The following is a 57,671-nucleotide window of genomic DNA, read 5'->3' as shown; positions in this document are numbered from 1 at the left end:
TAGTAATAACTCCTTCAGATGAATTTTTAAAATAAACATTTGCAAATGGAATAGGCTCATTTTTTTCATCTACAACTACTCCGCTCACTTTTGTTTGAGCAAACAAAGAAGCAGTAAACAACATAAAAACAATTAGGACAGAATATAATTTCATAGCAAATTAAAAAAAAACTTCATCAAAATCGAGTTGATGAAGTCTCCTATATAGTAGATAATATTTCTATTTATACATAACTTTTTTTACTGCCTTAATCACATCATTTGAATCAGGCAACCATTCTTTTAGTAAAGCCGGTGAAAAAGGAGCCGGTGTGTCGGCAGTGGTAATTCGTTGAACCGGGGCATCTAAATAATCAAATGCTTTTTCCTGAACCATATAGGTAATTTCAGAAGCTACACTGGCAAATGGCCAAGCTTCTTCTAAAACTACTAATCGATTTGTTTTTTTAACAGACGTTAATATAGCCTCATAATCCATCGGGCGAACTGTTCTTAAATCGATGATTTCACATGAAATACCTTCTTTAGCTAATTCATCCGCAGCGATATAAGCTTCTTTAATTATTTTACCAAAAGAAACAATCGTAACGTCAGAACCTTCTCTTTTAATATCAGCTACTCCTAAAGGAATAGTATATTCACCATCCGGAACTTCCATTTTGTCACCATACATTTGTTCAGACTCCATAAAAATAACGGGGTCATTGTCGCGTATAGCTGATTTTAGCAATCCTTTTGCATCATAAGGATTTGATGGAACAACTACTTTTAATCCGGGAGTATTGGCAAACCAACTTTCAAATGCCTGAGAGTGAGTAGCGGCTAACTGACCCGCAGAAGCGGTTGGTCCTCTAAAAACCATTGGCATTGAAAATTGTCCGGCTGACATTTGACGCATTTTTGCGGCATTATTTATAATTTGGTCAATCCCAACTAATGAAAAGTTAAATGTCATAAATTCCACAATCGGACGACAACCATTCATCGCTGAACCAACAGCGATTCCAGCAAAACCAAGTTCTGCAATAGGTGTATCAATTACTCGCTTTGGTCCGAATTCATCTAACATTCCTTTAGAAGCTTTATAGGCACCATTATATTCTGCTACTTCCTCCCCCATTAAATAAATGCTTTCATCACGACGCATTTCTTCACTCATCGCCTCACAAATAGCTTCTCTGAATTGAATTGTTTTCATATAGAAATTTTCTTTAAGTCTTTTATTCGAAAGGCAAAAATAATTATTTTAAATCACTTTAAAGCATATTTTTAGTGTAAAATAATTGACTTTTTGTAATTTTTAATTTTCAACAATTTTTAATTTTCCTTTTGAAAAAATATTATTCTTTAGACAAAAGAAATATTAATAGCAACGAAAACGATATAATACTGAAATTTTTATTATGCACGCATACTAAAATTAGAAATATTATTTGTACTTTGGTACCCGAAAAATAATCTAATCCTTTTATATGAAAATATTAGTTTGCATCAGTCATGTGCCTGATACTACATCCAAAATTAATTTTGTCAACAGCGATTCAGAATTCGACACAAACGGTGTTCAATTTGTTATCAATCCAAATGACGAATTTGGTTTAACAAGAGCTGTTTGGTTTCAAGAACAACAAGGAGCAACCGTAACCGTTGTCAATGTTGGCGGTCCGGATACTGAACCAACATTAAGAAAAGCTTTAGCCATTGGTGCCAATGAAGCAATTCGTGTTAATGCAAATCCAACAGATGGTTTTTTTGTTGCAAAACAGTTAGCAGAAGTTATTAAACAAGGTCAATATGATTTAATTATTTGCGGTAAAGAATCTTTAGATTACAATGGTGGAATGGTTCCCGGAATGATTTCCTGTTTGTTAGGATACAATTTTGTAAATGCTTGTATTGACATAAAAGTTGATGCATCAAATGCTAAAGTAGTCCGTGAAATTGATGGTGGAAAAGAAACTATTTCTACTTCGTTGCCATTGGTTATTGGTGGTCAAAAAGGCTTGGTAGAAGAAAAAGATTTACGCATTCCTAACATGAGAGGAATTATGACTGCTCGAACTAAAGTTTTAACTGTTTTAGAACCTGTCGGAGCTGCACTAAATACTAAAGCCGTAAAATTCGAAAAACCGGCTGCAAAATCAGCTGTAAAATTAGTAAGTGCTGATAATTTAGATGAATTAGTAAATCTTTTACACAACGAAGCAAAGGTAATTTAGTAAACAGTGTTCAAAATTTAGTGTTCAGTATAAAATTAAAACACTTAAATTTTAAAAGATTTTAAACTATTTTAAACTTTTAAACCTTTTTAAACTAAAAAATTATGTCATTATTAATATATGCAGAATCAGCTGAAGGAAAATTTAAAAAAGTAGCTTTTGAATTAGCTTCTTATGCTAAAAAAGTAGCGGAATCATTAGGAACAACAGTAACTGCCGTAACAATAAACGCTTCTGATATTTCAGAATTATCAAATTACGGAGTTGATAAAGTATTAAAAGTCACCAACGACAAATTGGCCGCTTTTAACGCAAAAGCTTATGCAGACACCATCAAACAAGCTGCCCAAAAAGAAGGTGCAAAAGTAATTGTACTTTCATCAACTACCGACAGTATTTACCTTGCACCATTAGTTGCTGTAGGTTTAGAAGCCGGATATACTTCAAATGTGGTTGGTTTACCTTTGAGCACCGCTCCTTTTCAAGTAAAAAGAAACGCTTTTTCAAACAAAGCTTTCAACATCACTGAAATTACTACCGATATTAAAGTATTAGGTTTAGCCAAAAACTCCTATGGATTGGTTGAAACAAATTCATCTTTAGCATCAGAAGATTTCTCGCCAACTTTAAATGACTCCGATTTCAATGTCAAAGTGGAGAGCGTTGAAAAAGTAACCGGAAAAGTAACCATTGCTGATGCTGAAGTTGTAGTTTCGGGTGGTCGTGGACTAAAAGGCCCTGAAAACTGGGCGTTAGTAGAAGATTTAGCAACTGTTCTAGGAGCTGCAACTGCTTGTTCAAAACCGGTATCCGATTTAGGATGGAGACCTCATAGCGAACACGTTGGACAAACCGGAAAACCCGTTGCCACTAATTTATATATTGCGATTGGTATTTCCGGAGCTATTCAACATATAGCCGGAATCAACTCGTCTAAAGTAAAAGTAGTTATCAATTCTGACCCTGAGGCACCATTCTTTAAAGTGGCTGATTATGGTGTCGTTGGAGATGCATTCGAAATTGTTCCTAAATTGACTCAAAAATTAAAAGAATTTAAAGCTCAAAATTCATAATTTTTTATAAATTGTGCCCTCATTGGGCTATCTAAATTGAGATAGTTGTATCTTTGTTTAGATAGCCCATTTTTTATTATTAATTTAGCCTATGTACTTTGTAATTACTACGTTGTACTGATATTATATGAGTCTTGTTAAACTAACCATAAAAGGAATTTCCTATAGTCAAACCCAAAACGGTGCCTATGCCTTGATTTTAAATGAGGTAGATGGTGAGCGAAAATTACCCATCGTTATCGGAGCATTTGAAGCTCAATCGATTGCAATTGCCTTAGAAAAAGAAATAAAACCTCCTCGTCCACTTACGCATGATTTGTTTAAAAACTTTGCTGACCGATTTGATATTGTAGTCAAACAAGTTATTATTCACAAATTAGTTGATGGTGTTTTCTACTCTAGTATTATTTGCGAACGCGATAAAATTGAAGAAATCATTGATGCCAGAACATCCGATGCTATTGCTTTAGCCTTGCGGTTTAATGCCCCAATTTTCACTTACAAAAACATCTTAGACAAGGCTGGTATTTACCTAAAAGGGAACGCCATGGGACCCGACAATTCAAGTGGAGAAAATGAAGGTATTTTAAGCAATCCTGAAACTTTTGGCTTAGAAGAATCAACTGTAAAAGATAGTTACAGTGGTAAAAACGTACAAGAATTATATGAACTCTTAAATGAAGCTGTTCAAAATGAAGATTATGAAAAAGCAGCAAAAATAAGAGATGAAATTTCCAAAAAAGAATCATAATAATTCGAACCAATAAAAATAATCCAATCTTTATAATTAAATGAAAATGTATAAAAATTTAATTTTCCTTTCTATAATCTTGCTTTCTACTTTAGGTTTAACAGGACAAGAACTTGAAAAAAAATGGCAACTAAGTTCCTCCAAAACAGATTTTTTAGAATTGAAAGAAGGAGGATATGAATTGAAAATCAGTTCTGATAGCATTACACAAAAAGGGGACTATCTTGTTCAAGATAATTACCTTTTTTTGTTTGAAAATGGTTCGGATGCTCCAACAAAAAGATTTACTATTGAAACAAAATCTGATTCGCTTTTAACTTTAAAATCAAAAGACAAAGCCTACTCGTTTTTTGCCTCTAATAAAATTAAGACCACCCCTAAAGAAGTCAAATTAATTGCCAGCCAAGGGTTGTCCGTGACCAGTATTTGGAAAGGAATTTTAGGTATGATTTCACTTTTAGCATTAGCTTATGTATTTAGTGCTAACAAAAAAGCAATTAATTGGAAAACAGTTGGAATTGGAATTTTTGCTCAATTAGTTTTGGCAATTGGAGTGCTGAAAATAGGCTTTGTTAAATCACTTTTTGAATTTGTAGGCGGATTATTTGTAAAAGTTTTAGATTTCACCCGTGCAGGAAGTGAATTTTTATTGGGAGGCATGATGAATGTAGACAATTTTGGATTTATTTTCTTGTTCCAAGTTTTGCCTACTATCATTTTCTTTTCTGCCCTTACTTCATTGTTGTTTTATTTAGGTGTAATACAAATTGTGGTTAAAGGTTTAGCAATGTTATTATCTAAGCTTTTACATGTTTCTGGAGCAGAAAGTTTATCTGTGGCGGGAAACATCTTTTTGGGTCAAACCGAAGCTCCGTTAATGATTAAAGCCTATTTAGAAAAAATGAATAAAAGTGAAATTCTTTTAGTCATGGTTGGCGGCATGGCCACAGTTGCCGGTGGTGTTTTAGCGGCTTACATTGGTTTTCTAGGAGGAAATGATCCTGAATTGCGATTGATGTTTGCCAAACATTTGTTAGCCGCTTCTGTTATGGCTGCTCCGGGAGCAATTGTTGTTTCAAAGATATTATTTCCTCAAACAGAATCAATAAATACCAATGTAGAAGTTTCCGAAGATAAAATAGGTTCCAATATTTTAGATGCTATTGCAACCGGAACTACCGAAGGCCTAAAATTGGCCGCAAATGTCGCTGCAATGTTACTGGTTTTTATAGCATTTATCGCGATGATTAATTTTACACTGGGATGGATTGGTGATTGGAGTGGTCTGAATGACTTTATTGCAGCAAAAACTCCCTATTCTAAATTTTCCCTAGAAACCATTTTAGGAATTGTATTTGCTCCATTAATGTGGTTAATTGGTGTAGCTAAAGAAGATGTGATGTTAATGGGACAACTACTTGGAATAAAACTAGCCGCTTCAGAATTTGTAGGTTATATTCAATTAGCCGAATTAAAAAATGCCGCAAATGCTGTACATCTAACTTATGACAAATCGGTTATTATGGCTACCTATATGTTATGCGGATTTGCTAATTTTGCATCCATCGGTATTCAAATTGGAGGTATTGGATCCTTAGCTCCCGGACAACGTAAAACACTTTCGGAATTTGGTTTAAAAGCAGTCATTGGCGGAAGTATTGCTTCTTTACTATCAGCAACAATTGCAGGAATGATTATTGGATAACTTTTATATTTTTACAATTAAATGAAACAATACCACGATTTAGTTAAACATGTTTTAGAAAACGGGACCCAAAAAGGCGACCGCACAGGCACAGGAACTAAAAGTGTTTTCGGTTATCAAATGCGTTTTGATTTAAGTGAAGGTTTCCCAATGGTTACTACAAAAAAACTACATTTAAAATCAATTATTTATGAACTTTTATGGTTTTTAAAAGGCGATACAAATATTGACTACTTAAAAGAAAACGGTGTGAAAATTTGGGATGAATGGGCCGATGAAAATGGCGATTTAGGTCCGGTTTACGGGTACCAATGGCGGAACTGGAACGGTGACGAAATCGACCAAATAACAGAATTAATCGAAACATTAAAGAAAAATCCGAACAGCAGAAGAATGTTAGTTTCCGCATGGAACCCATCCGTTTTGCCGGATACTTCCAAGTCATTTGCAGAAAACGTTGCCAATGGCAAAGCAGCACTTCCACCGTGTCACGCGTTTTTCCAATTTTATGTAGCGGATGGAAAATTAAGTTGCCAATTGTACCAGCGAAGTGCCGATATATTTTTAGGCGTACCCTTTAACATTGCTTCGTATGCATTGTTTACATTAATGGTTGCTCAAGTTTGCGATTTACAACCGGGAGAATTTATTCACACTTTTGGTGATGCTCACATCTACAACAACCATTTTGAACAAGTAGAATTGCAACTTTCACGCGAGCCAAAACCCTTACCAAAAATGATTTTAAATCCGGAAATTAAAAATATTTTTGATTTTACTTTTGAAGATTTTACGTTAGTTGGTTATGATCCGCATCCACATATTAAAGGAATTGTAGCTGTTTAAAAAATTATGAAATATATTTATTACTTTATTTTGCTTTCGATATCAGTCTTTGGACAGGATAGTAAGCACCAGGAATTTTTTCCTTTTTACGATAATTGCACAGTTGAGAAGGAATTTTATAATTGTGAAAAAGAAATTTTAAATCGGGAAATTTTAAATTTAATTACACCATCAATTGAAAATGATATAATTGCAAGTTTTAAAGATAATATGTCTGTCCTTACAATTGCATTTGTATATCAAAAAAACAAAAAAATTAGAGAAGATATTGATATTGATTTTACAAATAATGAACTAAAAGAAAAAATAAAAAAATTTCTACTAGATTTAAAACCATTAGCAAAAAATGACTCGATTGATGATTCGTTAAAAGTTAAGCGTTATGAATTTGTATTTTTAAAAAATCAAAACAATAAACTATTTATTGCAACCGATTATTTATTAATTGAGTTGAAATATATGTCAGAATTTAAATTTATCACGAGACCCTATCCCGAGGATTGCACAAATTCTATTAATATTGAGAATTGCATCAATAAATATTTTTCAAGCCATATTGTCAAAAATTTTAAATATCCTAGCAAAGCGATTAGAAAAGGAATTGAAGGAACAGTTGAATGTCAATTGTATATTGACAAAGATGGAATGATTATAATTGATAACTTGCGAGGACCTGATCAACTTTTGGAGGATGAAGCAGAAAGAATTCTAAAAAAGATTCCAAAATTTATACCCGGCACTATTAAAGGAGTTCAGGTGAAAATTCCTTTTAGTATTCCTATTACATTCAAATTGGACTAAAAAATCCGCCTATTAAAAAATAAGCGGATTCAATTCTAACTAAAATCGAAGATTAAACTGTTACCACACTGTTTTCAGCTGCAGCAAACTCGTTCCATTTGTAATCATCAGCGTCTGTATCATTGATGAATTGACCATCAACTAAATAACGGAATTCATACGAATTTGAAGCAGGTAATTCAAATGTAGCTTTGAAAGTACCGTTTTTCAATTTGCTTAATTCTCCTTCTGCCGGATTCCAGTTGTTGAAATCACCAATTACTGCAGCAGTAGTAGCTTCAGTAGCTTCTATCGAAAATGTTACTTTACAAACTGGTTTCGATTTTATAAATTGTTTCTTAATTGCCATAACTATCTAATTTTTAGAATTATGGTACAAAGTAACAAAGACAATATTGAATATCAAATAGTTAAGTATATTTTTATCACATTAACAAAAACAATAACAAAAAAAAATTATATTATTAATTTATAACACTTTAGTTTACACTTTCTAAACAGGAAAACGGTTTCGTATTTCATTATATGTAAATATCTTTTTTTTATTTTTTAAAAAATAGTACCTTTAAAAACCGAAAAACAACAATTTTATGGAAATGGATAAAGAACTACACGAAAAATATGAATATGCCCGTAGAAGATTGAAACAAAAAAAGAGATTGTATTTTCATTTTGTTTTATTCCTTATTGGAAGTTTATTTTTCTTGATAATTGAGAAATTATTTGATATCCAACCTTTTGAGGGTTGGTATTTATGGGCAGTCACTATTTGGTTTTTCTTGTTTATTCTTCATTTTATTAAAGTTTATATTACGGACCGATTTATGAATAAAGAATGGGAAAGAGAACAAATTAATCGATTGGTTGCAAAACAAGAACAACGAATCAAACAATTAGTACAAAAGGCAGAAGACGAATTGAGCACTTGAAATAATACTTCTATATGATTATAATGATTGCTGCTGCGGGAGAAAACAATGCTTTGGGCAAAGACAACGATTTAATGTGGCACCTTCCGGATGATTTCAAACGCTTTAAACAACTTACTTCCGGACATTATATAGTCATGGGAAGAAAAACGTTTGAAAGTTTTCCAAAACCTTTACCGAATCGTACTCATATTATAATAACCCGGCAAAAAGAATATCATCCCGAAGGAACTTTAGTTGTTAATAGTATTGAAAAAGCTTTAGAACTTATTCCGAAAAGTCAGGATGTATTTATCATTGGTGGAGGCGAAATTTATAAACAAGCACTTCAATTTACAGATAAAATTGAACTTACCCGTGTGCATCAATCTTTTGATGCTGATACTTATTTCCCAGAAATCTCCCCAGCCGGCTGGGAATTAATTCAAAAAGAATATCATCCGAAAGATGAAAAACATTCCATCGATTTTACTTATCAGACTTACATTAGAAAATAAAAAAAACATCCCGATAAATCGGGATGTTTAGAATCAATGTTTTCATGTTATAGAATCAGCTTATTCTAGTAGCAATATCTGATAACTTAATATAAAAATTACCACTGCCAAGAAAACTCCAGAAATGAAGATCACGACATTGGCAAACCTTTGAGAATACATCTCAAAGAAGCCTTTAATACCAAATACCACAAAGGTACTAAAAGCGAAAAAAACTAAAATTTCCAAAAATAAATTAAACCCTAAGAACGTTTGCGGCATCCCAACTTCAACTCCGCTCGTTAAAGCGAAATTGTTTATAATACTAACAAGAAGAAATGTGATAACTAGTGCCAGTAGTATCCATTTTAGTTCAGCTTTCATAACTCTTGATAACATCGTGTTTAACATTTGATTCATGATGTAAAATTGCACAATAACAAATACATACACAATACCCACTTTTAGTGATTTTTTACATATCACTAAATTTAGTGATATATTGTCTAACTAAAATTGAAAATGATTAAACAATTTAAATTTAATCATTATTGTTATACTTAGAGAATAGTTTATATTTGCCTAAAATTTTGAGTATGTCTAAAACTGTCACACCCTATAAAAATTCCAACTTAGGCAAAAAAGAACAAGTAGCACAAATGTTTGATGCCATTTCCGGAAATTATGATGGTTTGAACAGAGTTATATCGTTTGGAACAGATATAAAATGGCGTAAAAAAGTTCTAGCCATGGTAAAATCTACAAATCCGGATACAATTTTAGACATTGCTACTGGAACCGGTGACTTAGCCCTATTAATGTCGGAAACAAATGCAACCAAGATTGTAGGGTTAGATATTTCTGCAGGAATGCTTGATGTGGGCCGTAAAAAGATTGATCAAAAAAACTTATCAAATAAAATAGAAATGATTTTAGGTGATTCTGAAAAGATGCCTTTTGATGACAACACTTTTGATGCGATTACAGTTGCATTTGGAGTTCGGAATTTTGAAACTTTAGAAAAAGGGCTTTTAGAGATCTTAAGGGTATTAAAACCAAATGGAGTATTTGTAATCTTAGAAACTTCTGTACCGGAAAAATTTCCTTATAAACAAGGATATAAATTCTATTCTAAAAATATTTTACCACAAATCGGTAAGCTTTTCTCAAAAGACAATTCTGCCTATGCCTACTTATCAGAGTCGGCTTCCGTTTTTCCATACGGAGAAGCCTTAAACAATATTTTGAGAAAAATTGGGTTTATAGACGTAGTAGCACTTCCGCAAACATTTGGAGTGGCAACAATTTATTCAGCATCTAAAAAGTAAAATGAGAAAATTTATTATTCTTATCATCATAATAGCAGGTTATCAAACTAAGGCTCAATTTAAAGGAACTTTTGGTAAAGACCCCATTATTCATTTAGAAAATTTCGACAAACAACGCATCCATTGGGGTTATTTTTTGGGTTTTAACTCGTTAGATTTCAAAATTGATCAGAATACTCCATCAGAAGAAATTTTAGCAAATAATTCTATTGGATTTAATGTGGGTTTAGTTGGGGATTTATGTTTATATGAATTTTTAAACTTACGCTTTGAGCCTGGTTTATATTATACACAAAGAGACTTAACTTTCCCCGGATTTGAAGAGAAAGTGGATTATTTACGGCAAGTGAAATCAACCTATATCTTTTTCCCTTTGTTATTAAAATTTTCTTCCGTTAGAACAGGTAATGTCAGACCTTATTTAGTAGGTGGCTTTTCAACTGCTTTGAACTTATCCAGTAATTCGAAATCTACGGATGATAATTCAAACAACCGTTTTAGAATGATACAATGGACAAACTTTTATGAAGTTGGCCTGGGAATAGACCTTTATTTGGAATATTTTAAATTTTCACCCTCTATCAGAGGGGTTTTCAGTTTGAACGATGAACTAATTCGCGACAACGATCCAAACAGCCCATGGACATCTTCTGTAGAATCTATGAAAACAAGAGGAATATTTATCAATTTTACTTTTCACTAAAATTTCTTCTGAATTCACTTAACAAAATGGCTGAGGCCGTTGCCACATTTAAACTTTCCGTTTTTTGTAATTGACCAAAACGTGGAATACTTATTTTTGAAGAAATTTTACTTTCTAACGATTTACTAATTCCATTAGCTTCATTTCCTAAAACTAAAATTGCCTTTTCAGGAAGAGCTGATTCATGTACGTTTTCACCTTCCATAAAGGCACCAAAAACAGGTAAAATGCTGTTTTCTAAGAATTTATTTAAATCAGTATAAACCAAATTTACTCGACTTATCGAACCCATGGTTGACTGAATAACTTTCGGATTATAAACATCCGCGGTTTCCGGAGAGCAAACAAGTTGTTCCACACCAAACCAATCACACAAACGAATAATAGTTCCTAAATTACCGGGGTCGCGAACATCATCCAAACAAACAACTAATCCATTTAGATTAATCGGTTTAGGTTTTGGTATTCTAAAAACCGCTAAGCAATCATTAGGCGTTTTCAAACAACTGATTTTTTTCAAATCAGATTCGGCTATAATTTCAGGAATAGGGGCCTCTGAAATAGACAAATCAGGATTTGTTGTATAAAAATGCTCGACAATATAGTGCGATTGGAACAATTCTTGAATAACTTTTATGCCCTCGGCAATAAAAAGTTGGTACTCATTTCTATACTTTTTTTGCTGTAAACTAGTAATTCGTTTAATTTGATTTTTACTAAGCATAAAAAAATGTACTTTTGGATTAAAATTATTTCCCCATTGAAAAGGATTTCTGCAAAAATATCATTTATAATTTTAATTGTAGTATTATTATACGCTTGTGATTCTACAAAAAGAGTCCCAAAGGGTGAAAATCTATTAGTACACACTGAACTTATTGTAGATGGTAAAACCGTTAAAAAGGAAGAGGTTATAAATTTAATCGGTCAAAAGCCAAACACACAGTTTTTAAAATTACCATTTAGTCTATATGTCTATAATTTGGCAAGTCCGAATCCGGATTCTCTTTTTACTGAAAAATTCATAAAGGACACCCTTCGATTTCAAAGAACTTCAAGGTTATTGTCTGAAAAACAAGTATATCGTTTAGGAGAATCTTTTTTTTATAGTGGGATTCATAAATTTTTAAAAAGTAATGGTGAAGCCCCTGTTTTAATTGACGAGCTTAGAACTAAAAAATCACTGTATAAATTAAAATCATATTATTTTAATGAAGGCTATTTTAAGGTTACGGCAACCGAAAAAACAGATTCTGTTGGGTTAAAAAAAGTGAAATCTACGTATACCGTTACTTTAGGAAACCCCTATATTATTGATAGTATAACCAGGAAAATAGATTCACCTGTACTCGATTCACTCTATTTATTAACCGAAAATAGATCTTCCGTTAAAAAAGGTGAAATTTACAATTCCGGTAAGTTTGAAGAGGAGCGTAATCGATTGACGGCTTATTTCAGAAACAATGGTGTGTATAATTTTCAACAGAATTATATCAGTTATGAAGTGGATACCATTTCAACCGGAGATAAAGCCAATATCAATTTACTGATTGGCAATTATTCTTATCGTTCAGGGGATACATTGGTTTCAAAACCTTTTGAAATATTCAAAATCAGTGAAGTAAACATTTATACGGACAATCCAAACTTAAAAAACAGTTCAAAAATAACAGATACAATTACCTATAACAATTTTAATATTTACAGTTCTGATAAATTTAAATACAAACCTAAAGCGATAACAGATGCTATTTTTATTACGAAAGGTTCCACATACAGTGATTTCAGAAATAATTTATCATCCCGTTCCTTAGCGAATTTTAAGATATTTAATTATCCTTCGATTCTTTATCAGGTTAATGAAAAAGACAGTCTTTCAAACACGTTAATCGCCAACATCTACCTGAGTCCAAGGAAGAAATATTCTTTCCTTCCCTCTGTTGATTTAACGCATTCTGACATTCAGGATTTTGGAATTACGGGAAATCTATCGGCAGGAATCAGGAATGTTTTTAATGGTGCAGAGACTTTTGATATTTCGTTTAGAGGAAACATTGGTTCTTCCAGAGACAACGCCAATCCAAATAACCAGTTTTTTAATATTTCTGAAATAGGTTTAGATGCAAAACTTAGTTTTCCGAGGATATTATTTCCGCTTAACACCGATAATATTATTCCAAAAAACATGCTTCCTTCGACGCAAATCTCGGGTGGTTATGCTAAACAAAAAAACATTGGATTAGACAAAGAAAACTTAACCAGTTCTTTTACTTATAAATGGACTCCAAAAAGAAATAACTCCATTAATTTTGATTTATTTTCCATTCAGTATGTGAAAAATATTAATGTGAGTAATTATTTTAATGTTTATCAATCTTCTTATGATGCATTAAACTCTATTTCAAAAAACTATGATGTTAATACTGAATACTATGATAACGAGACAGGTGATTTAATTATAGAATCAGGGACGGATGGTTTCTTAAATGATGTTTTAGGTGAAAACCCATCTGTTTTCCCTACTGAAGAAGATTATAATGAAATTAAAAATATTGAAGACCGTAAAAGCCGTTTAACGGAAAACAATTTTATTCTATCGAGTAATTTCAGTTATTCAACCTCAACAAAAAAAGGGATATTAGACAATAATTTTTCGGTATTTCGAACCAAAATAGAAAGTGCCGGTAACTTTCTGTCGTTGTTTTCAGGAGCTTCCAATCAACCGACGGGACCAAATGGAAATAAAACAATATTTGATGTTGAATATTCACAATACATCAAAACAGAATTTGAATATATTAAACATTTTGAGTTTAGAAAAAACAGTGTAATTGCCACCAGAGCTTTTATTGGTGTAGCCATTCCTTATGGTAATTCCGATAACATTCCGTTTTCACGAAGTTATTTTGCCGGAGGTTCTAATGACAATAGGGCTTGGCAACCTTATAGCTTAGGTCCGGGTAGCAGTAATGCACAAAATGACTTTAATGATGCCAACTTAAAAATTGCCTTTAATACCGAATACCGATTTAAAATTTTCGGACAAGTTAGAGGAGCTCTATTTGTTGACGTTGGGAACATTTGGAACTTTTTAGACAATATTGATATTGAAGCAGCAAAGTTCACGGGATTGAATTCATTAGAAGATATTGCTGTTGGTTCCGGATTTGGGATTCGGTATGATTTCGGTTTTGTGGTAGCCCGTTTTGATATTGGATTTAAAACTTACAATCCGGCGAATGAAATTGGTGACCGTTGGTTTCAGGAATATAATTTCAGTAATTCTGTTTTCAATATTGGTATTAATTATCCATTCTAAAACGATATCGTTTATAAATACTTAGAAAACACGACGGAAAGGAAATGATTTTGTAGTTAATAATTTCACTAAACCTTTTTTAATTATTATTTTTGTCGTCTTAACTAATACAAATTCAACATGGCACACAACATAAAGCCGGGCATTGCTACCGGAGACCAAGTACAGGAAATATTTAGCTATGCTAAAGAAAAAGGATTTGCCTTACCGGCAGTTAATGTAATTGGGTCGAGCACAGTGAATGGTGTTTTAGAAACAGCTGCTAAATTAAATGCACCCGTTATCATTCAGTTTTCGAATGGAGGTGCTGCTTATAATGCCGGAAAAGGACTTACCAATGAAGGAGAACGTGCTGCTATTTTAGGTGCTATTGCCGGAGCAAAACACATTCACACACTGGCAGCAGCTTATGGAGCTACTGTTATTTTACATACGGATCATTGTGCTAAGAAGTTACTTCCTTGGATTGACGGTTTGTTAGATGCTTCTGAAAAGCATTTTGCTGAAACCGGAAAACCATTGTTCTCTTCGCACATGATTGATTTATCTGAAGAGTCATTAGAAGAAAATATCCATATTTGTAAAGGCTATTTAGCCAGAATGAGTAAAATGGGCATGACTTTAGAGATTGAGTTGGGTGTTACCGGTGGTGAAGAAGATGGTGTAGACAACTCAGATGTTGACAGTTCAAAATTATATACACAACCGACAGAAGTTAGCTATGCTTATGAAGAGTTGATGAAAATCAGTCCTCGATTTACGATTGCTGCTGCTTTTGGTAACGTTCACGGCGTTTATAAACCGGGTAATGTAAAATTAACTCCGGTTATTCTTAAAAACTCACAAGACTATGTTCAACATAAATTTAATACCGGACATAATCCGATTGATTTTGTGTTTCACGGAGGTTCAGGGTCAACGTTAGAAGAAATCAGAGAGGCTATTTCCTATGGTGTAATTAAAATGAATATTGATACTGACTTACAATTCGCTTTTACGGAAGGAATTCGTGATTATATGGTGAACAAAATAGATTATTTACGTACGCAAATCGGTAGCCCGGATGGTGCTGATTCACCTAATAAAAAACATTATGACCCAAGAAAATGGGTGCGTGAAGGTGAACTAACGTTTAACAAGCGATTAGAACAAGCCTTTGCTGATTTAAATAATGTGAATACATTATAACAAACCATCGATTGTTTACAATTGATACTGTTTATTACTAATTCGTCAATTATCCTTTAAAATATACTATATGGCTTGGTTTAAAAGAACAGAAAAAGGAATTCAAACCGCAACGGAAGACAAAAAAGATGTGCCAAAAGGACTTTGGTACAAATCGCCGACTGGAAAAATAATAGACCAGGATGAACTGGCTAAAAACTTATGGGTAAGTCCTGATGATGATTTTCATGTACGAATTGGCAGTAAGGAATACTTTGAAATCTTATTTGACGATAATGAGTTTAAGGAGTTAGACGCGAAGATGACCTCTAAAGACCCGCTTCATTTTGTGGACACTAAGAAGTATTCTGACCGGTTGAAAGATGCTTATGAGAAAACGGGGTTGAAAGATGCCGTTAGAACAGCCGTTGGAAAATCGAAAGGAAAGGATTTAGTGGTTTGTTGTATGGACTTTGCTTTTATAGGCGGTTCTATGGGAGCTGTCGTTGGAGAGAAGATTGCCCGAGGAATAGACTACTCTATCAAGAACAAAGCTCCATTTATGATGATCTCGAAATCAGGTGGAGCCCGTATGATGGAAGCGGCTTATTCATTGATGCAGTTAGCTAAAACCTCTGCTAAGTTAGCTCAGTTAGCTGAAGCAAAAATTCCTTATATATCATTGTGTACTGATCCAACTACGGGTGGAACTACTGCCTCGTATGCCATGTTAGGTGATGTAAATATAGCCGAGCCCGGAGCTTTAATTGGTTTTGCGGGGCCACGTGTTGTTAAAGATACGACTGGAAAAGATTTGCCGGAAGGGTTTCAAACGGCTGAATTTGTTTTAGAACACGGATTTTTAGACTTTATTTCGCACCGAAAAGAGCTGAAAGACAAAGTGAATCTCTATTTAGATTTAATTTTAAATGAAGATGTAAGATAAATGAAAATCCCGATTGCTCGGGATTTTTTTTATGAATATATTTTTCTTTTACTAATTCCTTACATCCCACTCCTAATCGCCTCCACCGGATCTAATTTAGAAGCTGAAATCGCCGGAATAATTCCTGCTATCAAACCGATGATTCCGGCTAAACCAGCCCCTAACATCATGTTTCCAAAACTCAAAATAAACTCGAAATCGAGTACGCTTGTCATGATCATTGCAATTAACCACACCATTACTAGCCCAATGATTCCTCCGATTACGGATAAGATTACGGCTTCGAACAGAAACTGAAATAAGATGAATCTGTTTTTTGCTCCCAGTGATTTTTGAATACCAATCAGGTTAGTGCGTTCTTTTACGGAAACGAACATGATGTTTGCAATTCCGAAACCACCAACCAAAAGCGAAAAACCTGAAATAATCCAACCTACAACATTCATTTGCCCCACGATATTATCAATCATGTCTGTAAATCCGGAAAGCACATTAATGAAAAAGTTGTCTATTTCAGAAGATTTTAACCCTCTGTAGTTTCTTAGTTTTTGAGTTATCTCGCCTTTGAAAGCTTCCATATCAATTCCTTTTTCAGGTTTGATTAAGATGGCAGGTGTTATATTTTCGTTGTTTTCGCCATATAACCTACGGATGAAATTCATGGGTATAAAAACTGCATTATCACGACTGTCGCCAAAAGTAGAGAAACCTTGTTTTTCTGTTACTCCAATGACCGTAAAACGTTTCCCGTACATTCTGATTTTTTTTCCCATCGCTTGTTCAGCAGAGTCGAACAATCCGTTTGCTACTTCATACCCTAAGATGACAACGGCAGTACCGGAATTAGATTCAGATTCATTAAAAAAGCGGCCATATTCAATTTTGATACCGTCAATGGCATCAAATTCGTCTGTGGTTGGCGTCACACGAACAGAACTGACCGTACGCTCTTCAAATTTTATATTCTCATTTCCTGCGAATAAATTAAAAGCCATTTTATCGACCCCATTTAATGATTTTTTCAAGTAGTCAAATTCTTCAAAGGTCACATCCGGGAATTGTTCTCTTTTCCAACGCGGAATTTCGGAAGGACCAAAGGAAAAACGCATTAAATAGATGGTATTTTTATCTAAATCGCCTAAGTCGGCTTTAATTTTTTGGTCTAAGGAATCCACCGCTGCCAATACTGCGATGATTGAAAAAATTCCAATGGTTACTCCGAGTAACGACAAAAAAGTACGAAGTTTATTGTTACGCAAGGCATTCATGGCGAAACTAAAACTTTCTTTAAGTAAACGAAGGTAGAGCAGCATTGTTTTGTTTTGTAAATGTAAATATAGTGATTGGTAGTTTAAATTGGGAAATTGTTACAGAAAATGATTGGTTTTTTGTCCTGCTTTGCAGGAGAATCCTATTTCGACTTCGTCTTTTGCGGATTGACAAAAAATGGAACAAAAAAAGGATAAAAAGTAATACGCAAATCGTTTGAAAGTTAGGTCTACAAATAGTACTTTTGCCCCTTCTAAACAACAACACAATGAATACGACAAAAACCATTCAATCAGCGTTAATTTCGGTGTTTGACAAAACGGGTTTAGAACCTATTGTCAAGCAATTACACCAACAAAATGCTATTCTTTATTCTACGGGAGGAACCGAAGAATTTATTAAAAACTTAGGTATTCCGGTAGTTCCTGTAGAAGAGGTTACCTCCTATCCATCCATTTTAGGTGGGCGAGTAAAAACACTACATCCGAAAGTTTTTGGCGGAATTTTGAACCGTCAGGATAATCCAAGTGATGTGGAAGAAATGAAAGCCTTTGAAATTCCGCAATTGGATTTGGTGATTGTAGATTTATATCCGTTTGAAAAAACGGTAGCTTCCGGTGCATCTGAAACAGCTATTATTGAAAAGATTGATATTGGGGGGATTTCCTTGATTAGGGCTGCCGCCAAGAATTTCAAGGATACCGTTATTGTTGCTTCTGTGAACGAATACGCTTATTTATTAGAATTAATTTCTACTCAAAACGGAGCGACCACTTTAGAGCAAAGACGTTTGTTAGCCACCAAAGCCTTCCATGTGTCCTCTAATTATGATACGGCTATTTTTACTTATTTCAACACCGATGAAACGATATACAAAGCCAGTATTGCTGACGGGCAAGTGCTTCGTTATGGCGAAAACCCTCATCAAAAAGGGTTTTTCTTTGGCGATTTTGAGGGTATGTTTACCAAGCTTCACGGTAAAGAACTTTCCTATAACAATTTGCTCGATATAGATGCGGCTGTGAATTTGATTTTAGAATTTAAACACAACGACCCGACTTTTGCCATTTTAAAACACAATAATGCCTGTGGTATTGCTACCAGAAGCACGATGCAAGAAGCTTATTTAGCTGCTTTGGCCGGTGATCCAACCTCTGCATTTGGTGGCGTTTTGATTGCCAACGGAAGAATTGATGAAGCCTCTGCAAAAGAAATCAATCACTTGTTTTGTGAAGTAGTGATTGCTCCCGCCTATGATGACAAAGCTCTTGCCCTTTTAGAAGAAAAGAAAAACCGTATTATATTAATGCAACATGATGTTGATTTACCCAACAAACAAGTGAGAACTTGTTTAAACGGATTGTTAGTTCAAGATAAAAACAACTTGACAGACAATAAAGAAGGATTAAAAACCGTTACCTTGACAACCCCCACTCATCAGGAAATTGAAGATTTACTATTTGCTTCCAAAATTTGTAAAAACACCAAATCGAATACGATTGTGTTTGCAAAAAACGGACAATTATTGGCTTCCGGAACAGGACAAACGTCACGCGTGGATGCTCTGAAACAAGCTATAGAAAAAGCAACTTCATTTGGTTTTGATTTGAAAGGAGCCGTGATGGCAAGTGATGCATTTTTCCCCTTTCCGGATTGTGTAGAAATTGCTCATGATTCAGGAATTACGGCTGTTATTCAGCCCGGTGGATCAATTAAAGATGAGTTGAGCATTCACTATTGCAACGAAAATAAAATTGCAATGGTATTTACAGGAACACGTCATTTTAAACATTAATTTTTTTACCTTTGTACGTTAGAATTTTATAAACCTATTTAACCCTAAACAAACGTATGGGATTTTTTGATTTCATGACCGAGGACATCGCCATTGACCTTGGAACAGCAAACACTTTGATAATTCATAATGATAAAGTAGTAATTGACTCTCCGTCGATTGTTGCTCGTGATAGGATATCGGGTAAGATTATAGCTGTAGGAAAAGAAGCTAATTTGATGCAAGGTAAAACGCATGAAAACATAAAGACCATTCGCCCATTGAAAGATGGGGTTATTGCTGATTTTGATGCTTCAGAAAAAATGATCAGCATGTTTATCAAAAGCATTCCTGCCTTAAAGAAGCGTTTGTTTACGCCGGCTTTACGCATGGTGGTTTGTATTCCATCCGGAATTACCGAAGTAGAGATGCGTGCAGTAAAAGAATCCTGTGAACGAGTAAACGGAAAAGAAGTTTATTTGATTCATGAACCAATGGCAGCCGCTATCGGTATTGGCGTTGACATCATGCAACCAAAAGGAAACATGATTGTGGATATCGGAGGAGGAACAACTGAAATTGCCGTAATTGCTTTAGGAGGAATTGTTTGTGACAAGTCCGTGAAAATTGCCGGTGACGTTTTTACTAATGATATCGTTTACTATATGCGTACGCAACACAACTTATTTGTTGGAGAAAGTACTGCTGAAAAAATAAAAATTGAAATTGGTGCTGCCATTGAAGAATTAGATACTCCACCGGATGAAATGTCTGTGCAAGGACGTGACTTATTGACTGGGAAACCGAAACAGGTTGATGTTTCTTATCGTGAAATTGCCAAAGCGTTAGATAAATCGATTCAACGAATTGAAGATGCTGTAATGGAAACCTTATCACAAACTCCACCGGAATTAGCCGCCGATATTTATAATACTGGGATTTATTTAGCCGGAGGTGGTTCGATGTTACGTGGCTTAGACAAACGAATTTCGTTAAAAACGGATTTGCCTGTTTATATTGCAGAAGATCCGTTGCGAGCTGTTGTTAGAGGTACCGGAATTGCGTTGAAAAACATTACCCGATTCAGAAGTATTTTAATCAAATAATAAGGTTTATACTGCTCTTTTTTTACTAAACGGAATTACGTAACTGAATCATTAAACTATGCAGCAGCTATTTGTTTATATTTTTAAAAACAGTACACGGTTACTGTTTTTGCTGCTTTTAGTGGTTTCGTTGGTTTTGACGATACAATCGCATTCTTTTCATCGCAGTCAGGTTATTTCTTCGGCCAATTTTGTGACAGGTGGCGTGTATGAACGCATTAATTCCGTTAACGAATATTTGAATTTAAAAACGGAGAACGAAGGATTAGCCAATGAAAATGCCCGTTTAAAAAGCTTACTTTTCAATTTTAAAGATACCACAAAAGTAATTGACAAGGAATTATTGAGCCGCTTTGGAAATTACAAAGTATTCCAATCTAAAATCATTAACAATACTTATAATGTCCATGAGAACTTCCTAACTATCAATTCAGGAAGCTTAAATGGTATTAAACCCGATATGGGCGTGATGAACAGCAAAGGTATAATCGGTATTGTTGAACATACTTCAAAAAATTATGCTACGGTGATTAGCGTGTTGAATGTGAAATCACAAATCAATGCAAAAATTAAAAAAACCAGTCATTTCGGCACGTTAACCTGGAATGGTAAAAGCACAGGGTATGTTCAGTTAATTGACATTCCGCGATTAGCCACAGTTAAAAAAGGTGATACTATAATAACGGGAGCCCAGTCCATTATTTTTCCGGAAAACATTAACATTGGAACTATTCACAAGATTTATACCGATAATAAAACAAATTACTTTACGATTGATGTGAAATTATTTAACGACATGACGAGTTTAGGTCATGTTTACATCATTGAAAATAAAGACCGGAAAGAAGTATTACAATTAGAAGCACAAAATAAAGATGAATAGTGCCGTTATCGTCAATATTATCCGATTCATTTTATTGATTTTAGCTCAAGTTGCTATTTTCAATAAAATTAATTTTTTGGGTTTCATTAATCCATATCCTTATATATTGTTTATTATCTTATATCCTGTTAACGGAAATAAAAACGGTCTTTTACTAGCCAGTTTTTTATTGGGAATCACGATGGATATGTTTAGTAATTCCGGTGGGGTTCATGCTGCCGCTTGTGTGACATTAGCTTATTTACGGCCTTCCTTTTTTAAATTTTCCTTTGGTTTGAGTTATGAATATCAAACCGTTAAAATTAATAACCGTTTAACCCCAGAACGATTTTCGTTTATTTTAATTTCAGTATTGACGCATCATATTATTTTGTTTTTATTAGAAATATTCCGCTTTAGTTTTTTCTGGAATATATTGGTTCGAACGGTTTTGAGTACTATCTTTACACTTGCCCTTTGTATCCTACTCATTTATTTGTTTAAGCCCAGTAAGAAGAATTGAGAAAAGCTATTCTACCCTCTTTAATTATATTTGCTACCCTTGTTGTTTTAGCGAGGTTGTTTTATTTGCAAATAATTGACGATGAATACAAGCTGAAATCAGAGAATAATGCCATTAAAATTGTTTATGAATATCCCGAACGCGGTTATATTTATGACCGAAAAGGAAAACTTATGGTTGCCAACCAGCCGTCGTATGACATTATGGTGGTTCCGAGAGAAATTAAAAATTTAGACACTTTAAAATTTTGTGAATTATTGAGCATCACACGAAAAGAATTTGATAAAAAAATTAAAAAAGCAACCGTTTATAGTCCCCGCTTACCCTCCGTGTTTTTAGCTCAACTCAACAAAAAAGAGTATGCCGCTTTTCAGGAGAAAATCAGAAAATTTGAAGGGTTTTATATTCAAAAGCGGTCCTTGCGGGATTATCAAGCCAATATAGGAGCAAATGTTTTTGGCTTTATCACACAAGTTAGTCCTGCCATGATTAAAAAAAATCCCTATTATAAAAGTGGTGATTTGATTGGGAAACAAGGTGTTGAGGAATATTATGAAGACTTTTTAAGAGGTCAAAAAGGCGTTAAGTATATTCAACGGGATAAATTTAATCGTGATATTGGTCCATACAAAGAAGGTATTTTCGATACTCTTTCCAAACAAGGTGATGACATCACCCTTTCCCTTGACATGGAATTACAAAAATATGGCGAATTACTGATGCAAAATAAGCGTGGTGGGATTGTAGCAATTGAACCAAAAACCGGTGAGATTTTAGCTTTAATTTCTGCCCCAACCTATGAACCTTCTCTTTTGATAGGAAGAATGCGTTCTAAAAATTACACGGCACTTTACAACGATAGTATAGCAAAACCGCTATATGACAGAGGTCTTTTGGCTGAGTATCCTCCCGGCTCACCCTTTAAAATACTTACTGCTTTGGTTGCTTTGCAAGAAGAAGTAATTGACGAACAAACAACTTATTTCTGCCGGAGAGGATTTAGTTATGGCAATCGATTTATGAAGTGTCACGATTCCGGACCTTCACAATTGCGTGATGGAATATACAAATCCTGTAATACCTATTTTGCCAATATTTATTTGAAAACCATTCAGAAATATCCAAATCCGGCAGATGGCGTTGATGTTTGGAGTAATCATTTAAAAAGTTTTGGGTTAGGCAATTTTATGGGGTATGATTTGCCACCCGGACGAAAAGGAAGTGTTCCTACTTCAAAATTATACAATAAATATTATTCCGCCGGAGGTTGGAAAAGCACTACAATTATCTCTAATTCGATTGGTCAGGGAGAAGTTTTAATGACGCCAATTCAATTGTGTAACGTGATGTGTGCCGTTGCCAACCAAGGTTATTATTACACCCCTCACATCATCAAAAAGATAAAAAATCATACTATCGATAAAAAGTTTACTACCAAACATCAAACCACGATTGACAAACAATATTTCCCTCCTGTAATTGAAGGTTTATTTGACGTTTACAATTTAGGAACTGCTTCACGATTAAAAGTTGACGGAATTGAAATTTGTGGAAAAACAGGAACGGCAGAGAACTTTACAAAAATAAACGGACAGCGGGTTCAATTGACTGACCATTCTATTTTTGTGGCATTTGCACCAAAGGACAATCCTAAAATTGCCATTGCAGTGTTTGTAGAAAATGGTTATTGGGGAGCACGAATTGCCGGACCAATTTCCAGTTTAATGATTGAAAAATATCTTAAAGGGAAAATTTCCCGAACAGATTTAGAAAAAAGAATGTTAGAATCGAGTTTGGAAAGTGAGTATGCCAAAGTGTTGAGCGGACAACCGTTTTCAATTAATAAATAATGAAAAATCAAAGTGTAGCCAATAATTTAGATTGGACGACCGTACTAATATATGGTCTTTTGGTGTTAATGGGTTGGTTAAATATTTTTTCTACTTCGATTCCTATTGAATTTACTGAATTTGATTTTGGTGATTATTATGGAAAGCAACTTATCTTTATTTTATTGACTATTCCGGTGATTATTGTCGTGCTTACCATAGATGCCAAAATTTATGAGAAATTTTCTTTTGTTTTTTACATTTTAGGAATCGTTCTCTTACTTGGACTATTCGTATTTGGTAAAACCGTAAAAGGTCAGACCAACTGGTATGGTTTTGGTTCGTTCGGTTTTCAACCGTCTGAGTTTGTCAAGACGGCAACATCCTTGCTTTTAGCAAAATACTTAAGTGATTCACAGGTTTTTTTGAAGAACACCAATCATCAACTGCTTGCCTTTGCAATTATTGGATTTCCGGTTCTATTAATCCTGTTGCAGCCTGATGCCGGAAGTGCCATGATATTCTTCTCTTTGTTTTTGGTTTTAAATCGGGAAGGATTACCGGAATGGTATTTGTGGACCGGATTTTTGGCAATTGTTTTATTTTTTGCAGCCCTTTTAATACAGCCCATTTATCTCATTGTGGTTATCGTAATTATTATGATTTTGCATTATTTGAGAGCCAGAAGAATAAACCGAATACCCCTCGCCTATTTAATTGTATTTGTAGCCGCCACATCTTTTATATTGTCCGTTGATTTTGTTTTTGAAAATGTACTGGAACCACATCAGAAAGACAGGATTAATGTTTTATTCAGTGACACTGTTGATTTAAAAAACGAAGGTTATAATTTAAATCAGTCGATGATTGCAATAGGTTCCGGTGGAGTTATTGGAAAAGGTTTTATGGAGGGAACTCAAACCAAAGGTGGATTTGTACCTGAACAACATACTGATTATATCTTTACAACCGTTGGTGAAGAATGGGGCTTTATTGGTTGTACCGTAGTTATTTTACTTTTTGTTACTTTACTTTTCAGAATCATCTATTTGGCTGAACGACAAAAAACAAAATTCAGTCGTGTTTATGGCTATTGCGTAGCTTCCATTTTATTTACACATATTTTTGTAAATATCACGATGCTTATTAAATTATTTCCGACTATTGGAGTGCCACTGCCTTTCTTTTCTTATGGAGGTTCCAGTTTGTTTGCCTTTACTATTTTGCTTTTTGTTTTTCTAAAATTAGATGCCAATAAAGTGAATGAGTGGTAAATCCTTCTTTAAAAACTCCACATTTTATAGTCGGTTTGCTTTTCTAATTTATTTTCAATTTCATCGGGCAGATTGTAGAAGAAATCAATTCCTGTCCGTTTTTCTAATTCATCCACAGCAATTACAAATTCATAAAGCGGTTTGTTGCTGTTTTGATGTGGCACTAAAAAAGCAATCATTCTAGGATTATCATTAGAAACATCTAATAATACTTTGTAAAAGAAATCAGGAACTGCCACTTTTTCTCTTCCGATGGTCTTTAGATTTGGCTGTAATACACCTCCCGTCACTACATAGATCCCATCGTATTTATCTGCCCAATACCGCACTTTTTGCTCTAAGCGATTCCAAACTCCGGCATTAAAATCCGATTTTTGAGGAGAAATGTTAGAGGTGTAAAAGGTATCTTCAAAAGCATTTTCAGAAAACTTCATGTCGCCTGCCGGACACAAATGACCTTTATCATAACCTGAATTCTTGTAATTTTTCCAGTCGGCAGAACCCGATTTTACTAATGGGTCTGCCACAAAATAAGGTCGATTGTAATTATTTTGAAAGGTATTTCCTTTTAATTCATAGGCAACCCATTCTGCTTGTTCATTCTTTTCAGAATAAGATAACCTATAAAAATCATGCTTTATAATTTGGTTAGTTGTGGAAGTAGGATAAAAATCAAAATCCTTTGCAACTGTTTGCCGTTTTATTTCTTGGGGTAATTCCGTTCTTTCCTGATTATCCATTTTGCATCCAAAAAGAACAATTCCCATCATCATAAAAAAAAGGCGAAACCAATTTTGTCTTTTGGCAATCATTAGGAAACAACTTTTCATTTATACTGTATTTTAATTAAGACTTGACATCTAATGCATCACGCAAGGCATTTCCGGTCATCATAAATGCTAATGTAATCAACATGATTGCAGTTCCAGGCACAAGGGCTAAATAGGGTTTTCCTAGAATAATATAACTATAATGGTCTTTAATCATACTTCCCCAACTTGGGATTGGAGGTTGTGCACCGAGTCCTAAAAAACTCAATCCGCTTTCCACTAAAATGGCGGAAGCAAAATTAGCTGCAGAGATAACGATTACGGGAGCCATAATATTTGGTAAAATGTGATTCAATATAATTCTTCCGTTTGAAAATCCCAAGGCACGAGCAGCCGTAACATATTGCATTTCTTTTACACTGATAATCTGTCCACGGACAACTCTGGCAACTTCAACCCACATGGTTAGACCTACAGCCACGAAAACTTGCCAAAACCCTTTTCCGAGTGCTAATGTTATTGCAATCACTAGTAATAATGTTGGAATGGACCAAATTATATTGACCAACCACATCACTAACGCATCGATTTTTCCACCATAATAGCCTCCTAAAGCACCAAAAAACAATCCAACAACCACTGAAATTAATACTGCCACAAAGCCTATGGAAATGGAAACCCGCGAGCCCACTAACATTCTGCTCAATAAGTCGCGACCATATTTATCCGTTCCTAAGTAGAACTTTTTGTTGGTAATAAGTTCTTGTTCAACCTGCTTGAAGGAGTTGTAGTCTATAAATTTATCTAACGTAATTTCTTTTACTAATCGCAAGGTTTTATCTTCTGTGTATTCAACATATTGCAGTTTATTGTCTTTTAATTGATAGGATGAAATCGGGATTTCCGTCACTTGGTTGGGGTGCCCGAAAAAATACCCTTTGATTGTTTTATCCTCTATTTTTGAAGAAGGAATAGAAAGCATTTTCACCGCAAAACCGGGTGATTTTGAATGAATGGATAAATGCATTTGATTAGCATTTTCCGAATTATCAGGAGCAATTACATAGGCAAACAGGGCTAAAAAAACCATTAACACAATATAACCCAAACTAAAAACACCCCAAAAATTCTTTTTGAATTTCTGAAGTGCTATAGCGGTTAACGATTGATTTATATTGGACATTAGCAAATTTTATTCGGCTTTAGCTCAAAGATACAATTTGCCGGTTAAGATTTTACTACTTTTTCCTTTTTCTTTAATTCTACTTTTCCTTTTACAACCGGTTTGGCTTGTAAATCATCCAGAACATTCAAGGCTTCTTCTACATAAATATCTTTAGATAAACTTTCAAACCAACGCTCTCTTTTTTCTTTAAATGATTCATCTTTTTTCATTACGACTTCATCTTCCGGAATAGCTTTGAACAACAAGTCATTTTTATAATCCGTAATTGGTTTAAATACTTTTCCTTGTTCTTCTACTGCTTTTTGTTCAGCCAAAAAAGCATCTAATTTTAAACTATACACCACCGCATCTCTTCGCACTTTGGTCCATTTAGCACTTTTATCAATTAATTGAAAATGCTCATCACCGGCCATTCTGTTTTTACTGTTTTCAATTGCTTTCTCAAAATTTATCTGCTTATTCCAAACCGAGTATTGTGCTTCATCAATTTTAGACCAAGGCATGGCATTATCCAAGTCTCTTTCTCCTATGTCGATATAAGAATACCTGTCCGGCATAACAACATCACTGGAAACACCTTCTAATTGAGTTGACCCTCCATTGATTCGATAGAATTTTTGAGTTGTTGTTTTCAAAGCTCCTAAATCCCCTAACGTATTTCCACGAACAAACTGATTTAAATCAATTACATTTTGAACAGTACCTTTACCATAGGTTTGTTTACTCCCAAGCACTACACCTCTTTTATAATCCTGAATCGCTGCCGCTAAAATTTCAGAAGCAGAAGCTGAAAAATTATTGACCATTACCACCAAAGGTCCATCCCATTGAATTTTTGCATCACGATCAAATAATACTTCTTTTTTAGTTCCGGCGGATTTAATTTGAACTACCGGTCCTTGCTCAATAAACAATCCAGTTATGTCGACCACTGTTTTAAGGGAACCCCCACCATTATCACGCACATCCATAATGATACCCTTTACTCCTTGGGCTTTCAAACGTTCTACTTCAATGGCCACATCTTTCCCGGCATCTCGTCCGTCATTATTTTCAAAATCAATATAGAATTTAGGCAAATAAATAATTCCGTATTTCATGCCATTTCTTTCCACCACACTTGATTTCGCATAGGTTTCTTCTGTTTCAACCATATCTCTGATGAGGGAAATTACTTTTATCGAACCATCCACTTTTTTAACAGTTAAACGAACTTCCGTTCCTTTAGGACCTTTAATTTTTTTAACAACATTATCTAATCGCATGCCGACGATGTCTACCGGTTCTTGGTCACCTTGAGCCACTTTTAATACTATGTCACCCGGCTCCAATTCTTTTCCTCTCCAAGCCGGTCCACCGGAAATTAATTCCGTGATTTCCGTTAAATCATTTTTCTTTTGTAATCTTGCTCCAATTCCTTCAAATTTACCGCTGATGCTTACATCAAAACGTTCTTTGTCATCCGGAGCCATGTAATTGGTGTGTGGATCAAATCGAGAGGCAACTGCATTTACAAAAACCCCGAACCAATCGTTACGGTCTAATTCTTTGATAAAAGTGTAATAGTCATCCAACGATTTTAAAGAACTTTCTCTGGTTTCCTTTTCAAGTTCTTCAAAACTTTTCGGTTTAGCATCTACTTTAGTTTTATTTTCCTTTTTTTCCGTTTCACTTGTAGCGTCAGTTCCTTTTAATTTATCTTCTTCCAATTTCATTTTATCTGTTAAAGAAGATAATGTTGAAAGTTTAATTTGTTTTCTCCAACGTTCTTTTAATTCCGAACTATTTTTAGCATACGGCAATTTTTCATATTCTGTATTGATAGTCTCATCTACAGTATAGTCAAATGGCTCTTCTAAAATTTCTTTATAATATTTTTGACTTTCATTCATTCTTTTTAAGTAAACAGAATAGGTCAACTCAAAGAACGTTAAGTCTTTATTTTTGATTTGGTCATCAATTTTTGTTTCATATTCAGCGAATTCATCAATATCCGATTGAATAAAAAACCGTTTAGAAGGGTCCAATGCTTCTACATAATCTTTGTAAACTCCTTTTGAAAAATCATCATCTATATCGACCGGATTATAGTGTCCTCTTTCAATTACAAAAGTTAATAATTCCAATAAAAGTTTGTCTTTTTCGGGATCAGCACTGCTACTGGTATTATTTTCTAAGGCTTTAAAAGCAAGTAGTGAAGCTGACAAAACTATTGCCAAAACTACCAATTTGAAGTTTCTTTTCATAAATAGCAAAATTGTATTCATTTTATTTCTAAGTATGTAGCATTAAAAACTATGCCAACTCTGATTTACATCTATTTTTTGTGTAAATTAATGAGAAAATAATAACATTACCGAACAAAGTTATGAAAATTGTCATGCTGACAAATCTTAAAAAGAGTTAATTTTGTTTTTGTTATGATTTGTTACCTATAGTTTTGTAATTTTATTCGCATTATTTACCTTTTTAACCAATATGACTTCTCTTTAAAGTTATCCGTATAATGAAAAAACCGCTTATTTTAGTAACTAATGATGATGGTATCTCGGCTCCTGGATTAAGAGCCTTAATAGACGTGATGAAAACCTTAGGCGATGTTGTTGTGGTTGCACCTGACAGTCCTCAAAGTGCTATGGGTCATGCGATTACTATCAACAATACTATTTTTGTCAATAAAGTTCATTTTGATACTGAATTAAAAGGAGAATACAGCAGTTCCGGAACACCAGTAGATTGCGTGAAACTTGCGGTAAACGAAATTTTAAAACAAAAACCAGATTTGTGCGTTTCCGGAATAAATCATGGCTCTAATTCCTCTATCAATGTTATTTATTCAGGAACGATGAGTGCTGCTGTTGAAGCCGGAATTGAAGGAATACCGGCCATTGGTTTTTCACTATTAGATTATGATTGGAATGCAGATTTTGAACCAATTAAAAATGCTATACGAACAATCACCTCTGAAGTCTTAACAAATGGATTACCGGATGGCGTTATTTTAAATGTAAATTTTCCGAAATTAAAAGAAGAAGAAATCAAAGGGATGAAAGTTTGCAGACAGGCAAATGCGTTATGGATGGAAAAATTTGACAAAAGAAAAACACCACAAGGCAAAGATTATTATTGGTTAACCGGCGAATTTGTTAATCAGGATAAAGGGGAAGACACAGATGAATGGGCACTCGAACAAGGATATATTTCAATTGTTCCGGTTCAATTTGATTTAACGGCTCATCATGCCATTCAAAAACTAAACACTTATAAATTTGAATTATAATGCAAAAAAGAGATTTATTTATCGGTTTTTTATTGGGGATAATCGGAGCTATGCTTGGGGTATTCTTATTTATTACTTTTTTTACTTCGTATGATTTTCTGGAAGGAATAACTATTTTAAAATCCCAAAACTCTTTAGGCAAACTAATTGCTTTAGGTGCTGTTATCAATGTTGCTTTATTTTTTTTATTACTAAAATTTCAAAAAGATGTCATGGCACGAGGAGTTGTTTTAGCAACAATTGCCTTAACGATAGCTACTTTATTTGTGTAATTTATGAAATACTATATTATTGCAGGAGAAGCTTCAGGGGATTTGCATGGTTCAAATCTGATGAAAGCATTATACAAAGAAGATCCAAAAGCCATTATTCGGTTTTGGGGAGGCGATTTAATGCAAAAAACAGGCGGTATTTTAGTGAAACATTACCGGGATTTAGCTTTTATGGGATTTGCGGAGGTGCTCTTTAATTTAAAAACCATCATAAACAATATTAGTTTTTGTAAAAAAGATATTGAACAATTTCAACCTGATGTGCTTATTTTTATTGATTATCCCGGTTTCAATATGCGAATTGCTAAATGGGCTAAAAAGAAAGGTATTCCAACACACTATTATATCTCTCCTCAAATTTGGGCTTGGAAAGAAAACAGAATCAAAGCAGTTAAAAGAGATTTTGATAAACTCTATGTTATTTTACCCTTTGAAAAAGATTTTTATGAAAAGAAACATAATTTTCCGGTGGAATTTGTTGGCCATCCACTAATTGATGCCATTCATAACCGTGTAAAAATTGAAAACGAAACTTTTAGAAGAGAAAATAATTTAGATGAAAGGCCAATCATCGCTCTATTACCGGGAAGCAGAAAACAGGAAATTTGCAAGTTATTAAAAGAAATGTTGGCGATTGTTCCTGATTTTCCGGATTATCAATTTGTAATAGCCGGTGCACCCGGACAGGTATTTGACTTTTATAAACAATTTTTGACTAATAAAGCCGTTCATTTCATTACGAATAAAACATATGATTTATTGAGTGTGGCACATGCCGCTTTGGTCACTTCCGGAACAGCAACTTTGGAAACCGCTTTGTTTAAAGTCCCAGAAGTGGTTTGTTACAAAGGAAATTGGGCTTCATATCAAATTGCAAAACGAATCATCACCTTGAAATACATTTCACTTGTCAATTTGATTATGGATGAAGAAGTGGTTACTGAATTAATTCAAGGTGAATGTAATTCGAAAAAAATCAATGCGGAATTGACTAAAATTCTAAATTCAGAATACCGTCAAAAGCTCCTTAAAAAGTATGAAATTTTAGAAGAAAAATTAGGAGGAGAAGGAGCAAGTGAAAAAGTTGCCCAACTTATTGTTGCTTCAATTGCCAGATTTTAAATTGTTTTTTTTAACTTTGTAAAAATTAAAATTTCTTGAAGAATACTGTTTTAATAACCTTTTTGTTGCTGTTTTTAGTGAGTTGTAAACCCACTACTTCTGTTATTGTTACTTCTAAGGAAGTAGCACAAAAAAAAGGAATTTACAAAGCACCTCAACCAAACAAGGCAACAGTTTCAACTACCAAATCTGCTGGTAGTCCTTCGGTCAAAAAAGGAACAGAAAACACAAAATCGGAAAAAAAGCATAAAATCACCGATGTTGAGGACACTGATTTTGTTGCAGATAATGACAACACCTCCTATTTTATCAAACAATTAATCAATACGGCTATGCAATATAATGGAGTTCGTTACAGAGGTGGCGGAACTACCACTGCCGGTATGGATTGTTCGGGATTGGTTACAACTGTTTTTAAAACCTATGATGTTTCCCTTCCCAGAAGTTCAAACGATATGTCAAAAGTGGGCGAAAAACTAAATCGTAATGAAATAAAAAAAGGTGATTTGGTGTTTTTCAGAACTAATGGCCGGAGTGTGATAAACCATGTCGGATTAGTTACAGAAGTTAAAGATGACGAAATTATTTTTATTCATTCCTCTGTTCAACGTGGCGTTATTATATCCTCTACAAAAGAACCTTATTACCAAAGAACTTTTGCTCAAGCCAACCGTATTTTGGGGGAAGAATATTTTTAATTATAATTCTTTTCTGATTGATTAAATTTTTATTACTTTCGTATTAATGAGGGTAATGAAATTTCCAACCTTAAACATCACGCTTTGTGTTGTGTTGGGAATTTTGGCTTCAAACGAAGTTAAACCCGGCATTAATTCGGCCTGCCTTCTTGTTTCGATTTTATTCATTCCCTTTTTGTTGTTATTTTGGTTTTCCAATAAAAAAGCAACCTTCCGTTTCTATTTTGGTTTATCGACTTATTTATTAAGTTTTTTTGTTGGTTTTATGGTTTACACTTTGCATTCCAAACCAAATCAACAACACCATTACTCAAATAATCTAAAATATGAAAAAGCGCTTGTCAGCGGAGTTATTTCAGAAAAAATAAGACCTAATCAATATGTTTATAAGTATTTTTTAGAGATAGAAACGGTTGATAATATTGATAAAACGGGTAAATTATTAATTGTTTTATCTAAAAAGGACGCTAAAAAAGAATTTCAAATAGGTGATGTCGTTTTAGCTTATGCTTATTTAAAACCAATTTCAAGGCCACATAATCCTTATCAATTTGACTATGCTGCTTATTTAGAAAAAAAAGATGTCTATCATCAATTAAATTTAGAGAGGAATAATTACCGGGTAATAGGCCATGAAAAGCATCTAAATTACAAACTGGAACAAATTAGAAATACCATTATAACGAAACTTGAAAATGCTAAGATTCCCCTAGACCGACTCGAAATTATCAAAGCTTTATTTTTAGGTCAACGCCAAAACATTGATCAGGAAACGAATAATCAGTACTCACAAGCCGGAGCAATTCATATATTAGCTATTTCAGGTTTACATATCGGTATATTATTATTCTTTTTCAAAACGTTACTCAAACCCTTGGAACGATTCAGGTATGGCAAAATTATTCTCCCGTTTCTGCTTATTTTCATTCTTTGGTCATTTGCTTTACTTTCCGGATTATCAGCATCAGTTGTTCGAGCAGTTACCATGTTTTCCTTTATCACTATTGGAATGTATATGAGACGAGAAACCAATATTTACAACACACTGGGTTCCTCCATTTTGCTTATATTACTTATTCGTCCCAATTTCTTATTTGACGTAGGTTTTCAATTAAGTTATTGTGCTGTATTTTCAATTGTGACCATTCAGCCTATATTCGCTAAGCTATGGAAATCCGGCAATAAAATTATTCAGTATTTTTATGACATTCTAACGGTTTCTTTTGCTGCACAAATTGGTGTACTTCCTTTGAGTTTATATTATTTTCATCAATTTCCCGGATTATTCTTTCTAACAAACTTGGTGGTAATACCCTTATTAACACTCATATTAGTATGTGGAATGATAGCTTTGCTATTTGCTGTTATGAGAATTCCAACTGAAATTTTCATTCATCTGTTATCTTTTTTAGTGGGATTGATGAATCGTTATGTGGCTTTTATTTCCTCTTTAGAAAAATTCATAATCAAGGGAATTCCTTTCAATTTAACACTTCTATTCAGCTCTCTTTTAGCATTAATTGGAATCGTTTTATGGTTTAAAAAACCAAAATTCAATAGAATACTGATTGCTTTAATTTGCATCCTTCTATTTCAATTATCAATTATTGGTTCGCTTGAATATCATAAGTCAAACGATGAGTTTATTATTTTTCAATACCCAAAACAAACCATATTGGCAAAAAAAACAAATAACTCGCTTACAATATTTAGTAATGAAAAAGATATTGAAGACAATTATGTCCTAAAAAATTATCTTCAAGCTAACTTTGGCCAAATCGGCTCTGTCACAAAACTCAAAAATATTTTACAAATAAATGATACTAAAATTTTAGTCATTGATAAGGAAGGTATTTATAGAATCCCTATCAAGCCAAACATAATTTTATTGACCCAATCACCAAAAATAAATTTAGAACGGGTAATTGAAGAACTAAATCCAGCAATTATTATTGCCGATGGCAGTAATTACAAATATTTACTTGAGAATTGGCAGCATACCTGTTTACAAAAAAACATCCCTTTTCACTCAACCAGTGAAAAGGGATATTATAAGATTGAATTAAACTAACTTATTTAGGCATAAATTGATTTACCACCTCTAACCATTTTTCGGGTCCTCCAGCCACATAACCAGTTTTTCCTAATTGTTGCAAATTAATTTGAGTTCCATTTTTTTGCGGATTGACAAACCAAATTGTTGGAAAACCTTGCACCTGAAATATTTGTTGCAATTGATCATTTTGTTGTTTTAGGCTTGCTTCTAGTTGAGTCTTTCTTGGATAATCCAATTCTACTAAAATGACATTTTTAGACCATTCTACAAATTCCGGCTTTTGGAAAACTTCTTTTTGCAATTTAATACACCATCCGCACCAATCACTCCCAGTAAAAAATAACATAAGCGGCTTTTTACTTTTAGTAGAAAGTTCTATCGCTTTATTAATATCCGTTTGCCACTTTAAATCTTGGGCACTCAATGTTTGAAGAGACCAAAAAAAGACAAAATATAAAATAATCTTATTCATTTATTTCACAGTTTTTAATTCCGCTAATAATTGTTCCGGTTGATAATACCCTACAATCACTTTCGCTATATCTCCTTTTTTGTCTAGAATATACATAGAAGGATAACCCTCAACATTAAGAAAACCTGTAAATTCATGCATACTGTTTCTCCCTTTGCGGGTAGCATCGTAGCCTGGATTTGTATATTTTTTCCCTTTATAATTAACTTCCGAATTTCCTTCTCCGTTAAATTTAACCGCATAATATGTTGCGTTTATAAATTCTGACACTTCTTTGGTTTGAAATGTATTTTTGTCCAACATTTTACAAGGTCCACACCAATCCGTATAAACATCCATAAATATTGGTTTCGGATTTTTCTTTTGTAACGCTAATGCTTCATCAAGCGTCATCCATTTAATTTCTTGAGCTTGCGTTGCAACAGTTGTAAAAACCATTACAAGTGTAATCAGTAATTGTTTCATAAATTTAATTTTTTAGTCTTTTTCAAATATAGTGCCGAAATTTAATTAATTCCCTTTTCTTTCATCACTTTATTGAGTTGTTTTAACAAAACAAACATAAGCAAAGTTGCAAACATTAACAATCCAAAATTTATCCAGAAGAAATCAGCTTTATTATCATAAGTATCCCATAAACTGGCTAAAACTCCGCTTAATTTATTACCAATAGAGGTGGATAAAAACCATCCGCCCATCATGAGTGAAGTAATATTCGTTGGACTCAATTTTGAAACCACCGACAATCCCATCGGACTTAAAAATAATTCCCCAATGGTTATAACGCCGTAGTTGGCCACGAGCCACCAAACACTTACTTTTTCCGAACCATTTCCTCCCATATTGACAGCTGCAACCATCACTAAAACAGATAAAGCTGAAATTAATAATCCAAAAGCAATTTTGGTAGGAGTTGTGGGTTCCTTTTTCCTACCTCTTAAAAAGGTGAAAAAAGCAACTACAAGTGGCGTTAAAATTATTACCCAACCCGGATTAATGGATTGGCTTAAATTTGCCGACCATGTAAAGACTTTACTTCCCTCTTCAGGCAGTTTTTCTTTTTTAACATTTCTAAAATACAATGGATAATCCACTACTTTAATGACTTTACCATCTTCCTTTTGAATCCTGAAAGCTTCGTCATAAAGAGCTACAGAATCTTTTTTGTATACTAAAGTGTCAGTTAAAACCAATTTTGAAGCAATTGTTTGAGAAACACCCGTTAATTCTCTGTCGGTATATTTATCTCCCCAATTATTCAACGCCGAACCATTTAATTTAAAAACAGCCCAAAACAAAATAACTACGCCAAATATAGTTAACAACGCTCCAATGGGTCGCTTGTCTTCTTTTTTCGCTTTGAAATATAAACTGGCATAAAAGAAAATAACCGGTATACATGCAAAAATAAAAGCATCTGTACTATCTGAACCAAAAATTGAACAATTCGGATTTGCTTCTGATTGTACACCATTTAAAAACCAACCTATCACACCAAAAAGTGCCGACGGCACTAATATGAACAAAACAATTTTATAAAACGGCATATCGCCTTCTTGTACACCTTTCTTATCAGTTTTATTGCCGTAATGTTTCGTTCCTAAAATGAAAACAATAACACCAATAAACATTCCGACCCCAGCTGCCATAAATGCATACTCCCAACCGAACAGAATTTTTAACGCAGCACCAAAGAAATTACAAATAAATGCTCCAATATTTATTCCCATATAGAATATATTATAGCCTTCATCTTTTTTCTCTTTGTATTTATCTTCATTATAAAAATTACCAAGTAGCGTTGAAATATTAGGCTTAAAAAAACCATTCCCTACAATAACGAGCGACATGGCAATATACAGAACTGTTATGTTATGAACTCCCATTAAAAAATAACCCACTCCCATCATTAGTCCACCGATTACAATTGATTTTTTGTAACCCCAGTATCTATCCGCAATTAAACCTCCAATAAATGGCGTAAGAAAAACCAATGCGATAAATGTTCCATATAAGTCGGATGCTTCTTTTTCGGTCATTGCATAACCGGCTTCGACATCTTTTAGGTATAGGGTAAAAATACCAATCATTAAATAATACCCGAAACGTTCCCACATTTCAGACAAAAATAAATACGGCAGTGCTTTAGGATGACTTTTCCACATAAATAATTAGATTAAATAACAAACCTGCAAAATTGTTTCGCAGGTTTGAAAGTTATGAAAATATTTTTAAAAAATGATTAGCGAACACCGTGCATCATTTTTTTGATAAATGGTGTCAAAAGAAACAATATTAATGCTGCAATACCACAAAGTACAACAAACACCATAAAGAAATCGTATAAATTTTGAATTTCAAAACCGGCAAACATTGAATAATGATCGTTAATTTGATTATCAGCCAATAATTTAAGTTGTTCAGCAGTTGGCGTAATTGATTTATCTAAAACACCTTGCAAGTCAATTCCTAATTCATTTGCTTTTTTGAATTTATCTCCTGTTGCCGGAAGAATTGAACCCAATGTTCCTGACAAAGCATACCCTGCCGCACTTGAAATAAAGAATACTCCGTAGGCTAGGGATGCAAATCGTTTTGGTGCCAATTTACCAACAAGTGATAAACCAATTGGAGATAAACATAACTCGGCAACCGTTTGAATTAAATATAAAAGTATTAACCATTTAATTGCCAATAACCCTGAATTACCCAAATCTTTTACATTGTTAGCAATGATAAAATAACTAACTGCAATTAATAACAAACCTATCGATTGCTTCACAGTTGATAATGGTTCAATATTTTTTTCTCTTAGTTTATCCCACAGCATACTGAAAGGAAAAGCTAACATTACTACGAAAAGTCCATTAAAAATCTGAACCATTGATGGAGGCATATTCCAACCAAAAATATCTCTATCTGTTTGGTTATCAGCAATAAAAGTTAAGGAAGAACCTGCTTGTTCAAAAGCTGCCCAAAAGAAAATGATAAAAAATGACATAATGTAAATCACCCAAATTCTGTGTGTTTCTACTTTGGTCAATGTACTATCCAATAAAATAAGAGTTGCAAGAGCAACACCACTGGCATAAATAAACGGATAAATATAAAGCTTCACAACATTATCTCCTTCAGTATATAAATTAAAAGCAAAGAAAATCGCTAGAAAAACAGCAATTGCAATCATTATTGATTTCGTTGAAAACACCGCCTTCATAGACTCCCCTTCTTCATAATCTCCTGAATCATGACCTGATGGTAATCCACCAATAGGTTTGCCATCTGGACTCACTACATATTTATTTTTTAAGAAATAAAAAATGGCAGTTCCGATAATCATTGCGATTCCTGCCGCTAAAAATCCATATTTAAAAGCATGTATATCTCTTATCATGTTTAAAGATCCGTCGGCTAGTACCACTTCATTTTTAACATCTCCAACAAATGGACAAATGAACTGACCAAGGAAAGCTCCAATATTTATCCCCATATAGAAAATAGTGAAAGCTGTATCTAATTTGCTTTTCTCTTGTTTTGGATATAAACTTCCCACCATCGAGGAAATATTTGGTTTGAAAAAGCCATTTCCAAAAACAATAATTCCTAATGCTGACCATAATAAGGTATTTGCCAAGCCTAAATTTGTACTGAAAATGCTTGCACTGAAAAACAACATAATTTGTCCTATTGCCATCATCACTCCACCAAGCATGATACAATTTCTATTTCCGAAGAAACGGTCTGCAATAAAACCACCTAACATAGGTGTCAAATAACAAAGTCCTAAAAATCCACCATAAATAATAGAAGCTTCTTCTTCTTTCATTAATAGGGCGTTTACCATGAACAAAGTTAAAATTGCCCGCATTCCATAGAAATTGAATCTTTCCCACATTTCGGTTCCGAATAGTACCCAAAGCCCCTTTGGATGTCCTGATTTTACTGCTACTTCACTCATAAAATTTGTTTTGGTTAGTTAAAGTTTTTCTAGAATATAGTTAGTCATTTTAGTATACAATTGTAAGCGTATTTTTCCACCATAAATACCGTGATTGGTATCAGGATAGATGGCTTGGTCAAATTGTTTATTGGCCGATTGCAAGGCTCTAATCATGCGGGTTGCATTTTGAAAATGAACATTATCATCTGCTGTTCCGTGAATGATTAAATAATTTCCTTTCAATTTATCTACGTGATTGATGGGTGAATTATCATCGTAACCACTTGCGTTTTCTTGTGGTGTTTGCATGTATCGTTCGGTGTAAATGGAATCGTAAAAACGCCAGTTGGTTACGGGGGCAACTGCAATAGCGGTTTTAAAGACATCATTCCCTATTAGGATACAGTTACTCGACATAAATCCGCCGTAACTCCAACCCCAAATGCCGATTCTAGTTTTGTCAATATATGCGTAATTTCCAAGAACTTTTGCTGCATCAATTTGGTCTTCTACTTCATATTTGCCCAATTCCTTTTGAGTCACTTTTTTAAAAGCGGCTCCTTTGAATCCAGTTCCTCGGCCATCCACACAAGCTACTAAATAGCCTTGTTGTGCCAAAAGCATGTGCCAGTAATCATTTGCATTCAACCATTGATTTGCCACTTGCTGAGAACCCGGACCGCTGTATTGAAATAGTAACAAAGGATATTTTTTAGAAGCATCAAAATCTTTTGGTTTGATGATGTAGGCATTTAATTTATGTCCTTTCTCGGTGGTAAGTTCGAAAAATTCTTTAGTAGGAAGATTATATTTTTCCAATTTTGAAGCCAACTCCGTATTATCAACTATTGATTGAATTTGTTTACCGACTTTTGATTCATGCAGCGTATAAGCTGTTGGTTCGGTTGAACTAGAGAACGAATTGATAAAATATTGAAAATTCGGACTGAAAGTCGCTTTGTTTGTTCCCGTTTTTTGAGTTAAACGAACTTTGTTTTTTCCATCTAATTTGATTTTGTAAACATCTCTGTTAATGGAACCATTTTCAACCGATTGGTAATAAACCTGACCGTTTTTCTCATCAAAACCATAATAAGAGGTCACTTCCCAATTTCCTTTGGTTATTTGATTGCGAAGTTTTCCATTTTTATCGTAATGATAGATATGATTGAAGCCGTCTTTTTCGGAAGTCCAAATGAAACTATTGTCTTTCAAAAAGGTCAAATTATCGGTAACATCTACATAAGCGGCATCTTTTTCATTTAAAACCACTTTTGTGTTACCGGTTTTAGCATCCACAAAAAGTAAATCCAAATTGTTTTGATGACGATTTAAGACTTGAATACTTAAAGCATTTGCGTCATTCGTCCATTTCATTCGAGCAATATAGAAATCATTGTTCTGACTCAAATTGATGGTATTTGTTGCACTGGTTGCAACTTCGTATAGATGTAAAGAAACCAATGCGTTTTTTTCACCGGCTTTCGGATATTTAAATACCTCTTGCGAAGGATATAATTCATTTCCAAAAACATCCATTGAAAATTCAGGAACATCGGTTTCATCAAATTTAATATAAGCCAAGTGAGTGCTCGAACTGTTCCAATCAAAGGCTCTTACGAAAGCAAATTCCTCTTCATACACCCAATCCGTGATACCATTGATTACTGAATTTTTCACACCATCATTGGTAATCTGCGTGTGTTTTTTTGATGCAGTATCAAAAACATACAGATTATTTTGATAACCGTAGGCAATTTTCTTTCCATCGGGAGAAAAAGTTGGCTCTTGAATTTTGTAATCGGCTACCTTTTGTAATGATTTGGAAGCAATGTCATAAATATAAAAATCGGCAACCGATGAATGCCGATAGATTGGATCTGAATTCAAGCCAATTAATAATTGCGTTTCGGTTGCATTAGAAGTATAACTGTCAATCGAAGTAAGCTCCGCATGATTTTTAGTATCTAAAAGTGTATGAATCTTTTTTAAAGTCGTAAAATCATACAAATCAATTTGAAAAGTCTTTGCGACTCTATCATAATTCAAAACTGTGTATTGATTGGTGTTTTTTAAGGATTGCAGAGCATCCATTCCTTTGGTTCGGAACGTACCGGAAGCCCAAATGTCTTCCAATGTTATTTTTTGTTGTGCTAAGGCAGTTAATGAACTGACTAAAAATAAGAATAGTACCTTTTTAAACTGATTCATTTTTGGTATGTTAAAAAAACGTTCAATTTTAGTGAAAAAAATGGAATAATTCGTGGTTTTATGTGTTAAATAGCAATATTAGAATTTTTAGTGTGTTTGTTATATGAAAATTAAACATCGGATTTTAAATTTGATTAAATTTGTAAATAAAAACGCAATCAAATGGAAACTATCAGAATTCAATTTCAAGCTAATTTAAAAGCAAAAATTCTTGCCTTACTGAGTTCATTTCCAGAGAATGAAGTTCAAATTATTCAAGAAGATCCATTTTTTGAAAAGAATAAAAACATTTTGCATACGGAACTGGAAAATATTGAGAGTGGAAAATCAAAGTGTATTTCTATAGAAGAATTGGATTTGGTAATGGAAAAAATAATCTCAAAATATGAAGATTAGTTTTTCTGAAAAATTTATTAATTCCCTAGCCGATCAAGTTGAATTCATTGCAAAAGACAAACCAAAAGCTGCACGAAAATTCAAAAATGATCTGCAAAAAAACCTCCTAAAGGACTTAAAAAATCCTTTTCATTTTAGAAAATCAATTTATTTTAATGATGAATCAGTAAGAGATTACATTTTCAAAGGTTATACCATTGTATACAAAGTAAAAATGGATACTAAAGAAATAATTGTATTTGGTTTAATTAAATACAAAAATTCGCTTTAATTTTTATCCTCATAACCAGTATCTTTACAAAATTAAGCACTCAACATGAACCACGAAGTTTCCGGATTCTCAAAATTATCCAAGATTGAAAAGATCAATTGGATTGCTCAAAACTATTTTTCAGAACCTAAAGTTGCCGTTGCATTACTTCAAAACTATTGGAACAGTGACGAAAAATTGCAGCAATTGCACGATGAATTCATTGAGAACACCATTTCTAATTTTTATTTACCGTTAGGAATTGCACCTAACTTCAATATCAACGGAAAAAATTATACAGTTCCGATGGTTATTGAAGAAAGCTCTGTAGTTGCCGCTGCCGCAAAATCAGCCAAATTCTGGTCCAATCGAGGCGGATTTAAAACTACCGTTTTGAATACCGAAAAAATCGGACAAGTACACTTCATTTACAAAGGCGATACCTCGAAGTTAGATACCTTTTTCAAGCAAACCAAATCAAAATTTTATTCTGAAACCGAAAGCATTACCAAAAACATGCAAAAAAGAGGTGGCGGAATTTTAGATATAGTTTTAAAAGACAAAACGTCCGATTTAGAAAATTACTTCCAATTACATGCTACTTTTGAAACCAAGGATAGCATGGGAGCTAATTTTATCAACTCTTGTTTGGAACAATTTGCTAAAACCTTGAAAGCGGAAGCTCAAAATTATGCTCCTTTTTCTGAAGAAGAAAAGAACATTGAAGTGGTCATGAGCATTCTTTCCAATTATGTGACTAATTGTATCGTACGAGCAGAAGTTTCATGCCCGATTGCCGCGTTGGCAGAAAAACACATCGAAAACCCAACTGAATTTGCAGAAAAATTTGTGCGTGCCGTTCAAATTGCTGAAATAGAACCGTACCGAGCCGTTACCCACAATAAAGGAATCATGAATGGTGTAGATGCTGTGGTTTTGGCAAGCGGCAATGATTTTAGAGCTGTGGAAGCCGGTGCACACGCTTACGCCAGTAGAAATGGAAAATACAGTAGCTTATCACATGCCAAAATTGAAAACGGTATTTTTAGTTTTTGGTTGGAAATTCCGTTAGCTCTGGGAACCGTTGGCGGATTAACATCGTTACATCCTTTGGTTAAATTAAATTTAGAAATACTCGAAAAACCTTCCGCCCAACAACTGATGCAAGTGGTTGCAGCAGTTGGATTGGCACAAAATTTTGCAGCGTTGCGTTCGTTGACTACGAAAGGCATTCAGGAGGGTCATATGAAAATGCATTTAAATAATATTTTAAATCAATACCATGCAACTGGTGAAGAGCGAATAAAAGTACTGGAGTATTTTAAAGATACGACCATTTCGCATGCTTCAGTTGCTGAATATTTAGAACTCTTACGAAAATAAAAAGCCTTGAAACAAACCTTTTACAGCAACGGAAAATTATTAATCACCGGTGAATATGTGGTTTTAGACGGTGCAAAAGCATTAGCTCTACCAACAAAATTCGGCCAAAATCTAGTTGTAGAATCCGGAACAGCTAATGAAATTACTTGGAAGAGTTACGATTCGGATGGTAGTTTATGGTTTGAAGATACAATTCCGTTTGAAAACATTCTTTTTCCAAAAAAGTATACCGGTGAAAATGCAGTTTTAAAAACATTACTGGAAATTTTACATGAAGCTTATCTATTGAATCCAATTTTTTTGGAAGGCAATAAAGGCTATGCAATCAAAACCCAACTGTCTTTTCCAAAAAAGTGGGGTTTAGGCACTTCTTCTACGTTAATCAACAATATTGGTCAATGGTTGGGCATTAATGCGTTTACACTTTTAAATAATAGTTTTGGCGGTAGTGGTTATGATATAGCTTGTGCTCAAAACAATTCGCCAATTATCTATCAGTTGCTGAATGAGGCTCCGCTGATTCATCAGGTTCCTTATTTGCCGGAGTTTCGGAATTATTTAAACTTTGTCTATCTAAACAGAAAACAAAGCAGCAAATCGGCAATTTCAAACTACATCAATAAGCAAAATGACCTTTCAAAAACAATTACTATCATCAATAAGATTACTGAAACCATTGTATCAACAAATGATTTGAAAACATTTACTTATCAAATTGAAAAACATGAAAGCTTGTTAAGTGAAGTTTTAGAAATGAATACGGTTAAAGAAGCATTTTTTGATGATTTCAAAGGAGTTGTGAAAAGTCTAGGAGCTTGGGGTGGCGATTTTGTTTTAACAATTTCAAAGGAGAATCCATCCGGCTATTTTAAAGAAAAAGGATTTGATACGGTTATTCGTTATGATGATATGATTTTAAAATAAAATCTTCTATACTCTCAAATTTGCAGATTTAGATATAAAACAAAAAATCCCAACTTATGCGATGGGATTTTTAAAACAAACAAAACCTATTAACTAAAATTAAACGTATCAGCTAATTCTTTATATATTATTTCGTCATGAACAATATTAAGTCCTTTTCTTAAGTCAGGATATCGTTCAGCGGCCATTTCCTATCCTAAATTGGCCAATTTTAAGACATACGGCAACGTGACATTCGTCAATGCTAAAGCACTGCTACTGGCATATTTGCCACACAATAATGCACTACATCATCAATGATATAGGTTAACTTTTCATGTGTTGTTGCTACTATTGTTTCAAAACAGCCCCTTGATCAACTGCTACATCAACCATAACTGTCCACGGGTAAATCTCTTTCAACATATCACGGGTAATCAATTTAGGAGCTTTCGCCACCGGAATTAAAACAGCCACTATGATTAAATCGTGGTTTTTGATATGTCTGCGAATATTATACTCACTTGAAAATTCGGTCACAACATGAGAGGGCATTACATCATTCACGTAACGAAGTCGTTTCAAATTGATATCTAAAAACGTAACATTTACCCCTTAAGAGGCGGCCCTTTTTGCAGCTTGAATTCCAACAATTCCAGCTCCAAGAACTAAAACTTTCCCGGGAGGTACTTCAGGAACACCACCTTACAAAACTCCTCTACCTTTAATCGGTTTTTCTAAATATTTTGCCCCTCGTTGAATAGCCATTCTTGAGGCAACTTCAGACATTGGCGTTAATAATGGCAAAGAACCATCTGTTTCTACTACTGTTTCATAAGCTATGCAAACAGCTTTGGAGTTAATCATCGCAATAGTCAATTCTTCACTTGAAGCAAAATGGAAATAAGTAAAAACCACATGATTTTCTTTTATCAATGGATATTCCTTCGGAATTGGTTCTTTGACTTTCACAATCATGTCGGCCTGTGCATAAACTTCCGCAGAAGTTGGCGCTAAAATTGCTCAAACAAAAGCATAATCCATATCAAAAAATCCGCTTCGAAAACCAGCATCTTGTTGAACGTAAACTGTATGATTGTTTTTAATCAATTCGAAACACCTGCCGGAGTCATCCCAACACGACTCTCGTTATTTTTTATTTCTTTCTGAACCCCTGTTTTCATTTTTTTAAATGTATATTATTTAGTAAATTTAAACAAATACCCCCTATTTTTAATATACTAAATTCATTTTTATTAATTATTTAAAGAACAACCCCCAAATAAAATAAAAATGAAAATCATGGGTTTCTTTTTTTATATTTGGTAAAAATGTAGCTGATATGGAAATTAAAAACAGATGTGCTTGGTGCGAAAAAGATGATTTATACCGCACTTACCATGATGAAGAATGGGGAAATCCAGTTTATGATGACCAAAAATTATTTGAATTTCTACTATTAGAAACTTTTCAAGCAGGATTAAGTTGGTACACCGTCTTGGCTAAACGTGAAAATTTCAGAGTAGCTTTTGAAAATTTTGAATATGAAAAAGTAGCACTTTTTACTGAAAATCATATTCAGGAATTAATGCAGAATACCGGCATCATAAGAAACCAACTAAAAATAAGAGCCGCCGTAAGTAATGCTAATGCTTATATAAAAGTGACAGAAGAATTTGGCACTTTCGCTACTTATATTTGGAATTTCACAAACGGGAAACCTTTAGTGAATCAATTTAAAGAATTAAAAGATATTCCGGCATCGACTCCACTATCCGATGCAATTAGCAAAGATTTGAAAAAAAGAGGTTTTAAATTTGTAGGTTCAACAGTAGTTTATTCCCACATGCAAGCCACCGGAATGGTAAATGATCATTTGTTGAGTTGCTGGAAAAGAAAATAAAAAACATTTTTTTTAGCCTATCATTTTAGCTCTCACGTTTTTTGATTTTGTTTAACCCACAGGTAGTTTAAATAGTAATTTTACACTCACTAAGTAAAAACTTTAAAAAAAACATTCAGACATGTTTAAGAAATTTGCTTCATTGACTTTGTTTGCTTTTCTACTGATTAGCTTTTTAAATTGTGGTAAAAATGAAAAGAAAAAGAATTCTTCGAACGAAAAAATTCAAACTGTTGAAAAAGATAACAAATCATCTTTAATTATTGAAGAAAAAGCTGAAAACTCAACAACTCAAAAAATTGATTCGAAAATCACAATAAAAGAGCCTGTCATAGTTTCTCCGGAGCCAATTCCCACTTTAAGAAAAACAGAACCGAAATCAGTTGCCATTCCGAAAAACCATAAAATTTACACCAATTTGTCTGCAATATTAAATGCTATTCTAGTTGGACAAACGGTAACAAAGGAAGAATTAATCAATCTGAATAAGTTGCCTAAAGATGCCTCTTCCATAGTTAAAAGTGTAAAAAAACACCGGATAACGAATTATTTATCGAATGGAAATCAACCTGGTTAGTTGAAAAAGTATCTGACGTAAAACTTAATGATGACAAAATAAAAGTTAAATTTAAGGATAATATTGCATACAACTCCGGCCCTGCCATTGGCATAAAATATGATGGTAAAATCTACACATATTTAATCATTAAAGGTGACCGTGTTTATATTCCATCAGTTAAAGAATATAGCTAGCGAATTGGGAAATAATAAATAATTTTACGCTTTCAAAACCTTCATATAAACTGCTCTAGATATTTGAAAAGCCCCTAATTTTTCTAAATGGTCATTATGCACTTGACAATCCAACAAATGGTAATTTTCCTCTTTAAGTTTTTGTATTAATGAAACAAAGGCCACTTTACTCGCGTTAGAAACAGTTGAAAACATGCTTTCACCGCAAAATACTTTGCCCAAATCAACTCCATATAGACCACCAACCAATTTATTATCTTGCCAAACTTCTACCGATTTTGCATATCCTATTTCATGTAATTTTATATACGCTTCCAACATTGAATCGGTAATCCAAGTTCCGCGTTGACCTTTTCTTTTTATTTTTTGGCAATTTTTAATCACTTCCGTAAAATTTTGATTAAATGTTACTTTAAAAATATTTCGATTTAAAATATTACGTAAACTTTTAGCTATTTTATAATCTTGCGGATTCACCACCATTCGCTCAGACGGGCTCCACCACAAAATAGGCTCATCATCATCAAACCAAGGAAATATTCCGCTGTGATACGCCAATAGTAATCTTTCTATATTCAAATCGCCTCCCACTGCGAGAATTCCTTCCGAGGAAGCTTCTGTTACTGGCGGAAAATATAATTCAGTAGATAAAAAATACATGTTATTAAAGATAGATAAACGAAAGAAGATATAGTGTAAAACCAAAAATCATTCTAAACGCATAACTAAGTTAACCATTTAGAATGATTTTATTTTCTCTTGCTTCTTTCTTCTATTCTTTTACTAGAAAGGCAAATCATCATGCTCTTCTTCATTAAAGTTAGTTGCCGGTTCAAATGCTTCTGCAGCCGGCATAGGTGGCATTCCTGCAGCAGGAGCTTCTGCTTGCAAACGTTCAATTCGCCACCCTTGAATATCGTTGAAATACTTGGTTTCACCTTGTGGGTTAACCCATTCTTTACCTCTTAAATTGATTGAAACTTTTACAGCTTCACCCACTTTATAACTATTCAGCAAATCGCATTTATCTTGTACAAAATTAATACTAATGTGTTGTGGATATTGCTCTTCTGTAGAAACAACTAATTCTCTTTTTCTGAATGTAGCGCTCACTTGTTGTTCCGGATTCACTACTCTGATTTTTCCTGTAACTTCCATACTCCTGATTTTAAAAATTATTAAATTGGCTTATATTAAACTCGTTTGGCTAATAAGACTTTCCAAGCTGAAACAGCATCTTGTTTATTGAGGAATTCTTTTGCTTTTTCATGCACTTTCATTTCATCAGCAGAACTCAAAACGCCTTTTACTTGAATATTATCTCGTACAAATATATTAATTTCTTCGTTGGTTGGCAAACTTTCTACATTCCCTAACATTCCCAAATCATTCCCGTTAAAAACAGGACTTCCTTTGACAAAATCCGGAATTTGATCTACTCCAATCCCTAACGTTGCCAATGGTTTTGGAATTTCAAAAAGACCTTCATTGGAACGCGAATACCAATTGGCACCCATCCTTGATACTAAATCAATTTTGTATTGGTCGATGTTTCCGTTTTCGTCCAAAATCGATTCGTCAATATGCAATTTTACTACTTCACAGATGATTAAATTACCGGCCCCACCTTCGGTTCCTAAACTGATTATTTCATTTACCTTACATTCAAATTGAACCGGACTTTCTTCTACTCGAAAAGGCTTTACAACCTCAGAGGGCAGCATGGTCAGACCGGATTTCAAAAACTCATTTACTCCATCGGCATATTCCGTACTCGAGAGTGACATTTGTTGTACAATTTCATAATTTACCACATTAATCACAACTTCTCGTGTTGCTCCACAATTGATTAAGGTATGTTTTATCGTGTTGTCACGCACTCTTCGAGCCGGTGAAAAAATCAAAACCGGAGGATTTGAACTAAACACATTAAAAAAGCTGAATGGAGATAAATTAGGATTGCCATTTTTGTCAAGCGTGCTAGCAAATGCAATTGGTCTCGGACCAACAGCACTCTGTAAAAAGCCTTGCAATTTTAACGGAGAAACATCTTTAGGAGAAATACTAACCATGCTTATTTGTGTTTCTACAAATGTATAAAATTGAAAAGTATTTGTCACTCGATTTTTTTAATTCCAATAAGATTTTACTACTTTTATACTAAATACTTTTTTATGCAGTTTTCTGAAAGTCGAAATGTCACCCGGTGGATTTTAATACTCACGTCGTTTGTGATTGTTTCGTTGATACTTTGGAATACTTATACTTTTTTTCAACGTTTTAAAAAAGATGAACGCTTGAAAATGGAACTTTGGGCAGAAGCGCAAACTAATGTTTTCAGTTCAGATGTTGATGCAGATATTAGTCTTCCGCTAAAAATTATTAGTAATACGACAACTATTCCAATCATTGTGACAGATGAAAACGACAGCATTGTCAACAAAACAAACATTGAAGATATAGACGAAAAGGATTCAGCAAAACTCAGGAGCTTATTAGAAAAATTAAAAAAGGAAAATGACCCGATTGTAATGGAATATGTCGAAGGAAAATTTCGTTATTTATATTACGGTGATTCCTCTATGTTAAATAAATTAAAATATTATCCGCTTGCTTTACTGCTAATTATTTTTCTTTTTGGATTACTAGTTTTCAATTTTTATCAAACCTCTAAAATTGCTACACAAAATAAACTTTGGGCCGGTATGGCTAAAGAAACCGCTCACCAAATTGGCACTCCTTTATCATCACTCATTGGGTGGTTGGAAATTTTAAAAGCTGAAAATGTTGATGAATCTACCCTATTGGAAATACAAAAAGACATAACACGATTACAAACGATTACTGACCGATTTTCTAAAGTGGGCTCTGAACCCGTTTTGAAAAAATTAGACATTATCGCAGAAACTGAACAATCCTATGATTACCTAAAATCTCGGTTTTCAAAACAAGTAGAATTTACTTTTCTTGCTCCTCCACATCCAATATTTGTATCTTTCAATCCTGCTTTACATAGTTGGACTATTGAAAATTTAGTTAAAAATGCTATTGATGCGATGAAAGGTCGCGGAAAATTGGACTTAAATATTATTGAAGAAGAAAAAGAAGTAAGAATTTATGTTTCTGATAGCGGAAAAGGCATTCCGAAAAATCAATTTAAAAAAGTATTTGATCCCGGATATACTACTAAAAAAAGAGGTTGGGGATTGGGACTTTCTTTAACCAAACGTATTGTGGAAGAATACCACAAAGGAAAAATCAAAGTGCACCATTCAGAAATTGATAAAGGCACTACAATGATGTTAAGTTTTAAAAAAACAACTTCATAAAATGAAAAAATCCGATTTCTAGGGATTTAAATTATAAATTAGCTTTAATATTTTTAGCTATTTCTTCAAATTCTTCTTTTGTGAAAGAAACCTTTTTTTGAAAACGAACTTCATCAATTTCATTGAGTGGAATTAAATGTACATGAACATGAGGCACTTCTAAACCTATTACACTCATTCCAATCCGTTTACAAGAAACTGCTTTTTCTAAAGCCACGGCTATTGTTCTGGAAAATTTCATCAAATTTAAATAATGGTCATCCTCCATTTCAAAAAGCTTGTTAATTTCCTGTTTTGGAACACACAACGTGTGCCCTTTTGCATTTGGATTTACATCCAAAAATGCAATAAAATTATTATCCTCTGCTATTTTATAGCAAGGAATTTCACCGTTGATTATTTTTGTAAAAATACTTGCCATATCACAAATTAATCTCTGGAAATATCTAATATTTCAAATTTCAAAACGCCATTTGGAACAGTGATTTCTGCCACGTCACCAACTGATTTTCCAAGCAAGCCTTTTCCTATTGGAGAAGTAACCGAAATTTTACCTGTTTTTAAATCGGCTTCACTTTCTGCAACCAAGGTATATTTCATTTCCAAACCATTGGCTTGGTTTTTAATTTTTACATTTGATAAAACCAATGCTTTAGACAAATCTAATTGCGATTCGTCAATTAATCTCGCATTAGAATAAACCTCTTCCATTTTTGAAATACGCAATTCTAAAAGACCTTGTGCTTCTTTAGCTGCATCATATTCTGCATTTTCAGATAAATCGCCTTTATCTCTTGCTTCTGCGATGGCTTGAGACGCTTTTGGTCGCTCAATATGTCTTAACGTTTCTAATTCTTCTTTTAATTTTTTTAAACCCTCAGCGGTATAATATGATACTGTACTCATAACTTCATGTGTTTTTTAATGCTTTATTTTGTTTGTAAATCAGTCACAAAAAAGTGAACTTAATTATATAAAAATCTTTTATTTCTCGTTTATATAAAATAGAAAAAATCCCCTTTGAGAGGATTTCTTATCACAAAGATAGGATATTTTTTTATTTCTCAGAAAAATTATTGCTTATTAGTATTAATCAAAGGTAATTAATTTAAATTTGTTCACTTTATTTTAATAAAAAAATGAAAAAAATCATTTTAGTTTTATTCAGTACTTTATTCCTATTCGGTTGCGACAGTGGAGGTGGAAATGACAATAATCCTTATATTCCAAATTATACCTTTACAGTTGACATCAATGTGAATTTACCTTCTTATAGTAATTTACAATTTCCTAGTAATGCCGTCTATATTCCACAAGGCACCGCTGGGGCAAGAGGAGTAATTGTTTTTAATAGTGGCAGCGGTTATTTAGCCTATGATGCAGCATGCCCTAATCAACCTATTTCAGGTTGTTCTACAATGGTAATTAGTGGAATTAACGCCATTTGTCCTTGTGATGACGAACAATACAGTCTATTTACAGGGCTTAGCAGTTTACAATATCCTATGAAAAGATATCGAGTGGAGGTAAATTTACCTAACATACGTGTTTATAATTAAATAAAAATCCTGACCAAACACCTGAAATTGATGGGATTTTTTGTTTTATAATTATGCTTCAAAAGGAATAACAGATACAAATGATTTGTTATCACCTTTTTTCTGAAACTTAACCACTCCGTCAACTTTTGCATGTAAAGTATGATCTTTACTAATGTAAACGTTATCTCCTGGATTATGTTTAGAACCTCTTTGTCTTACTATAATATTTCCTGCAATTGCTGCTTGACCACCATAAATCTTAACACCTAAACGTTTCGATTCTGATTCTCTACCATTTTTGGAACTACCGACACCTTTCTTGTGAGCCATGATGTTAGGGTTTTATAAGTTAATATTAAAATTAAACAGCTTTACCGCCATTTAATTCATCTTGTAATTTTTTTAATTCATCCATTTTGCCATCAGCAGCTAATTGTGACTGTTGAGCCCAAGTAGTTGGATCTAAATGTGATACTTTAGCTTCAGATGCTTCTAAAATAGTTTTCACATCATCAGCACTAGTTTTTGCCAGTTTAGCAAAAGTAGTTATTCCTGCTGCAGCTAAAACTTCAGCAGCAACTGGTCCAACTCCTTCAATAAGCGTTAAATCGTCAGCCGATTTAGGTGCTTTTGGTGCTTTTGGACTTTCAGATTTTGCAGCCGCTTTTTTTGTTCCTGAAGCTAAAATGCTCTCAACAACAATTTGTGTAAAAGACTGTCTGTGTCCGTTTTTCTTTTTGTAACCTTTTCTTCTTTTCTTTTTGAAAACGATTACTTTATCTCCTTTTAAGTGTTTTAACACTTTGGCTTCTACTGAAGCACCTTCTATAGCGGGGGCGCCAATAGTAATTGTTCCATCTTCGTCTAATAACATTACTTTGTCGAAAGAAACTTTGCTTCCTTCTTCAGATGCTAAACGGTGAACAAATACTCTTTGGTCTTTGCTTACTTTAAATTGTTGCCCTGCTATCTCTACGATTGCGTACATAACAATATGTTTTTTAATTAAATTTTAAGGTTGCAAATATACAACTAATTCTCAATCACACAACTGAATTTTAAAAATAAATTAGTTGACTTAAAAATGAGCTATTTAAACCTAAAATTTTTGTAAATTATTTAGTAAAACTGTAACAAAATACCGAAATTGCATACCAATTTGAAATGCAAAAAAATTAATCACCAATTTTTATGAAAAAATCATTAATGGCTTTAAGTACACTGCTTATGCTTGGAGGAACAGTTTCTGCCCAAAAAGTGACCTTTGAAGAATATACTTTAAACAATGGGTTACACGTAATTTTACATCAAGATAATTCCGCACCGGTTGTCATCACTTCGGTGATGTATCATGTTGGTGCAAAAGATGAAAACCCTGAAAGAACAGGTTTTGCTCACTTTTTTGAACATCTTTTATTTGAAGGAACACAAAATATCGGTCGTGGAGAATGGTTTAAAATTGTAACCGGAAATGGTGGAACAAACAACGCCAATACTTCAGATGACAGAACTTATTATTACGAAATTTTCCCTTCCAATAATCTTGAATTAGGACTATGGATGGAATCAGAACGTTTACTTCATCCGGTAATTAATCAAATTGGCGTAGACACTCAAAATGAAGTTGTTAAAGAAGAAAAACGACTTCGCGTTGACAACCAACCTTACGGGAATTTAATTGCAGAGGTAAAACGCAACATGTTTACAAACCACCCTTATCGATGGGCAACTATTGGTTCGATGGATCATTTAGATGCTGCAACGCTTAAAGAGTTTCAGGATTTTAATAAAAAATTCTATATTCCAAACAATGCTGTGCTGGTTGTAGCCGGTCAATTTGAACCTGCACAGGCGAAAGAATGGATTCAAAAATATTTTGGTGTCATTCAAAAGGGAACACCTATAACCAGAACTAAAGCGGAAGAAACTCCAATTACTCAAACGCTAAAAGCAAAATATGAAGACCCGAATATTCAAATTCCAATGGCTGTAGCTTCCTACAGAACTCCTTCCATGAAAACACGTGATGCAAGGGTATTGGATATGATTTCAACTATTTTGTCTGAAGGCAAATCTTCGCGTTTGTATAAAAAAATTGTGGATGAGAAAAAAATGGCCTTACAGGTAGGAGCTTTTAATTTTAGTCAAGAAGATTACGGTTTGTATATTTTATACGGATTACCAATGGGAGGATTTACTCCTGAAAGTTTAATTACTGAAATTGATGAAGAAATTGTTCGTCTTCAAACAGAGTTAATTTCTGAAAAAGAATTTCAAAAACTACAAAACATCTTTGAAAGTCAATATGTAGACAGCAATGCTTCTGTGGAAGGTATTGCGGGGAATTTAGCTACTTACTATTTATTGTACGGTGATGTGAATTTGATAAATTCTGAAATAGACATTTATCGTTCTATTACCCGTGAAGAAATTAGAGATATTGCTAAAAAATACCTCAATCCTAATCAACGTTTACTTTTGGACTACGCTCCTAAATCTGATAAAGCTCAAAATTAAGATATAAATCATGAAAAAAATAGCCATTTTAGCAACGAGCTTGTTTTTAACTTTAACTATGCAAGCACAAGACAGACCTCAACCAAAACCAGGACCGGCTCCAAAGATTAATATTGGAAAACCTCAGAGTTTTGAATTACCTAACGGATTAAAAGTTTTAGTAGTTGAAAACAATAAATTACCAAGAGTTTCTTACAATCTTTCCATTGACAATGCTCCTTATTCAGAAGGAAACAAAAAAGGTGTTTCTGATATGACAAGTAGCATGTTAGGTAATGGAACCAAAACCATTTCTAAAAATGACTTTAACGAAGAAGTTGATTTTTTAGGTGCTTCTATCAATTTTAGTTCAGATGGTGCTTTTGCCAGCGGATTATCTAAGTATTCAAAAAGAATCATGGAATTAATGGCTGATGGAGCATTAAACCCTGTTTTTACTCAAGAAGAATTTGAAAAAGAAAAAGCTAAATTAATTGAAGGATTAAAAGCAGATGAAAAAAGTGTTCCCTCCATTGCCAGAAGAGTAGAACGCGTTTTGGCTTATGGAAAAAACCATCCTAAAGGCGAATATTTAAGTGAAGAAACCATCAATACTATTTCACTAAACGATGTTATTCAAAATTATACTTCTTATTTTACACCTGAAAACGCCTACTTAGTTATTGTGGGCGATGTAAAATTTGCTGAAGTTAAAGCCACAGTAGAAAAATTATTTGGTGCTTGGAAAAAAGCAACGGCTCCTCAGGTAACTTTTTCTGATCCAAAAGATGTTCAATACACACAAATTAATTTTGTAGATGCATCTAATGCGGTTCAATCTGAAATTTCGGCTGTTCACATTACGAAATTAAAAATGACCGACAAAGATTATTTTGCCGCAATTGTAGCAAATCAAATTTTAGGAGGTGATTTCAACAGTTACTTAAACATGAACTTAAGAGAGGCTCACGGATGGACTTATGGTGCCCGCTCAAGCTTAAGAGGAAACAAATATGTTGGAAATTTTTCTGCTTCTACTCAAGTGAGAAATACAGTAACTGACAGTGCCGTGGTTGAAATTTTAAAAGAAATAAAACGCATCCGAACTGAAAAAGTAACTGAAGAAACATTAAAAAATGTAAAAGCAGGATACATTGGAAAATTTGTAATGGATATTGAAAAACCGGCTACTGTTGCCCGTTATGCTTTACAAACAAAAACACAAGGATTACCGGCTGATTTTTACGAAAATTACATTAAAAACATCAATGCCGTTACTGCTGACGATATTTTAAGAGTGTCTAAAAAATATTTCTTAGCTGAAAATTTAAGAATCGTAGTAGTGAGTAAAGGAACTGATGTTCTTCCTGGTTTAGAAAAACTGAATATTCCAATTTTCTATTTTGATAAATACGGAAATAAAGTAGAAAAACCTGTAGCAAAAACGGTAAGTGCCGATGTTACTGCAAAATCAGTTTTAGACAAATACATAGCCGCTATCGGTGGACAAAAAGCAGTTTCCGATGTGAAAAGCATTATGACTACTTCCTCCGGAACAGTACAAGGTATGGCTTTGGAAATGACTAATAAGGTAACATCCAGTAATAAATTGGCTGTGGAAATGAAGGCAATGGGGACTACCATGATGAAACAAGTAGTAAATGAAAATGGTGCTTATATGGTTCAACAAGGCCAACGAAAAGATTTTACCGGTGATGATTTAAAAGAAATGCAAGCGGGTGCCGTTCCTTTTGAAGAATTAACATTAGCTAACAACAAAGACATTACATTAGGTGCAGTTGAAAACATCAATGGAACAGACGCTTATACTGTTAAAAACGGAAAATCTACTTATTATTTTGATGTGAAAACCGGATTAAAAATTGCAGAAGCCAAAGAATTAGAACAAGGAGGTCAAAAAATGACTCAAATGACCTATTATTCGGACTATAAAGAAGTGAAAGGAATTAAAGTCCCTCATAAAACCACTTTGAATATTGGTGTCGAACTGGAATTAACAACTTCTGATGTCAAAATCAATGAAGGTATAACCGAAGAAGATTTTAAATAAAAAACAGCTTTTCAATGATAAAAGGACTGTCAGTAATGGCAGTCTTTTTTTACAACTTCAAAACCTAAAAATCTATTTTAACCACACAAAGAAATTCACAAAGAACACAAAGTCGCTTCGCTATTTTAATAGAACTCGGATTGAAATAAATTTCACAAATTTTTATAGCTTAGCTATAATGGATTGAAATGGATTCGTTTGGAGCCAAATTTACTTTATTGCACTTACCAACCTTAAACTTGAAACCTGAAACAAAACAAACTATCACTTCTTAGCCGAAAGATACACCCCAAACATAATAATTAACGCACCCAAAAACTGAATTGCTGTCAAGCTTTCATTGTCAACCAATCCCCAAATAAAAGCAACAACCGGAATTAAATAAGTAACCGAAGAAGCAAAAACAGGAGACGAAATTTTTATTAATTTATAAAATAAGATATTCGCCAAAGCCGTCCCTACAATTCCTAAAATAGCGATATAACCAACTACATTTTGCGTTTCTTGTACTTGTACTGCTTCAAAAAAACCTGAAAAATACAATACAAGAGAAGCCGGTATCAACATAACAATAAAATTTCCGGTTGTAATGCTCAACGGATTTAAATCGGATAAATACATTTTAATAAAATTGACATTCATTGCATAACAGACAGAAGCAATAACTAACAATACCGCATAATTATAATTCTGTTCCGGATGATTGGCAGCTCCATTAAAAATAAGCAATGCACTTCCCATCAAACCGATGAAAACGCCAAAGATTTGTCGACGTTGAAAATCTATTTTAAAAAGAATAATTCCAAGCACTAACGTATTCAAAGGCGTAAGCGAGTTTAAAATAGCACTCACCGAACTGCTGATTTGTGTTTGAGCGACAGAAAACAGAAAAACCGGAATAAAAGTTCCAAAAACTGCCGTCAAAGCAAGGTATTTCCAATGGCGTAATTCAATATTTTTGATACTGTTGAATCCGATAATTAACAGAAATACCGCAGCAAAAACCATTCGCAATGAACCTAATTGATAAGGCGTTAAAGCCACTAAACCTCTTTTGATAAGAATAAATGAGCTCCCCCAAATAAGGGCTAAAACGACTAAGTACACGAACCTTAAATTCTTGTTTTCCATCAACTTTTTTATTGCGTCACAAAACTCCGTTAATTTTGACAAATAAAAAGAGAAAAAAATGTTATTTTTGTAATTCCATATAAATAAAATTTATTCTATTGTTTTTCAACATTATCCTAATTTCTTAAAACGTGTTCAAAATAGTAAAAAGAACACAGTTTATAAAAATTTGAGAAATTAGAAAATTGATAATCAAAATAAATTTTAAAAATTATACAAATTTCTTAAATCCCTGTTCAAATTAGATTCAGTTAACACAGATTAAAAAATGAAAGAATTTAAAAAATAATAATAACTCTAAATTTTAAAACCTTAAAAATATGAAATTCACCCAAACCATCGCGGCCATCGCTTTCACAACATTGATGATGGTCGGTTGCAAAAACGAAGCAACAACAAACTCAGATAATGCAACAGTAACCCCAGAAGCGGCTCAACAACCGGCTCAGTTGGCCACTGCCTCATTCACGGTAGAAGGTATGCACTGCGAAGTGGGCTGTGCCGGACATTTAGAAAAAAAATTAGCCAAACTAGATGGCGTTCAAAAAGCAGAAATCGATTTTGAAGCCAAAAAAGCCACTATTGAATACGATGCGAATGTACTTACT

The 57,671-nt window shown here is 33.6% G+C and carries 55 protein-coding genes and 2 pseudogenes (1 of these 57 running past the window's edge); 35 read left to right on the top strand and 22 right to left on the bottom strand.

What is annotated here, in order from left to right; all coding sequences use genetic code 11:
* A protein-coding gene (locus tag ACIQ2Z_RS02725; RefSeq protein WP_396182633.1) for a DUF5686 family protein crosses the window boundary here: on the bottom strand, positions 1–154 show its start. The gene continues 2,327 nt to the left of window position 1, outside the view; only the first 154 of its 2,481 coding nucleotides appear in the window; it begins with the start codon at positions 152–154; its stop codon lies off the left edge, out of view.
* A 66-nt stretch (positions 155–220) separates the two neighbouring features.
* A pseudogene (locus ACIQ2Z_RS02720) lies at positions 221–1,210 on the bottom strand (pyruvate dehydrogenase complex E1 component subunit beta); the annotation flags it as partial.
* A 262-nt stretch (positions 1,211–1,472) separates the two neighbouring features.
* Between ACIQ2Z_RS02720 and ACIQ2Z_RS02715 the strand changes: the two are divergent.
* The 6 genes from ACIQ2Z_RS02715 (at position 1,473) to ACIQ2Z_RS02690 (ending at position 7,395) form a co-directional block, all read left to right on the top strand.
* Positions 1,473–2,219 (top strand): electron transfer flavoprotein subunit beta/FixA family protein, encoded by a 747-nt coding sequence (locus ACIQ2Z_RS02715; protein ID WP_396182632.1) that lies wholly within the window; start codon positions 1,473–1,475, stop codon positions 2,217–2,219.
* Between the two features lie 104 nt (positions 2,220–2,323).
* Positions 2,324–3,292 (top strand): electron transfer flavoprotein subunit alpha/FixB family protein, encoded by a 969-nt coding sequence (locus tag ACIQ2Z_RS02710; RefSeq protein ID WP_396182631.1) that lies wholly within the window; start codon positions 2,324–2,326, stop codon positions 3,290–3,292.
* A gap of 127 nt (positions 3,293–3,419) precedes the next feature.
* Entirely contained in the window at positions 3,420–4,043 is a 624-nt protein-coding gene (locus tag ACIQ2Z_RS02705; RefSeq protein WP_396182630.1) for a bifunctional nuclease domain-containing protein, read from the top strand.
* A gap of 46 nt (positions 4,044–4,089) precedes the next feature.
* Entirely contained in the window at positions 4,090–5,748 is a 1,659-nt protein-coding gene (locus ACIQ2Z_RS02700; RefSeq protein ID WP_396182629.1) for a NupC/NupG family nucleoside CNT transporter, read from the top strand.
* Positions 5,749–5,769: 21 nt separating this feature from the next.
* On the top strand, positions 5,770–6,594 hold the full coding sequence (locus ACIQ2Z_RS02695) for a thymidylate synthase (RefSeq protein ID WP_396182628.1): 825 nt from the start codon (positions 5,770–5,772) through the stop codon (positions 6,592–6,594).
* Between the two features lie 6 nt (positions 6,595–6,600).
* Entirely contained in the window at positions 6,601–7,395 is a 795-nt protein-coding gene (locus tag ACIQ2Z_RS02690) for an energy transducer TonB (protein ID WP_396182627.1), read from the top strand.
* Positions 7,396–7,447: 52 nt separating this feature from the next.
* Here the strand turns inward: ACIQ2Z_RS02690 and ACIQ2Z_RS02685 are convergent, their stop codons facing one another.
* The gene (locus ACIQ2Z_RS02685; protein ID WP_396182626.1) at positions 7,448–7,744 is read right to left on the bottom strand and encodes an isoamylase early set domain-containing protein; all 297 of its coding nucleotides are present in this window, start codon (positions 7,742–7,744) and stop codon (positions 7,448–7,450) included.
* 247 nt (positions 7,745–7,991) lie between these two features.
* Here ACIQ2Z_RS02685 and ACIQ2Z_RS02680 point away from each other — a divergent pair, with 247 nt between their 5' ends.
* The 4 genes from ACIQ2Z_RS02680 (at position 7,992) to ACIQ2Z_RS02665 (ending at position 10,831) form a co-directional block, all read left to right on the top strand.
* Positions 7,992–8,324, top strand: a complete 333-nt coding sequence (locus ACIQ2Z_RS02680; protein WP_396182660.1) for a 2TM domain-containing protein — start codon at positions 7,992–7,994, stop codon at positions 8,322–8,324.
* A 14-nt stretch (positions 8,325–8,338) separates the two neighbouring features.
* Entirely contained in the window at positions 8,339–8,821 is a 483-nt protein-coding gene (locus tag ACIQ2Z_RS02675; protein WP_396182625.1) for a dihydrofolate reductase, read from the top strand.
* 575 nt (positions 8,822–9,396) lie between these two features.
* Positions 9,397–10,128, top strand: coding sequence for a bifunctional demethylmenaquinone methyltransferase/2-methoxy-6-polyprenyl-1,4-benzoquinol methylase UbiE (gene ubiE, locus ACIQ2Z_RS02670; protein ID WP_396182624.1), 732 nt, complete (start codon positions 9,397–9,399; stop codon positions 10,126–10,128).
* A gap of 1 nt (position 10,129) precedes the next feature.
* Positions 10,130–10,831, top strand: a complete 702-nt coding sequence (locus ACIQ2Z_RS02665; RefSeq protein WP_396182623.1) for a porin family protein — start codon at positions 10,130–10,132, stop codon at positions 10,829–10,831.
* Here ACIQ2Z_RS02665 and ACIQ2Z_RS02660 read toward each other — a convergent pair.
* Complete coding sequence (locus ACIQ2Z_RS02660; protein WP_396182622.1) at positions 10,818–11,555, bottom strand: TrmH family RNA methyltransferase; 738 nt, start codon at positions 11,553–11,555, stop codon at positions 10,818–10,820. The genes ACIQ2Z_RS02665 and ACIQ2Z_RS02660 overlap by 14 nt on opposite strands.
* Positions 11,556–11,591: 36 nt before the next feature.
* On the opposite strand from ACIQ2Z_RS02660, the gene ACIQ2Z_RS02655 reads away from it, so the two are divergent.
* The 3 genes from ACIQ2Z_RS02655 to accD all read left to right on the top strand — a co-directional run bounded on the left by ACIQ2Z_RS02655 (position 11,592) and on the right by accD (position 16,263).
* Positions 11,592–14,150: a BamA/TamA family outer membrane protein gene (locus tag ACIQ2Z_RS02655; RefSeq protein ID WP_396182621.1), complete on the top strand. Its 2,559-nt coding sequence runs from the start codon at positions 11,592–11,594 to the stop codon at positions 14,148–14,150.
* 120 nt (positions 14,151–14,270) lie between these two features.
* On the top strand, positions 14,271–15,338 hold the full coding sequence (fbaA, locus tag ACIQ2Z_RS02650; protein WP_396182620.1) for a class II fructose-bisphosphate aldolase: 1,068 nt from the start codon (positions 14,271–14,273) through the stop codon (positions 15,336–15,338).
* 70 nt (positions 15,339–15,408) lie between these two features.
* Positions 15,409–16,263 carry an acetyl-CoA carboxylase, carboxyltransferase subunit beta gene (accD, locus tag ACIQ2Z_RS02645; protein WP_396182619.1) on the top strand — a complete coding sequence of 285 codons (855 nt, stop codon included), beginning with the start codon at positions 15,409–15,411 and terminating at the stop codon, positions 16,261–16,263.
* A gap of 59 nt (positions 16,264–16,322) precedes the next feature.
* Here the strand turns inward: accD and ACIQ2Z_RS02640 are convergent, their stop codons facing one another.
* On the bottom strand, positions 16,323–17,576 hold the full coding sequence (locus ACIQ2Z_RS02640) for an ABC transporter permease (RefSeq protein WP_396182618.1): 1,254 nt from the start codon (positions 17,574–17,576) through the stop codon (positions 16,323–16,325).
* A gap of 224 nt (positions 17,577–17,800) precedes the next feature.
* Here ACIQ2Z_RS02640 and purH point away from each other — a divergent pair, with 224 nt between their 5' ends.
* From purH to rodA, 6 genes are read left to right on the top strand one after another with little or no spacing between them, the layout of a single operon-like run.
* Positions 17,801–19,327, top strand: coding sequence for a bifunctional phosphoribosylaminoimidazolecarboxamide formyltransferase/IMP cyclohydrolase (gene purH / locus ACIQ2Z_RS02635; protein ID WP_396182617.1), 1,527 nt, complete (start codon positions 17,801–17,803; stop codon positions 19,325–19,327).
* Positions 19,328–19,383: 56 nt separating this feature from the next.
* Positions 19,384–20,412, top strand: a complete 1,029-nt coding sequence (locus ACIQ2Z_RS02630; protein ID WP_290858577.1) for a rod shape-determining protein — start codon at positions 19,384–19,386, stop codon at positions 20,410–20,412.
* 58 nt (positions 20,413–20,470) lie between these two features.
* Positions 20,471–21,295: a rod shape-determining protein MreC gene (gene mreC, locus ACIQ2Z_RS02625; RefSeq protein ID WP_396182616.1), complete on the top strand. Its 825-nt coding sequence runs from the start codon at positions 20,471–20,473 to the stop codon at positions 21,293–21,295.
* The gene (locus tag ACIQ2Z_RS02620) at positions 21,288–21,797 is read left to right on the top strand and encodes a rod shape-determining protein MreD (protein ID WP_396182615.1); all 510 of its coding nucleotides are present in this window, start codon (positions 21,288–21,290) and stop codon (positions 21,795–21,797) included. The genes mreC and ACIQ2Z_RS02620 overlap by 8 nt, the downstream gene beginning before the upstream one ends.
* Positions 21,794–23,647, top strand: a complete 1,854-nt coding sequence (gene mrdA / locus ACIQ2Z_RS02615) for a penicillin-binding protein 2 (protein WP_396182614.1) — start codon at positions 21,794–21,796, stop codon at positions 23,645–23,647. The genes ACIQ2Z_RS02620 and mrdA overlap by 4 nt, the downstream gene beginning before the upstream one ends.
* Positions 23,647–24,900, top strand: coding sequence for a rod shape-determining protein RodA (gene rodA / locus ACIQ2Z_RS02610; protein ID WP_396182613.1), 1,254 nt, complete (start codon positions 23,647–23,649; stop codon positions 24,898–24,900). Before mrdA ends, rodA begins: the two co-directional genes overlap by 1 nt.
* A gap of 8 nt (positions 24,901–24,908) precedes the next feature.
* On the opposite strand, the gene ACIQ2Z_RS02605 is transcribed toward rodA, so the two are convergent.
* The 3 genes from ACIQ2Z_RS02605 to ACIQ2Z_RS02595 are packed head-to-tail and all read right to left on the bottom strand — an operon-like array spanning position 24,909 to position 29,123.
* The gene (locus ACIQ2Z_RS02605) at positions 24,909–25,730 is read right to left on the bottom strand and encodes a DNA/RNA non-specific endonuclease (protein ID WP_396182612.1); all 822 of its coding nucleotides are present in this window, start codon (positions 25,728–25,730) and stop codon (positions 24,909–24,911) included.
* Between the two features lie 16 nt (positions 25,731–25,746).
* Complete coding sequence (locus ACIQ2Z_RS02600) at positions 25,747–26,853, bottom strand: ABC transporter permease (RefSeq protein WP_396182611.1); 1,107 nt, start codon at positions 26,851–26,853, stop codon at positions 25,747–25,749.
* Positions 26,854–26,897: 44 nt separating this feature from the next.
* Entirely contained in the window at positions 26,898–29,123 is a 2,226-nt protein-coding gene (locus ACIQ2Z_RS02595) for a carboxy terminal-processing peptidase (protein WP_396182610.1), read from the bottom strand.
* Between the two features lie 239 nt (positions 29,124–29,362).
* Between ACIQ2Z_RS02595 and surE the strand changes: the two genes are divergently transcribed.
* The 5 genes from surE to ACIQ2Z_RS02570 are packed head-to-tail and all read left to right on the top strand — an operon-like array spanning position 29,363 to position 34,299.
* The gene (gene surE / locus ACIQ2Z_RS02590; RefSeq protein WP_396182609.1) at positions 29,363–30,136 is read left to right on the top strand and encodes a 5'/3'-nucleotidase SurE; all 774 of its coding nucleotides are present in this window, start codon (positions 29,363–29,365) and stop codon (positions 30,134–30,136) included.
* Positions 30,136–30,408, top strand: coding sequence for a hypothetical protein (locus ACIQ2Z_RS02585; protein ID WP_396182608.1), 273 nt, complete (start codon positions 30,136–30,138; stop codon positions 30,406–30,408). The genes surE and ACIQ2Z_RS02585 overlap by 1 nt, the downstream gene beginning before the upstream one ends.
* A 3-nt stretch (positions 30,409–30,411) precedes the next feature.
* Positions 30,412–31,530 (top strand): lipid-A-disaccharide synthase, encoded by a 1,119-nt coding sequence (lpxB, locus tag ACIQ2Z_RS02580; RefSeq protein WP_396182607.1) that lies wholly within the window; start codon positions 30,412–30,414, stop codon positions 31,528–31,530.
* A 35-nt stretch (positions 31,531–31,565) separates the two neighbouring features.
* A complete protein-coding gene (locus ACIQ2Z_RS02575; RefSeq protein WP_396182606.1) occupies positions 31,566–32,228 on the top strand; it encodes a C40 family peptidase in 663 nt (220 codons plus the stop codon).
* A 55-nt stretch (positions 32,229–32,283) separates the two neighbouring features.
* Positions 32,284–34,299 (top strand): ComEC/Rec2 family competence protein, encoded by a 2,016-nt coding sequence (locus tag ACIQ2Z_RS02570; RefSeq protein WP_396182605.1) that lies wholly within the window; start codon positions 32,284–32,286, stop codon positions 34,297–34,299.
* 1 nt (position 34,300) lies between these two features.
* Here the strand turns inward: ACIQ2Z_RS02570 and ACIQ2Z_RS02565 are convergent, their stop codons facing one another.
* From ACIQ2Z_RS02565 to ACIQ2Z_RS02545, 5 genes are all read right to left on the bottom strand, one after another.
* Positions 34,301–34,756: a thioredoxin family protein gene (locus ACIQ2Z_RS02565; RefSeq protein ID WP_396182604.1), complete on the bottom strand. Its 456-nt coding sequence runs from the start codon at positions 34,754–34,756 to the stop codon at positions 34,301–34,303.
* Complete coding sequence (locus ACIQ2Z_RS02560; protein WP_396182603.1) at positions 34,757–35,221, bottom strand: thioredoxin family protein; 465 nt, start codon at positions 35,219–35,221, stop codon at positions 34,757–34,759. It lies immediately after the preceding gene.
* A gap of 41 nt (positions 35,222–35,262) precedes the next feature.
* On the bottom strand, positions 35,263–36,921 hold the full coding sequence (locus ACIQ2Z_RS02555) for a peptide MFS transporter (RefSeq protein ID WP_396182602.1): 1,659 nt from the start codon (positions 36,919–36,921) through the stop codon (positions 35,263–35,265).
* Positions 36,922–36,998: 77 nt separating this feature from the next.
* On the bottom strand, positions 36,999–38,714 hold the full coding sequence (locus ACIQ2Z_RS02550) for a peptide MFS transporter (protein ID WP_396182601.1): 1,716 nt from the start codon (positions 38,712–38,714) through the stop codon (positions 36,999–37,001).
* An 18-nt stretch (positions 38,715–38,732) separates the two neighbouring features.
* Positions 38,733–40,907, bottom strand: coding sequence for a S9 family peptidase (locus ACIQ2Z_RS02545; protein ID WP_396182600.1), 2,175 nt, complete (start codon positions 40,905–40,907; stop codon positions 38,733–38,735).
* 162 nt (positions 40,908–41,069) lie between these two features.
* On the opposite strand from ACIQ2Z_RS02545, the gene ACIQ2Z_RS02540 reads away from it, so the two are divergent.
* From ACIQ2Z_RS02540 to ACIQ2Z_RS02525, 4 genes are read left to right on the top strand one after another with little or no spacing between them, the layout of a single operon-like run.
* The gene (locus ACIQ2Z_RS02540) at positions 41,070–41,303 is read left to right on the top strand and encodes a hypothetical protein (RefSeq protein WP_396171892.1); all 234 of its coding nucleotides are present in this window, start codon (positions 41,070–41,072) and stop codon (positions 41,301–41,303) included.
* Positions 41,293–41,574 carry a type II toxin-antitoxin system RelE/ParE family toxin gene (locus tag ACIQ2Z_RS02535; protein WP_396182599.1) on the top strand — a complete coding sequence of 94 codons (282 nt, stop codon included), beginning with the start codon at positions 41,293–41,295 and terminating at the stop codon, positions 41,572–41,574. Before ACIQ2Z_RS02540 ends, ACIQ2Z_RS02535 begins: the two co-directional genes overlap by 11 nt.
* Positions 41,575–41,619: 45 nt before the next feature.
* Positions 41,620–42,936 (top strand): hydroxymethylglutaryl-CoA reductase, degradative, encoded by a 1,317-nt coding sequence (locus tag ACIQ2Z_RS02530; RefSeq protein ID WP_396182598.1) that lies wholly within the window; start codon positions 41,620–41,622, stop codon positions 42,934–42,936.
* 6 nt (positions 42,937–42,942) lie between these two features.
* Positions 42,943–43,860, top strand: a complete 918-nt coding sequence (locus tag ACIQ2Z_RS02525) for a GYDIA family GHMP kinase (RefSeq protein WP_396182597.1) — start codon at positions 42,943–42,945, stop codon at positions 43,858–43,860.
* Between the two features lie 89 nt (positions 43,861–43,949).
* On the opposite strand, the pseudogene ald reads toward ACIQ2Z_RS02525, so the two are convergent.
* Positions 43,950–45,023 (bottom strand): annotated as a pseudogene (gene ald / locus ACIQ2Z_RS02520) (alanine dehydrogenase).
* A 158-nt stretch (positions 45,024–45,181) separates the two neighbouring features.
* On the opposite strand from ald, the gene ACIQ2Z_RS02515 reads away from it, so the two are divergent.
* Both ACIQ2Z_RS02515 and ACIQ2Z_RS02510 read left to right on the top strand, forming a co-directional pair.
* Complete coding sequence (locus ACIQ2Z_RS02515) at positions 45,182–45,742, top strand: DNA-3-methyladenine glycosylase I (protein ID WP_396182596.1); 561 nt, start codon at positions 45,182–45,184, stop codon at positions 45,740–45,742.
* A 121-nt stretch (positions 45,743–45,863) separates the two neighbouring features.
* Positions 45,864–46,319, top strand: a complete 456-nt coding sequence (locus ACIQ2Z_RS02510; RefSeq protein ID WP_396182595.1) for a hypothetical protein — start codon at positions 45,864–45,866, stop codon at positions 46,317–46,319.
* Between the two features lie 200 nt (positions 46,320–46,519).
* Here ACIQ2Z_RS02510 and aat read toward each other — a convergent pair whose 3' ends face one another.
* From aat to ACIQ2Z_RS02495, 3 genes are all read right to left on the bottom strand, one after another.
* On the bottom strand, positions 46,520–47,155 hold the full coding sequence (aat, locus tag ACIQ2Z_RS02505; protein ID WP_396182594.1) for a leucyl/phenylalanyl-tRNA--protein transferase: 636 nt from the start codon (positions 47,153–47,155) through the stop codon (positions 46,520–46,522).
* A 123-nt stretch (positions 47,156–47,278) separates the two neighbouring features.
* On the bottom strand, positions 47,279–47,653 hold the full coding sequence (locus ACIQ2Z_RS02500) for a DUF3127 domain-containing protein (protein WP_396182593.1): 375 nt from the start codon (positions 47,651–47,653) through the stop codon (positions 47,279–47,281).
* Between the two features lie 35 nt (positions 47,654–47,688).
* Positions 47,689–48,567, bottom strand: coding sequence for a flavin reductase family protein (locus ACIQ2Z_RS02495; protein WP_396182659.1), 879 nt, complete (start codon positions 48,565–48,567; stop codon positions 47,689–47,691).
* Between the two features lie 102 nt (positions 48,568–48,669).
* On the opposite strand from ACIQ2Z_RS02495, the gene ACIQ2Z_RS02490 reads away from it, so the two are divergent.
* A complete protein-coding gene (locus ACIQ2Z_RS02490) occupies positions 48,670–49,824 on the top strand; it encodes a sensor histidine kinase (RefSeq protein ID WP_396182592.1) in 1,155 nt (384 codons plus the stop codon).
* A 31-nt stretch (positions 49,825–49,855) separates the two neighbouring features.
* On the opposite strand, the gene ACIQ2Z_RS02485 is transcribed toward ACIQ2Z_RS02490, so the two are convergent.
* Positions 49,856–50,245, bottom strand: a complete 390-nt coding sequence (locus ACIQ2Z_RS02485; RefSeq protein ID WP_396182591.1) for an HIT family protein — start codon at positions 50,243–50,245, stop codon at positions 49,856–49,858.
* 8 nt (positions 50,246–50,253) lie between these two features.
* Positions 50,254–50,730: a transcription elongation factor GreA gene (gene greA / locus ACIQ2Z_RS02480; RefSeq protein ID WP_396182590.1), complete on the bottom strand. Its 477-nt coding sequence runs from the start codon at positions 50,728–50,730 to the stop codon at positions 50,254–50,256.
* Positions 50,731–50,963: 233 nt separating this feature from the next.
* On the opposite strand from greA, the gene ACIQ2Z_RS02475 reads away from it, so the two are divergent.
* Complete coding sequence (locus tag ACIQ2Z_RS02475; RefSeq protein WP_396182589.1) at positions 50,964–51,383, top strand: hypothetical protein; 420 nt, start codon at positions 50,964–50,966, stop codon at positions 51,381–51,383.
* Between the two features lie 51 nt (positions 51,384–51,434).
* On the opposite strand, the gene rpmA is transcribed toward ACIQ2Z_RS02475, so the two are convergent.
* The gene (gene rpmA / locus ACIQ2Z_RS02470; protein ID WP_396182588.1) at positions 51,435–51,695 is read right to left on the bottom strand and encodes a 50S ribosomal protein L27; all 261 of its coding nucleotides are present in this window, start codon (positions 51,693–51,695) and stop codon (positions 51,435–51,437) included.
* Between the two features lie 31 nt (positions 51,696–51,726).
* Positions 51,727–52,353: a 50S ribosomal protein L21 gene (gene rplU / locus ACIQ2Z_RS02465; RefSeq protein ID WP_396182587.1), complete on the bottom strand. Its 627-nt coding sequence runs from the start codon at positions 52,351–52,353 to the stop codon at positions 51,727–51,729.
* Between the two features lie 203 nt (positions 52,354–52,556).
* Between rplU and ACIQ2Z_RS02460 the strand changes: the two genes are divergently transcribed.
* Positions 52,557–53,882 (top strand): M16 family metallopeptidase, encoded by a 1,326-nt coding sequence (locus ACIQ2Z_RS02460; protein WP_396182586.1) that lies wholly within the window; start codon positions 52,557–52,559, stop codon positions 53,880–53,882.
* 10 nt (positions 53,883–53,892) lie between these two features.
* A complete protein-coding gene (locus tag ACIQ2Z_RS02455) occupies positions 53,893–55,932 on the top strand; it encodes an insulinase family protein (RefSeq protein WP_396182585.1) in 2,040 nt (679 codons plus the stop codon).
* A 264-nt stretch (positions 55,933–56,196) separates the two neighbouring features.
* On the opposite strand, the gene ACIQ2Z_RS02450 is transcribed toward ACIQ2Z_RS02455, so the two are convergent.
* Complete coding sequence (locus ACIQ2Z_RS02450; protein ID WP_396182584.1) at positions 56,197–57,063, bottom strand: DMT family transporter; 867 nt, start codon at positions 57,061–57,063, stop codon at positions 56,197–56,199.
* Positions 57,064–57,383: 320 nt separating this feature from the next.
* Here ACIQ2Z_RS02450 and ACIQ2Z_RS02445 point away from each other — a divergent pair.
* A partial coding sequence (locus ACIQ2Z_RS02445; protein ID WP_396182583.1) for a heavy metal-associated domain-containing protein occupies positions 57,384–57,671 on the top strand: 288 nt, incomplete at its 3' end.

The organism is Flavobacterium sp., from assembly GCF_044361015.1.
Classification (GTDB): Bacteria; Bacteroidota; Bacteroidia; order Flavobacteriales; family Flavobacteriaceae; genus Flavobacterium.
The sequence above is the reverse complement of the archived record's forward strand: the minus strand, read 5'-3'. Positions and strand labels throughout refer to the sequence as shown.

Coding starts and splice junctions, on each gene's coding strand:
- ACIQ2Z_RS02460 (WP_396182586.1), top strand. CDS start 52,557: ATGAAAAAATCATTAATGGCTTTAAGTACACTGCTTATGCTTGGAGGA.
- aat (WP_396182594.1), bottom strand. CDS start 47,155: ATGTATTTTTTATCTACTGAATTATATTTTCCGCCAGTAACAGAAGCT.
- fbaA (WP_396182620.1), top strand. CDS start 14,271: ATGGCACACAACATAAAGCCGGGCATTGCTACCGGAGACCAAGTACAG.
- ACIQ2Z_RS02605 (WP_396182612.1), bottom strand. CDS start 25,730: ATGAAAAGTTGTTTCCTAATGATTGCCAAAAGACAAAATTGGTTTCGC.
- ACIQ2Z_RS02495 (WP_396182659.1), bottom strand. CDS start 48,567: ATGGTTAGTATTTCTCCTAAAGATGTTTCTCCGTTAAAATTGCAAGGC.
- ACIQ2Z_RS02475 (WP_396182589.1), top strand. CDS start 50,964: ATGAAAAAAATCATTTTAGTTTTATTCAGTACTTTATTCCTATTCGGT.
- greA (WP_396182590.1), bottom strand. CDS start 50,730: ATGAGTACAGTATCATATTATACCGCTGAGGGTTTAAAAAAATTAAAA.
- ACIQ2Z_RS02455 (WP_396182585.1), top strand. CDS start 53,893: ATGAAAAAAATAGCCATTTTAGCAACGAGCTTGTTTTTAACTTTAACT.
- ACIQ2Z_RS02550 (WP_396182601.1), bottom strand. CDS start 38,714: ATGAGTGAAGTAGCAGTAAAATCAGGACATCCAAAGGGGCTTTGGGTA.
- ACIQ2Z_RS02695 (WP_396182628.1), top strand. CDS start 5,770: ATGAAACAATACCACGATTTAGTTAAACATGTTTTAGAAAACGGGACC.
- ACIQ2Z_RS02640 (WP_396182618.1), bottom strand. CDS start 17,576: ATGCTGCTCTACCTTCGTTTACTTAAAGAAAGTTTTAGTTTCGCCATG.
- ACIQ2Z_RS02500 (WP_396182593.1), bottom strand. CDS start 47,653: ATGGAAGTTACAGGAAAAATCAGAGTAGTGAATCCGGAACAACAAGTG.
- ACIQ2Z_RS02450 (WP_396182584.1), bottom strand. CDS start 57,063: ATGGAAAACAAGAATTTAAGGTTCGTGTACTTAGTCGTTTTAGCCCTT.
- ACIQ2Z_RS02680 (WP_396182660.1), top strand. CDS start 7,992: ATGGATAAAGAACTACACGAAAAATATGAATATGCCCGTAGAAGATTG.
- lpxB (WP_396182607.1), top strand. CDS start 30,412: ATGAAATACTATATTATTGCAGGAGAAGCTTCAGGGGATTTGCATGGT.
- ACIQ2Z_RS02660 (WP_396182622.1), bottom strand. CDS start 11,555: ATGCTTAGTAAAAATCAAATTAAACGAATTACTAGTTTACAGCAAAAA.
- mreC (WP_396182616.1), top strand. CDS start 20,471: ATGCAGCAGCTATTTGTTTATATTTTTAAAAACAGTACACGGTTACTG.
- ACIQ2Z_RS02630 (WP_290858577.1), top strand. CDS start 19,384: ATGGGATTTTTTGATTTCATGACCGAGGACATCGCCATTGACCTTGGA.
- ACIQ2Z_RS02595 (WP_396182610.1), bottom strand. CDS start 29,123: ATGAATACAATTTTGCTATTTATGAAAAGAAACTTCAAATTGGTAGTT.
- ACIQ2Z_RS02620 (WP_396182615.1), top strand. CDS start 21,288: ATGAATAGTGCCGTTATCGTCAATATTATCCGATTCATTTTATTGATT.
- ACIQ2Z_RS02715 (WP_396182632.1), top strand. CDS start 1,473: ATGAAAATATTAGTTTGCATCAGTCATGTGCCTGATACTACATCCAAA.
- rplU (WP_396182587.1), bottom strand. CDS start 52,353: ATGTACGCAATCGTAGAGATAGCAGGGCAACAATTTAAAGTAAGCAAA.
- ACIQ2Z_RS02510 (WP_396182595.1), top strand. CDS start 45,864: ATGTTTAAGAAATTTGCTTCATTGACTTTGTTTGCTTTTCTACTGATT.
- ACIQ2Z_RS02585 (WP_396182608.1), top strand. CDS start 30,136: ATGCAAAAAAGAGATTTATTTATCGGTTTTTTATTGGGGATAATCGGA.
- ubiE (WP_396182624.1), top strand. CDS start 9,397: ATGTCTAAAACTGTCACACCCTATAAAAATTCCAACTTAGGCAAAAAA.
- ACIQ2Z_RS02675 (WP_396182625.1), top strand. CDS start 8,339: ATGATTATAATGATTGCTGCTGCGGGAGAAAACAATGCTTTGGGCAAA.
- surE (WP_396182609.1), top strand. CDS start 29,363: ATGAAAAAACCGCTTATTTTAGTAACTAATGATGATGGTATCTCGGCT.
- ACIQ2Z_RS02545 (WP_396182600.1), bottom strand. CDS start 40,907: ATGAATCAGTTTAAAAAGGTACTATTCTTATTTTTAGTCAGTTCATTA.
- ACIQ2Z_RS02565 (WP_396182604.1), bottom strand. CDS start 34,756: ATGAATAAGATTATTTTATATTTTGTCTTTTTTTGGTCTCTTCAAACA.
- ACIQ2Z_RS02515 (WP_396182596.1), top strand. CDS start 45,182: ATGGAAATTAAAAACAGATGTGCTTGGTGCGAAAAAGATGATTTATAC.
- accD (WP_396182619.1), top strand. CDS start 15,409: ATGGCTTGGTTTAAAAGAACAGAAAAAGGAATTCAAACCGCAACGGAA.
- ACIQ2Z_RS02490 (WP_396182592.1), top strand. CDS start 48,670: ATGCAGTTTTCTGAAAGTCGAAATGTCACCCGGTGGATTTTAATACTC.
- ACIQ2Z_RS02685 (WP_396182626.1), bottom strand. CDS start 7,744: ATGGCAATTAAGAAACAATTTATAAAATCGAAACCAGTTTGTAAAGTA.
- purH (WP_396182617.1), top strand. CDS start 17,801: ATGAATACGACAAAAACCATTCAATCAGCGTTAATTTCGGTGTTTGAC.
- ACIQ2Z_RS02665 (WP_396182623.1), top strand. CDS start 10,130: ATGAGAAAATTTATTATTCTTATCATCATAATAGCAGGTTATCAAACT.
- ACIQ2Z_RS02690 (WP_396182627.1), top strand. CDS start 6,601: ATGAAATATATTTATTACTTTATTTTGCTTTCGATATCAGTCTTTGGA.
- ACIQ2Z_RS02485 (WP_396182591.1), bottom strand. CDS start 50,245: ATGGCAAGTATTTTTACAAAAATAATCAACGGTGAAATTCCTTGCTAT.
- ACIQ2Z_RS02535 (WP_396182599.1), top strand. CDS start 41,293: ATGAAGATTAGTTTTTCTGAAAAATTTATTAATTCCCTAGCCGATCAA.
- ACIQ2Z_RS02705 (WP_396182630.1), top strand. CDS start 3,420: ATGAGTCTTGTTAAACTAACCATAAAAGGAATTTCCTATAGTCAAACC.
- ACIQ2Z_RS02700 (WP_396182629.1), top strand. CDS start 4,090: ATGTATAAAAATTTAATTTTCCTTTCTATAATCTTGCTTTCTACTTTA.
- rpmA (WP_396182588.1), bottom strand. CDS start 51,695: ATGGCTCACAAGAAAGGTGTCGGTAGTTCCAAAAATGGTAGAGAATCA.
- rodA (WP_396182613.1), top strand. CDS start 23,647: ATGAAAAATCAAAGTGTAGCCAATAATTTAGATTGGACGACCGTACTA.
- ACIQ2Z_RS02570 (WP_396182605.1), top strand. CDS start 32,284: ATGAAATTTCCAACCTTAAACATCACGCTTTGTGTTGTGTTGGGAATT.
- ACIQ2Z_RS02710 (WP_396182631.1), top strand. CDS start 2,324: ATGTCATTATTAATATATGCAGAATCAGCTGAAGGAAAATTTAAAAAA.
- ACIQ2Z_RS02600 (WP_396182611.1), bottom strand. CDS start 26,853: ATGTCCAATATAAATCAATCGTTAACCGCTATAGCACTTCAGAAATTC.
- ACIQ2Z_RS02540 (WP_396171892.1), top strand. CDS start 41,070: ATGGAAACTATCAGAATTCAATTTCAAGCTAATTTAAAAGCAAAAATT.
- ACIQ2Z_RS02530 (WP_396182598.1), top strand. CDS start 41,620: ATGAACCACGAAGTTTCCGGATTCTCAAAATTATCCAAGATTGAAAAG.
- ACIQ2Z_RS02560 (WP_396182603.1), bottom strand. CDS start 35,221: ATGAAACAATTACTGATTACACTTGTAATGGTTTTTACAACTGTTGCA.
- ACIQ2Z_RS02555 (WP_396182602.1), bottom strand. CDS start 36,921: ATGTGGAAAAGTCATCCTAAAGCACTGCCGTATTTATTTTTGTCTGAA.